This is a genomic window from Streptomyces sp. NPDC007929 (assembly GCF_042959065.1).
GTDB lineage: Bacteria > Actinomycetota > Actinomycetes > Streptomycetales > Streptomycetaceae > Streptomyces.
The window spans coordinates 56,382-114,052 of the sequence record NZ_JBIBKD010000015.1; the positions used below are offsets into that span (position 1 = coordinate 56,382).

Here is a 57,671-nt window from a genome sequence, read left to right on the forward strand (position 1 = left end):
TCGACAGCACGCCCGTAGTTGCGAGGGGGATGCATGGCCACCGTTGAGCTCCGCTTCAGCGCGCTGCCCGAGCATGTCAGGACCGCCCGGCTGGTGGCGGCAGCGGTGGCGCGCAGGGCCGGGGTGGACGAGGCCGTCCTCGACGAGGTCAGGCTCGCCGTCGGCGAGGCGTGCAGCCGAGCCGTCGGACTGCATCAGATCGGCGGCATCTCGGCACCGGTGAAGGTGCTGCTGATCGAGGAGGAGAAGGCGTTCTCCATCGAGGTCGGCGACGAGGCCGCGCACGCGGTCTCCGGCGAGCGCGCCCCCGGGGCCGGACCCGGCGACGCCGACGGTGAGGCCGACGAGGACGAAATGGGCCTCGCGGTCATCAGCGGACTCGTCGACGACGTCGAGGTCAGCTCGGGCGAGCACGGCGGGCTGATCAAGATGACCTGGCCGACCACGCCGCCGCCGACGATCCTGGTCTGACCCCGCCACCGCGCGCATCGTTCTTCCGAGGGGCCCCACCTGTGGGGCCCCTCGTCATGGGCCCCACCTGTGGGGCCCCTCGTCATGGGCCCCACCCGTGGGGCCCTTCGTCGTGTGCGGGTGTCAGTGCCCGCCTTTACAGTAGTTCCTGTGCTGTTCATCGCGTGAATTCGTTCACGATCATTCGCGCGCCCTCCGGCAGCCCAAGAATGCTTTCAGGGCATTACTTCGGAACGCCAATTCCGTTTATCGCGCTCTGTTTTGATCAGGTTCCGGTACCTACAATCCCGTCCACATCTTGAGCTCAGCCCAAGCGTCAAGGAGGACGAATGGCGGGGCTTTCCCTCTCACAACAGTCGGGCCATCCCACCGACCTCGCAGCCGCCGTACTGACCGATGGCAACCGCATCCTCGTCGTGGTCATCGCGGTCGTCGCACTGGCGGCCCTGGTGCTCGCGGGGGTCCTGGTGCGCCAGGTACTCGCGGCCGGCGAGGGCACCGACAGCATGAAGGAGATCGCGGCAGCGGTCCAGGAAGGCGCTAACGCCTATCTGGCCCGTCAGCTGCGCACACTCGGCGTATTCGCCGTGGTCGTGTTCTTCCTGCTCATGCTGCTGCCCGCGGACGACTGGAGTCAGCGTGCCGGACGGTCGGTGTTCTTTCTGATCGGAGCGGCGTTCTCGGCGGCCACCGGCTATATCGGCATGTGGCTCGCCGTACGCAGCAATGTGCGTGTCGCCGCGGCGGCACGTGAAGCGACTCCGGCTCAAGGCGAGCCGGAAAAGGATCTGACCGCGGTCTCGCACAAGGCGATGAAGATCGCTTTCCGTACGGGCGGTGTGGTCGGCATGTTCACGGTGGGCCTCGGCCTGCTCGGCGCCTCCTGTGTGGTGCTGGTGTACGCGGCCGACGCGCCGAAGGTGCTCGAGGGCTTCGGCCTCGGGGCCGCGCTGATCGCGATGTTCATGCGGGTCGGCGGCGGCATCTTCACCAAGGCCGCCGACGTCGGCGCCGACCTGGTCGGCAAGGTCGAACAGGGCATTCCGGAGGACGACCCGCGCAATGCCGCGACCATCGCCGACAACGTGGGCGACAACGTCGGCGACTGCGCGGGCATGGCGGCCGACCTCTTCGAGTCCTACGCCGTGACCCTCGTCGCCGCGCTGATCCTCGGCTCGGCGGCCTTCGGCGACGCCGGGCTGGGCTTCCCACTGCTCGTACCGGCGATCGGTGTGATCACCGCCATGATCGGCATCTTCGCGGTGGCGCCCCGGCGCGCCGACCGCAGCGGTATGAGCGCCATCAACCGCGGGTTCTTCATCTCCGCGGTGATCTCGCTGGTGCTGGTGGCGGTGGCGGTCTTCGTCTACCTGCCGGGGAAGTACTCCGAGCTCGACGGGGTCACCGACGCCGCGATCCAGGGCAAGGACGGCGACCCGCGGATCCTCGCGCTCGTCGCGGTGGCCATCGGTATCGTGCTCGCCGCGCTCATCCAGCAACTGACCGGCTACTTCACCGAGACCACCCGTCGGCCCGTCAGGGACATCGGCAAGACCTCGCTCACCGGCCCGGCCACCGTCGTCCTCGCCGGTATCTCCGTGGGTCTCGAATCGGCCGTCTACACCGCCCTGTTGATCGGGCTCGGTGTGTACGGCGCGTTCCTGCTCGGCGGCACGTCGATCATGCTGGCGCTGTTCGCGGTGGCGCTGGCCGGCACCGGCCTGCTCACCACGGTCGGTGTGATCGTCGCGATGGACACCTTCGGGCCCGTCTCCGACAACGCGCAGGGCATCGCGGAGATGTCCGGCGACGTCGAGGGCGCGGGCGCGCAGGTGCTCACCAACCTGGACGCGGTCGGCAACACCACCAAGGCGATCACCAAGGGCATCGCGATCGCCACGGCCGTGCTCGCGGCGGCGGCCCTGTTCGGGTCGTACCGCGACGCGATCATCACCGGCGCGCGGGACGTGGGCGAGAAACTCAGCGGGGAGGGCGCCCCGATGAGCCTGATGATGGACATCTCGCAGCCCAACAACCTCGTGGGTCTCATCGCCGGCGCGGCGGTCGTCTTCCTCTTCTCGGGGCTGGCGATCAACGCGGTGTCGCGGTCGGCGGGTTCCGTGGTCTACGAGGTGCGCAGGCAGTTCCGTGAGAAGCCCGGGATCATGGACTACAGCGAGAAGCCGGAGTACGGCAAGGTCGTCGACATCTGCACCAAGGACGCCCTGCGCGAGCTCGCCACGCCCGGTCTGCTGGCCGTGATGGCGCCCATCTTCATCGGGTTCACCATGGGCGTCGGAGCGCTCGGCGCGTTCCTGGCGGGCGCGATCGGCGCGGGCACACTGATGGCGGTGTTCCTCGCCAACTCCGGTGGCGCCTGGGACAACGCCAAGAAACTCGTCGAGGACGGCCACCACGGTGGCAAGGGCGGCGAGGCGCACGCGGCGACCGTGATCGGTGACACGGTCGGCGACCCGTTCAAGGACACCGCGGGACCCGCGATCAACCCGCTGCTGAAGGTCATGAACCTGGTGTCCCTGCTCATCGCACCCGCGGTGATCAAGTTCTCCTACGGTCCGGACAAGAGCATCGGGGTGCGGATCCTGGTCGCCGTCCTGGCGTTCCTCGTGATCGCCGGGGCGGTGTACGTGTCAAAGCGGCGCGGGATCGCGATGGGTGACGAGGACAACGCCGGTTCCAAGCCCAAGTCGGCCGATCCGGCGGTGGTTTCGTAGGGAGGTCCGAGAGCCCCGTTTCAAGGTGCGGGCGGGCGGCACGCGTTGGCGTGTCGCCCGCCCGCGCTGTGTGGGTACACGCTCACGCGTGAGCCTTCTCTCGCTTGGTGCAAAAGGTTACAAAAAGGTCTTAATAGACGCTCGGCGTGCGGCTGCCGTGCATCTGGCGTGTATGTTCCGGGGCCGAGAGCCATGGAAGGGACCAAACCGGTGAACAAGAAGCTCGCGGCCGCACTGTCCGGCGGTGCGGTACTGGTACTGGCGCTGACGGGATGCGGCGGCGACGACAGCAACGACAAGCTGGACGCCTGGGCCAAGCAGGTCTGTGACGCCGTACAGCCGCAGGCCAAGAAGATCGAGTCGGCCAACGCGGCGATCCAGAAGGAGACCTCGGACAACAGCACGCCCGAGAACGTCCAGAAGACCGACGCACAGGCCTTCCAGGACATGTCGGACGCCTACAAGGCGATCGGCACCGCCGTGAACAAGGCCGGGGCCCCGGATGTCGAGAACGGCGAGAAGAAGCAGCAGGACGCGGTCAAGGAGCTCAACGCGATCTCCGCCTCGTACGCCGACCTGAAGAAGCAGGTCGACGGCCTGAACACCAAGGACCAGGGCAAGTTCGCCGACGGTCTGAAGGACATCGCCACCGAGCTGGACAAGCTGAGCCAGAGCGGCAACGACGCCCTCAAGAACCTGGAGGAGGGCGAGGTCGGCCAGGCGATGGCCCAGCAGTCCAGCTGCAAGGCGGCCACGGCCTCGGCGGGGTCCACGCAGAGCTGAGGCCGGCACACCCTCCCGTAGCCGGACAGGATGCCCGCCGTACGGCAGGAGTGCCCGCCGTACGGCAGGAGTGCGTGCCGTCGGGCGAGAATGCGTGCCGTCCGCCGCACGGGCAGGTGCGCCACCCGCACCGGCGGCCACAATGGGGGGCGTGAGTAACGCCAGCCAGTCACCCCTGCCCCCGCTGCCCGCCTCCGACCGCCCCGATGTCGCCGCCCGGCTCCGGGACGCCCTGCTCGCGGCCTCCTTCACCGCCGACGGCCTGCTCGAACTGCTCGGCGCCCCGGCGTACGCGGCACTCGCCCGGAGCGAGACCGTGCCCGCGCTCCGGGCGACCCGCGGGGACACGCCGCTGGAGATGCTCGTCCGGCTGTTCCTGCTCCAGCAGCCCGTGCCGCACGCGCGCGTGGCGGACGTCCTGCCTGTGGACGCGTGCCTGGAGAGCGGCTGGCTGACCCGGGCCGGTGCGGACGAGCTCGCCGCCGCGGTGGACGTCCGGCCGTACGGCGGGTCCGGTGGCGAGGACTGGTTCATCGTCTCGGACCTCGGCTGCGCGGTCGGCGGCGCGGGCGGAATCGGCCGGCGTGAGGAAGGGGTCGTCCTCGGAGTCGGCGGCGCTTCCACGACCCTCGCCGGCATCACCGTCCGTACGCCCGTCGCCGCGGCCCTCGACCTCGGCACGGGCTCCGGCATCCAGGCCCTGCACGCGGCGCAGCACGCCACACGCGTGGTGGCCACCGACCTCAACCCGCGCGCCCTGCACATCACCGGCCTCACACTGGCGCTGTCCGGCGCCCCGGCCGTCGAACGGCGCGAGGGTTCCCTCTTCGAACCGGTCCGCGGCGACGAGACCTTCGACCTGATCGTGTCCAACCCGCCCTTCGTCATCTCTCCCGGCGCCCGGCTCACCTACCGCGACGGCGGGATGGGCGGGGACGATCTGTGCCGCACGCTCGTTCAGGAGGCAGGGGAGCGGCTGAACGAGGGCGGGTTCGCGCAGTTCCTCGCCAACTGGCAGCACGTGGAAGGGGAGGACTGGCAGGACAGGCTCAGGTCATGGGTGCCCCGGGGCTGCGACGCGTGGATCGTGCAGCGCGAGGTGCAGGACGTCAATCAGTACGCCGAGCTGTGGCTGCGTGACGCGGGCGACCACCAGGACGATCCGGCGGAGTACCAGGCGCGGTACGACGCATGGCTCGACGAGTTCGAGGCGCGCAAGGTGAAGGCCATCGGCTTCGGCTGGATCACCCTGCGCAAGGCGAGCGCCGCCGTGCCCTCGCTCACGGTGGAGGAGTGGCCGCACCCGGTCGAGCAGCCGCTCGGCGACACCATCCGGGCCCACTTCGACCGGCTCGACCACCTGCGCGACCACGACGACGCCGCGCTGCTCGAAGGGCACTTCCGGCTCGCCGCTGAGATCGTCCAGGAGCAGGTCGGGCTCCCCGGCGCGGAGGACCCCGAGCACGTCGTGCTGCGCCAGAACCGCGGCATGCGCCGGGCGACCCGGGTGGACACCGTCGGCGCGGGATTCGCGGGCGTCTGCGACGGCACGATGAGCGCGGGCCGCATCCTCGACGCCATCGCCCAGCTGATCGGCGAGGACCCGGTGATGCTGCGCGACCGGACCCCGGCCCAGATCCGACTGCTGGTCGAGCAGGGGTTCCTGGAGCCGGTCCGCTGACGGCGGGGCTGCCGAGGGGTGCGTCGAAGGCATCAGGAGGCTCGCCGGGGGCGTCGAGGGGGCTCGCCAGGGGTGTCGAGGGGCGTCGAGGGGGCTCGCCACGGGTGTCGAGGGGGCTCGCCAACAAATTCGAGTCGATTTGAACACCTCGTGCGCAACGGGTCACGAGCAATCGGATGCCTTGATCCACCGCCGTGCCGCCCCCGTGTTCACCTCCGGTTCGCCTGCCCGCCGCCCGCGCGTGTCAGCCTCCCGTGGCTGGGGATGCGCGGACCGGGGACAAGGGGCGGGGCGGGCCATGGAGAGCGAACCGGCGATCTTCGCGGGAGCGGTGTTCTCGCTGTTCGGAGGCGGACTGCTGGCGTGGACCGTGACGTGTGTGCGGCGACGGCGGCCCGTCGCCGTGGGTGTGAGGCCCGTCGCATCGGCGGCCCTCGCCGGCGCCGTCTCGGTGCTCACGGTGGCCCTCGGAACGTGGTGCTTCACCCGCCTGTGAGCCTCGCTCCGGCGATGCGTCCGTCGGTAACCGGGGGGTCGCGCTCCGCACAGGGGCCGCCCCGCTCCCGGTACTCCGGGCGGCAGGATTGGTGGTAGTCGGGTTACCGTTCGAGTGGCCGTTGCGGGCTTTTCCCGTTTGACACGGGGGCGGGATGTACCGTCACACTCCGCAGCGTCACCACGTACCCAGCCCCGGTAAGCGACTCCGGGGAGGCCCCAGCGTCGACCGGAGAGAAGAGCGAAGTTGTCCCCGACCAGCGAGACCGCGAAGGGCGGCCGCCGACTCGTCATCGTCGAGTCGCCTGCCAAGGCGAAGACGATCAAGGGCTATCTCGGCCCCGGCTACATCGTCGAGGCGAGCGTCGGGCACATCCGCGACCTTCCCAACGGCGCCGCCGAGGTGCCCGAGAAGTACACCGGCGAGGTCCGCCGCCTCGGTGTGGACGTCGAACACGACTTCCAGCCGATCTATGTGGTCAACGCCGACAAGAAGGCACAGGTCAAGAAGCTCAAGGACCTCCTCAAGGAGTCCGACGAACTCTTCCTGGCCACCGATGAGGACCGCGAGGGCGAGGCCATCGCCTGGCACCTCCAGGAGGTGCTCAAGCCCAAGGTCCCGGTCAAGCGGATGGTCTTCCACGAGATCACCAAGGCCGCGATCCAGGCCGCCGTCGCCAACCCGCGCCAGCTCAACCAGAAGCTCGTCGACGCCCAGGAGACCCGCCGCATCCTCGACCGCCTCTACGGCTACGAGGTCTCGCCGGTCCTGTGGAAGAAGGTCATGCCGCGGCTGTCCGCGGGCCGTGTCCAGTCGGTCGCCACCCGACTCGTGGTGGAGCGGGAACGCGAGCGCATCGCCTTTCGTTCCGCTGAGTACTGGGACCTGACGGGCACCTTCGCGACCGGCCGCGCCGGAGACTCGTCGGACCCGTCGTCGCTGGTCGCGCGCCTGCAGACCGTCGACGGCAGGCGCGTCGCGCAGGGCCGCGACTTCGACTCCCTGGGACAACTGAAGAGCGCGAACACCCTCCACCTCGACGAGGCGAACGCCCGCGCCCTGGCCGCCGCCCTGGAGCAGACGCGGTTCGCCGTCCGCTCGGTCGAGTCCAAGCCGTACCGCCGCTCGCCGTACGCCCCGTTCCGTACGACGACGATGCAGCAGGAGGCCAGCCGCAAGCTCGGCTTCGGCGCGAAGGCCACCATGCAGGTCGCGCAGAAGCTGTACGAGAACGGCTACATCACCTACATGCGTACGGACTCCACGACGCTGAGCGACACGGCGGTCGCCGCCGCCCGCGCCCAGGTCACCCAGCTGTACGGCGCCGACTACCTGCCGCCGCAGCCGAGGACGTACGCCGGGAAGGTCAAGAACGCGCAGGAGGCCCACGAGGCGATCCGCCCCTCGGGTGATCGTTTCCGCACTCCCGCCGAGACCGGACTGACCGGTGACCAGTTCAAGCTGTACGAGCTGATCTGGAAGCGGACCGTCGCCTCCCAGATGAAGGACGCCACCGGAAACAGCGTCACGGTGAAGATCGGCGGCACGGCCGCCGACGGCCGGGACGTCGAGTTCAGCGCCTCCGGCAAGACGATCACCTTCCACGGCTTCCTGAAGGCCTACGTCGAAGGCGCCGACGACCCGAACGCCGAGCTGGACGACCGCGAGCGCCGGCTCCCCCAGGTCTCCGAGGGCGACGCCCTGAGCGCCCAGGAGATCACGGTCGACGGGCACGCCACCAAGCCCCCGGCCCGCTACACCGAGGCCTCCCTGGTCAAGGAGCTGGAAGAGCGCGAGATCGGCCGGCCGTCGACGTACGCGTCGATCATCGGCACGATCCTCGACCGCGGCTACGTGTTCAAGAAGGGCACGGCTCTGGTGCCGTCCTTCCTGTCCTTCGCCGTGGTCAACCTCCTGGAGAAGCACTTCGGGCGGCTCGTCGACTACGACTTCACCGCCAGGATGGAGGACGACCTCGACCGCATCGCCCGCGGTGAGGCCCAGTCCGTGCCGTGGCTGAAGCGGTTCTACTTCGGCGAGGGCACGGTCAGCGGTGGCGCGGCCGACGCCGGCAACGGCGACGGGGACCACCTCGGCGGCCTCAAGGAACTGGTGACGGACCTGGGCGCGATCGACGCCCGGGAGGTGTCGTCGTTCCCGGTGGCCAACGACATCGTGCTGCGCGTCGGCCGCTACGGGCCGTACATCGAGCGCGGCGAGAAGGACACCGAGCAGCACCAGCGCGCCGACATCCCCGACGACCTGGCGCCCGACGAGCTGACCGTCGACCTCGCGGAGGAACTGCTCGCCAAGCCGAGCGGTGACTACGAGCTGGGCACGGACCCGGCCACCGGCCACACGATCGTCGCCAAGGACGGCCGCTACGGCCCGTATGTGACGGAAGTCCTCCCCGAGGGCACCCCGAAGACGGGCAAGAACGCGGTCAAGCCGCGCACGGCGTCCCTGTTCAAGACGATGTCCCTGGACACGGTCACGCTCGACGACGCCCTGAAGCTGATGTCGCTGCCGCGTGTCGTCGGCACCGACGCCGAGGGCCAGGAGATCACCGCGCAGAACGGCCGCTACGGCCCGTACCTGAAGAAGGGCACGGACTCGCGTTCGCTCCAGGCCGAGGAGCAGCTCTTCACGATCACGCTGGAAGAGGCGCTGGCGATCTACGCCCAGCCCAAGCAGCGTGGCCGGGCCGCGGCCAAGCCGCCGCTGAAGGAGCTGGGCACCGACCCGGTCAGCGAGAAGCCGGTCGTGGTCAAGGACGGCCGCTTCGGCCCGTACGTCACCGACGGGGAGACCAACGCGACCCTGCGCTCCGGCGACAGCGTCGAGGAGATCACCCCGGAGCGCGGTTTCGAGCTGCTCGCCGAGAAGCGCGCCAAGGGACCGGCGAAGAAGACCGCGAAGAAGGCGGCCAAGAAGGCGCCGGCCAAGAAGACGACGACGGCGAAGAAGACCGCGGCGAAGAAGACCACGACCGCCAAGAAGACGACCGCGAAGAAGACCGCCACGAAGAAGACGGCCGCCAAGACGGCGACCGCCGCTAAGTCCACGGAGGACTGAGCGGCGACCGCCGCCAAGTCCACCGAGGACTGAGGCCGTTCGAGCCCCGTGCGGACCCGGACCACGCGTCCGGATCTTCGCCCGGGGTTCGGAAAGCGAACGCCCCGGCAACGCTTTGGTGTCGGGGCGTGCGCATGCCATACCGCACCCCCAGGGTGTCGGTGGCTCCCGATAGGCTGAACGCATGACGCGAGCCGACCACCCAACGGCCCCTCAGCCCGCCCCCGACGACGCCCTGGTCGCGGACTCCCGCGAGCGTGCCGTCCGCGCCCTGCTGCGGCGACCGCAGCTGAAGCGGTTGTGGAGCGCACAGCTCGTGGGCGGCGTGGGGGACACCCTCGCCCTTCTCGTCCTGGTCGTCCTGGCACTTCAGGCGGCCGTCGCCGAGGGCTCCTTCGGGGGCGGCTACCGGGGCGCGGCGTTCGCAGTGGCGACCGTTTTCGGGGTGCGCATCCTCGCGACGCTCCTGTTCGGCGCCGTTCTGCTCGGCCCGCTCACCGCCCTCACCTCGCAGGACGGCCCGCTCGACCGGCGCTGGACCATGGTGGGCGCCGACGGTCTGCGCGCCGCGCTGCTTATCGTCGCGCCCCTGTGGATCGACTGGACGCCGCAGAACGCGCTGGCACTCCTCCTCGTCACGGCCTTCGTGGCCGGGGTGGCCGAGCGGTTCTGGACGGTGTGCCGGGAGAGCGCCGCGCCCGCGCTGCTCCCCGCCCCGCCGCCGGAGGGGGCGACGGTCCGGCCGCTGCCCGACCACCTGGATGCCCTGCGCCGGCTGTCGCTGCGCACCGGCTTCGTGGCGATCCCCCTCGCCGCCGTCGCGCTGGTCGTCGCCTCCCTGTTCAACAACCTCCTGGGCGCCGGAATCGACTGGTTCGGCCAGCACCAGGCGGCCCTCGCCTCCTACGTGGCCGCCGGGCTGTTCGCCGCGTCCCTGTCCGTGCTGACCTTCCTGGAACTGCCCGGAACGCGCACCCCGCGTGCGCGATCGCCGCTCGAGGGGCTGCGCCGCCCGAAGACCGGCACCGGCACCGACAAGGGCCGCACCGGCGCGATGCCGCTGCTGGTCCTGTCCTGCGCGGCCGTCGCCGCCGCGGTGTCGGCCGCCGTCGCCGTGGCCGTGCTGCACGCCAAGGACCTCGGCGGCGGCCCGGTGCTCTACGGCCTGTTCGTGGCCGCGCTGACCGGCGGTGTTGTCATCGGCATCCGTACGGCGCCCGCCCTGGTGCCCGCCCTCTCGCGCCGCCGGCTGCTCGCGCTGACCATCGCCTTCACCGGGGTCGCCCTGCTGGCCGCCGGGCTGGTCCCGGACGTCACCACCGTGCTGCTGATCCTCGCGCTGGCCGGCGTCGGCGCGGGCCTGTCCGCCAACATCGGGCACACCCTGCTCGACCAGGAGACCGAGGAATACCGCCGCCCCCGCACGACCGAGCACCTGCACGCGGTCGTCCGGGTCTGTGTGGCCCTCGGCGCGCTCATCGCCCCGCTGGTGGCGGCGGCGATCGGACCGCACCGGCTGGAGAGCGGCAAGTTCGTCTTCGCGCACGGCGGTGCGGCCTTCACGCTGATGCTGGCCGGTGCCCTGCTGCTGCCGGTCGCCGCGCTGGTGCTGGCCAAGGTCGACGACCGCTCCGGTGTGCCGCTGCGGCAGGACCTCAAGGACGCGCTGCTCGGCGGGGACGACCCGGAGCAGGGGGCCGCGGCCACCGGCTTCTTCATCGCCCTGGAGGGTGGCGACGGCGCCGGCAAGTCCACGCAGGCCGAGGCGCTCGCCGAGTGGATCCGCGCCAAGGGCCACGAGGTCGTGCTGACGCGCGAGCCCGGTGCGACGCCGGTGGGCAAGCGGCTGCGGTCGATCCTGCTGGACGTGTCGAGCGCGGGCCTGTCCCACCGCGCGGAGGCGCTGCTGTACGCGGCCGACCGGGCCGAGCACGTCGACACCGTCGTACGGCCCGCCCTGGAGCGTGGCGCGGTCGTCATCTCCGACCGGTACATCGACTCCTCCGTCGCCTACCAGGGCGCCGGCCGCGACCTGTCGCCGACCGAGATCGCCCGGATCAACCGCTGGGCGACGAACGGACTCGTGCCGCATCTGACCGTGCTGCTGGACGTCGCGCCGGAGGCCGCGCGCGAGCGGTTCACCGAGGCGCCGGACCGGCTGGAGTCGGAGCCCGCCGAGTTCCACGCGCGCGTGCGGGCCGGTTTCCTCACCCTGGCCGCCGCCGACGCCGGGCGGTACCTGGTCGTCGACGCAGGCCAGGAGCCCGAGGCCGTCACGACGGTCATCCGGCACCGGCTCGACCAGGTGCTGCCACTGTCCGAGGCCGAGATCAAGGCCCAGGAGGAGGCGCGGAAGAAGGCCGAGGAGGAAGCCCGCCGCAAGGCCGAGGAAGAGGCGGCCCGCAAGGCCGAGGAGGAGCGACTGGAGCGCGAGCGCCAGGAGCAGCTCGCCAAGCTGCGCGCCGAGGAGGAGGAGCGCAAGCGCCGCGAGCTGGAGGAGGCGCAGCGCCGCGAGGCCGAACGGCAGGCGGAGGAGGCCCGGCGCCGGGCCGAGGAGGCGCAGCGGAAGGCCGAGGAGGAGCGGGCCCGGCTCCTCGCGGAGGAGAAGGCCCGCGCCGAGGAGGAAGCCCGCCGCAAGGCGGAGGAGGAGCGGCGACGCAAGCAGGCCGAGGAGGAGGCGCGACTGCGTGCCGAGGCCGAGGCGCTCCGCCTGGAGAAGCAGCGCAAGGCCGAGGCGGCTCTGCTGCGGGCCGAGGAGGCCCGACGGCTCGCCGAGGCGGCAGCGGCCGCGGCGGCGGCCGGTCCGAAGAGCGCCGGTCCGAAGAGCGCCGGTCCGAAGAGCGCCGGTCCGAAGGGTGCCGCGTCGAAGGGTGCCGCGTCGAAGGGTGCCGCTCCGCGGGACACGGGTTCGCGGAGCACGGGTTCGCGGGGCGCCGCGGGTTCCGTGACTGGTCAGGACGCGGCGACCGTGCCCACCCCCGTGGTGACACCGGGGGGTGCGGGGGACGACACGACCGTGCTGCGCCCGGTGCGGGACGACGAGCAGGGCCCGGGCCGGGCCTCCGCCGGGTCGGAGGCCGAGGTGACGGCCGAGCTGCCGAAGCCGCCGGTTCCGTCGCACGCCGGGGACGAGACCGAGGTGCTGTCGCAGGTCGCCGAGCGGGACGCGTCCGGTGCGGCCGACGAGACGGCCGTGCTGCCCCCGGTCCGGCCCGATGCCGAGGAGACCGCGGTGCTGCCCCCGGTCCGGCCGGCCGACGCCGAGGAGACGGCCGTCCTCCCGCCGGTGCGCGGGGACGACCCGGCGGACCGGGTTCCGCCCGGCTACTTCCGGAAGGACGAGGCGGCCCCCGGGCCCGGCGGCTCCACCTCCCGGCCCGACGGCACCGAGGACCGTACACGGGAGCTGCCCCAGGTCGACGCCGACGGGGCGCCGCGCCGCCGGTCCGACTGGGCCGAGGAGACGCCGCTGGACGACCTGCCCTCGCTGGCGGACGAACTGCTCGGACCGCACGACGAGGAGCCGGACGAGGGGCGTGGCCGCCGCGGCAGGGGTGGCCGGGGGCGCTGAGGCCTCCTGGGCATGTGAGATCGAGTGGGGGCGGCAGGCGTTGTCAGTGGTCGCCCCCACAATGGATCTCGCAACGCTGAACGTGACGGAAGGGCGGCGTGACCCATGACCGTGTGGGACGACCTCGTCGGGCAGGAGAGGGTGAGCGAGCAACTGGCCGCTGCCGCCCGGGACGCCGACGCCCTGGTCACCGCTGCCGTCACCGGCACCCCGCCGCCCGAGGCGTCGAAGATGACCCACGCGTGGCTGTTCACGGGCCCGCCCGGCGCCGGGCGCAACCAGGCGGCCCGGGCGTTCGCGGCGGCACTCCAGTGCGTCAGCCCTGACCGCGCCCTCGGCGGCTCCCCGGGCTGCGGCTTCTGCGAAGGCTGCCACACGGCCCTGATCGGCACGCACGCCGACGTCACCTCCGTCGCCGCAGTCGGCAGCCAGATCCTCGCCGAGGACATGCGGGACACCGTCCGCAAGTCGTTCACCTCGCCCGCGACCGGCCGCTGGCAGATCATCCTGGTCGAGGACGCCGAGCGGCTGAACGAGAAGTCGGCCAACGCCGTCCTCAAGGCCGTGGAGGAGCCCGCTCCCCGTACGGTCTGGCTGCTGTGCGCCCCCTCCATCGAGGACGTCCTGCCGACCATCCGCTCCCGCTGCCGCCATCTGAACCTGAGCACGCCGAGGGTCGACGCCATCGCCGACATGCTCGTCCGCCGCGAGGGCATCGAGCCGGAGATCGCCGCCGCGGCGGCCCGCGCGACCCAGGGCCACGTCGAGAGGGCGCGCCGCCTGGCCACCGACCCGGCCGCGCGCGAACGCCGCGCCGCCGTGCTCCGGCTGCCGCTGCGTGTCGAGGAGATCGGCGGCGCGCTCAAGGCGGCTCAGGAGCTGGTCGACGCGGCAGCCGAGGACGCCAAGCAGCTCGCGGAGGAGACGGACGCCAAGGAGACCGAGGAGCTGAAGGCCGCGCTCGGCGCCGCCCAGGGCGGCCGCATGCCCCGAGGCACCGCGGGCGTGATGAAGGACCTGGAGGACAAGCAGAAGCGCCGCAGAACGCGCACGCAGCGTGACAGCCTCGATCTCGCCCTGACCGACCTCACGGCCTTCTACCGCGACGTCCTCGCCCTCCAGCTCGGCTCACGCGTGGCCATCGCCAACGCGGATGCCGAGGACGCCCTGCAGCGCCTCGCCCGGGGCAGCTCCCCGGAGTCCACCCTCCGCCGCATCGAGGCGATCGCCGCCTGCCGCGACGCCCTCGACCGCAATGTGGCACCACTGCTCGCGGTGGAGGCGATGACGATGGCGCTCAGAGCGGGGTGAGAGAGGGGGGACGGCGTGGTCCGGCCGCCCCGCGCCGAGAGGGCCGGGCACCGAGAGGGCAAGGCACACAGAGGGCCGGGGCACACGGAGAGCCGGGTACCGGGAGGGCCAGGCTCCGAGAGAGCCGGACCCGGCGGCTCGAAGTTGACGAGGTAACTCGTACGAGGCACGGCGCGCACGCACGGCACTCATTCCGTCGCCCAGAGTTACGCTCACTGGATGTACACACGGCGCACCCCCCGTTCCGTCTCCGCCTCCGGTGGTCTTCACCGCAGGACACGAAACCGGGCCAAAACCGCCGCCGGTCTGCTCGCCACGGCCGCGCTGCTCGTCTCCGCCTGCTCCTCCGGGAGCGCGACGACGCCCGCCGCCTCCGCGGCCGCACAAGCGGCACTGGTCGAGCTGCCGAAGGCCACACCCGCCGCGCTGACGTCGTACTACGGGCAGAAGCCCGCCTGGCGTGGCTGCGGTGTCCCCGGCTTCGAGTGCGCCACCGTCAAGGCACCGCTCGACTACGCCGAGCCGTCCTCCGGTGATGTCCGGCTCGCCCTCACCCGCAAGAAGGCGACCGGCCCCGGCAAGCGGCTGGGCTCGCTGCTCGTGAACCCGGGCGGGCCGGGTGGCTCGGCGATCGGCTACGTACAGGCGTACGCGGGCATCGGCTACCCGGCCGAGGTACGGGCCCGCTACGACATGGTGGCGGTCGACCCGCGCGGCGTGGCCCGCAGCGAGCCCGTCAAGTGTCTGGACGGGCCGGACATGGACACGTACACACAGACGGACGCCACCCCCGACGACGGCGAGGAGACAGACGGGCTGGTCGCGGCGTACCGGACGTTCGCCGAGGGTTGTGGGGCGGACGCGCCCCGGCTGCTGCGCCATGTGTCCACCGTGGAGGCGGCCCGGGACATGGACATCGTGCGGGCGGTGCTCGGCGACGAAAAGCTGAACTACGTCGGGGCCTCCTACGGCACGTTCCTCGGGGCGACGTACGCCGGGCTCTTCCCGGACCGGGCGGGGCGGCTGGTGCTGGACGGCGCGATGGACCCGTCGCTGCCGGCGAGGCGGCTGAACCTCGAACAGACGGCGGGCTTCGAGACGGCGTTCCGGTCGTTCGCGAAGGACTGCGCACTGCGGACCGACTGCCCGCTCGGCGGACGGGGCACTTCGCCCGAGCAGGTCGGCGAGAACCTCAAGGCGTTCTTCACGAAGCTGGACACGCGGCCCGTCCCCACCGGCGACGCCGACGGCCGCAGACTCACCGAGTCGCTCGCCACGACCGGCGTGATCGCGGCCATGTACGACGAGGGCTCCTGGGAGCAGCTGCGCGAGGCGTTGACCTCCGCGATGAAGGAGAACGACGGCTCCGGACTCCTCGTCCTGTCCGACGGCTACTACGAGCGGGACGCCGACGGCGCCTACAGCAACCTGATGTTCGCCAACGCGGCGGTGAACTGCCTGGACCTGCCGGCCTCCTTCGACACCCCCGACGAGGTGAGCAGGGCGCTGCCCGAGTTCGAGAAGGCGTCGCCGGTCTTCGGGAAGGGGCTCGCCTGGGCCGCGCTGAACTGCGCGTACTGGCCGGTGCAGGCCACGGGTGAGCCGCGTCGCATCGAGGCGAAGGGCGCCGCGCCCATCGTCGTGGTCGGCACGACCCGCGACCCCGCCACGCCGTACCGCTGGGCGAAGGCCCTGGCCGGCCAGCTCTCCTCGGCGCGCCTGCTGACCTACGAGGGCGACGGCCACACGGCATACGGCCGTGGCAGCTCCTGCATCGACCGGACGATCAACGCCTATCTCCTGCGCGGCACCCCGCCCACGGACGGAAAGCGCTGCTCATAGCCCTTCCCCCAGCCCCGGAAGCCCCACCTCCGGGGCTGGTGCGGAGCACCCTCGGAAACTGTGTAGACTTACCGTCGTTGCTGATCGCACCATAGTGCAGACAGCGCGCCGCCTTAGCTCAGATGGCCAGAGCAACGCACTCGTAATGCGTAGGTCTCGGGTTCGAATCCCGAAGGCGGCTCCATGCTAAACCCCAGGTCGGGCCTCTGACCTGGGGTTTCTTGTCTCGGGTGACCTTGGAATCTCGGTAAATCGGGCGCCGTCTGTCTGTGCATCGTAATGCGTAGGTCGGAGGTTTGGTTTCTGTGACGAGATTGACGATCTAACGCTCTGACCTGACTCTTTACTCGCTCGCAGGGGATGGATCACGCTTGTGCAAAGCGTCCCGGTGGACAACCGGTGGACAGCCGTGCGTGACGCTCCATCAGGGGACTCGTGCTACTCCTGGGCGATGGGCGAAATCCACCGGTCTCCGATGGGGCGATGGGCATCGGTCGGGACTGTCCGGTCCGGACAGATCTCATGTCCGGCAGGGGGCCTGACGATGATTGGCGTGAGCGCACGCAGTAACTGATCGGGGCAAGGGCGTCGAAGCTCGGCGTTCGTGCACTCGGTGCGCCCGGTCCGCGTGGACGCACGCAAGATGCACGACCCAGATCCTGGGACGCTTGGTGATGACCGCCTCGCCGGCCGACAGCACGCGATCCTGAACGAAGAGGGCCGGTCGGCAGCTCAGGCCGTGGACCTGGCTACCGACATCGGGGCGGCCATCGCGGCTGATGGCCCGAGCGCTGCGGAAGCCGAGATTCCCGTCGGGCTCCTCGACGAGTTGATCGGGCTCGTTGAACTGGTGGCCGGGTGCGTGAAACGGACGGCTGGAATGCCCCTGTGGCGAGCAGCACGAGTAGGGGGACATCGACCAACAGGTCGCGGTTGTCATGCGCGGCGACGTCGACCTTGCGCGGATCCTGCGGTCTCGAGTAGACGGGTAGCGCGTGCTCGTCGGCGGCGTTCAACCGTTTCCACCGCGCAGAGGGCGGGTTCTTGAGTGCGTTGTCATGCCTGGACGGTGAAGGCCGCCTTGTCCCTCCCTTCGTAGCGTGCAGCCCATGGTTGCAGGGGGAGTTGGGATTCATAGGGCCCAAGCAACGCGCGTACGACGCGGAGTTCCGTGAGGGTGCTGTACGCATCGTGATCGAGGCCGGCAAGCCGATCTCGGAGGTTGCCGAGGATCTCGGCGTCAACCCGGGCACGCTGCACAGGTGGGTCTCGCGCCGGCGCCGTCACGGATCGGCGACGTCCGACTGCCCGGTCTGTTCGTGACGACCTCGACGTCCAAGACCGACCAGAGCGCCAAGGGTGCCGGCCGTTTCATCCGGGACCGGACGACAGCCACCAGCGTGACAACGCCAGGTCGTGCCGCTGCGGCTTCGGCGTTGGGTCCGCTGACCCTTGCTGGTCTGGGCGACGGCGAAGTTCCAGGTCGCTGACCTGGGGCTTCGTGCATCAAGTGGAGGGTGGCCTCGATCAGCCGTCGGCCAGCGTCGCCGCCACAGACTGGAACCAGGCGCCGTAGGAGAACGGCTCGGGCGGGCCGACCTCCATGCCGAGTTCGGCGGCTGCCAAGGCGTAGTCCCCCTCGTCCAGGGGGAGGGCTAGTAGCTCGTGGAGTTCGCCCACGAGGCGTGCGACCAGGTGGGGCGCGGTGGTGGCGGCGTAGTCGGCGACGGTGGCGTCGTGGTCGGGGAACTCGTCGACGATGTCCTGCGAGAACCAGCCGCCGAGCAGTTGCGCGATTTCCGGGAAACGCGCGTGCCACTCCCAGTGCGTCTGTGGGGACGACGGTTGCGGGACGTCGTCTTCCTCGACGCTCTTCCTCAGGTGGTCCGCCAGCGTCATCAGCCAGTCGCCGATCTCCGACTCGGCCATCCCGGTGTCCGGGATCGCGTAGAACTCGCCCAGCCTGTGCCGGATGCGGCCCGGCGGGTTGCGGCTGTACTCGCGCAGCTGGCGCTCCGCCTCCGCGATGGCCCAGGGGCGGGTGTGCCAGGTGTGACGGAGGTATGCGTCCAGCGCGCGGCTGCGCCGCTCCGGGGTGTCGTCGGCCGGCTGCCCCAGGTACGCACGCATCACCTGGTCCAGCTCGCCGTACCGGCGGTCGTGTTCGAGGGGCTTCATGGACATGTGCGTGCGGCCCCTACAAGTAGAACGGGACGGTCGTGTGGACGACGAAGCCGTGCGGGCTCGACGGCTCGCGGCGCAGCACCACGCGCGCCGCGCGGACGTCGACGGGCCCCCGCCCGGCCAGTAGGTCGCCCTCCAGCTGGACCCGGCCCACGGGCTCCTCGCGGGAGGGCCAGGCGGCCTCGATGGTGAGGCGGGTCCGGGTGCCCTGGGCGAGCCAGCGGTGGATGACCTGCTCGTTGGTGGTCACGACCTGCTGGGTGGCCCATTGGGCGGTCTCCCGGTCGGGATAGGAGGCGGAACGGGTGAGCACGGGGGGGATCCTCTCAAATGACCTGGTCAGGGGTTGAGCTCGGACGGGATCAGCAGCAGGGTCACAGGTCGTTGAAGTTCCAGAACAGGCCGACCTCGGTGTCCGAGACGACGACGAGGCCGCAATCCTCCGTGAAGACGGTCATCGGGTTGTACCCGAAGGTCTTCAGCGTGAAGTCGAGTGTGCCCGGCGCGCTGCCCCTTTTGCTGACGTTGGTGCGATAGGTGGCCTCGTCCCCGTAACGGGCAAGGATCGTGCGTGCCATTGCCCTCAGCTCGTCCGCGGACTCGTCGAAGTATTGGAGGTTGGACAGGGTGCAGCCGCCCTCGGTGAGGGCCAGGAGCAGGTTCTCGGCACTGTCGCGGTCGATCTCCTTGAGGCGCGGCGTGACGTACTCCGGGGGGTGGGCGACAAAGGGCCACGTGGGGTTCCCCACGCGTTCCGGGTCCTTCTCCGCGTCGTCGATGCGGGTCCAACCCCGGGGGTCCGTCACGGAACGGGCCATCAGCGCGAGGACATCGAGTGTCCAGTCCTCGTGGCGGCGCGGGCCGGTGGCGATGTACGCCGTCGCGTCCCTGTACAGGTGGCGTACGGCAGTGTCCCAGGACGCCTGGTCGACGGACATGTATGCGGGCCTTTCTCTGTGGGGTGCTAGGGCTTGTAGGGCATGGACGTCATGACCGTGAAAGGCGGGATACGGCTGCTGTCGTACCGGATTCGCGTGTCAATGCCGGTGACGTCGTACGCCTTGGCGTCCATGCCGCCCTCCTTGTACCCGGAGAGCGGGTCGTTCGGGTCCACCGGCTGCTTGAACACGCTGCGGCCGCTGATCTCGCCGTTGGGTGCCGTCGAGCGGAACGGCTCGACCTTGCCGTCAGCCGGCGGTGGCGGACCCTTGATCCACGCCTCGATCGCAGCCTTGTTCTTGTTGAGGTTGTACTCGGTCAGCTCCTCCGCCCGCTGATAGTTCGGGAAGGACGACGCGGCGCCGGGATACGGCTTGCCGTACGGCCATGCCTGGGTCGGCCCGTTCGTCTGCTGGTCGCGCAGGCGCTGCGCTAGCTGCTCGTCCGTCTTGCCGACGTGCTTGTCCAGGGTGTGGCCGTTCTCCATGTACTCGTTGGCGGCGAGGTTGAGGTCGTATGTGCCGGCCGAGTCGACCTTCATCCAGACCTGCGAGTCCTTGAACTCCTCCAGAGCCCGCATGCCGAAGCCGTGCGCACGCGCCTCCTGGGCTTCGAATGTCGGAGCGCTCCGGTGCGCCTCGTCCAAGGGGGCCATGAGCGCGTCGAGTCGCGGTACGAGCGCGTCGACCCGTCGGTTGTACTCGGTGACGATCGAGTTCAGCTTGGCGGTGTCCATGTTCAGGACGATGCCCTGGCCCAACTGGCTCGCGCCCTTGGCGACACCCTTCACCACGCCTTTGACCAGACCCTTGACGTCGTCCATGCCGACGCCGTCCTTGAGGTTGACCTCGACCTTGGGGATCGCGTCGCGTACGGCCTCGATGTAGACGTCCCATACCTCGCGATTGAGGTAGACGGCTGCCTCGGCGAATTCGTAGAGGAGATCGCTGACTTTCTGAGCCGTGTCGAACAGCACGGTCATCACGGGGTGAGTGGCGGTCTGCGAGGAGGAGCTGTCGTGTTTCCACTCGTAGTTCTCGCGGCTCTTGCCCCACGTCGTCGTGCCCCACAGCGAACTGCAGAACTGGCGCATCGCGTCATACCACTCGCTGTTGGTCTGCTGAGTGATGCCGCTGACGTTCCCGGTCAGCCCGCTCTCCGCCGTGGAGAGCGAGGTGGTCGTCGCCATCCATGCCTTGGACAGCGAATTGAGGTAGTGCTGCTGTGGAAATGGGTAGACGTCGGAGACCTTGCCCATTCGGAAGGCGTGCTTCACGACCGGCCTCAGCACGTCCCGGACCGGCTCAGGCACCCACTCGAGGAGCCGGCGGATGAAGTCGTCGCCGCCGTCGTCGTCGCCCCACTTCAGATCCGGCACGGAGCCGTAGGCGGGCGGCTTCTCGATGACCTTCGGTAACGGCTGGACGACCGGCTTCGCCTTCCCCGTGGGATCGTTGGCCGCTTCCGCCTTCGCGTAGGTATTGGCCGTCGCAGTGAAGCCGACCGCCGCACCCCCGATGCTGACGACGCTCCTGGCCCATACCTCGAGGAAGCGGTTGCCCACCTTGACGTACGACGTCGCGAATGCCTGGGGCGAGGTGCCGTACCCGCCGGCGTCCGGGTACTTGAGCAGATCGTCGAGCAGGCTCTTGGCGCCTCTGTCCATCACCGTCTGCTGGCTCGCCACTCCGCCGGAGACGCGGTGAAGGTCGGTCGGCTTGACGTCGATGGTGCCGTTCTGGCCCGGCGGTGGCGTCCCCATCAGCCGGCCCCCCAGCCGCGCAGCACGGCCTGGTGCGCCGCCGCATAGTTGATGTGGCTCGTGGTCGCGCACTCATGGAGCCACTTCTGGGCCGCCTGGAGGTCCTGGGCCGAGCGGTTCCACTCGTCCAGTTTGTCGACGAAGACCTCGCGGGCCTCCCCCTCCCAGGACAGCACGACCGGCACAACCCGGTCGTGGAGGTCGTCCAGGCTGCTGTTGAGCTTCTTGAGAATGTCCTCCAGTTCGGCGGCGAGCTCGTGGAGGGTGGCGAAGGAGACGATTATGTGACCGTCGTCCGCACTTCCGGTCGGCATGGTTCCCCGTTTCGTAGGCGTCATCGCGGTCGCGGCAGGGGCCCAGGAGAGGCCGTCAGAAAGAGTCGAGGCTGCTGCGCGGATGGGCGGGCGCGGTCGTCTCCGGGTTGGGTGTCGACAGCTTGTCGACTTCGCTGACGATGTCCACCGAGATACTCCGCAGTTGGGCCATCACGTCCAGCTCGTGTTCCGTGAAGCCGTCCCGGCTCAGGCGTACGGCCTGCTCGAGGTGCCGATCACTTCACGGATGCGCACGGCGTCCTCGGCCGCCGCCCGGTGGAACTCGCGGTACGCCGTCGCCGCCGGTCCTCGCCAACCCGCTTCGATGCGGTCGACGATCGCGTCCATCCGCCTGACCTGCTTGTCCAGGCGATCCTGCATGTCGTCGAGGTCATCAGCCAGTTTGGTGAGGTCGTGGCTCGACACCTTCAGATCGACGCCGCCCTTTTGGCCCGCGCCTGCTCCAGGTAGACCCATGCTGTGTACCCCCGCCCCCGTGACTTCGGCATGGCAAACCGCGTGTGTGCGGTGATCCTAACCTTGCGCTCTCGCGAAGCCGCCCGCCGGCGGGTCCGGGGGAGGGCAGCCGACGGGCAGGCATGACACCTCGGGTGATGTCCCCATCCATCTGGCTGCGCGCCCGGTGCACGTGTAGAGGTCCGACAGCGACCGGTGCTCGTCGCTTCGAGCGGGGTGACCTGGCGCTGTCACCTCAACTGAGGTCGCGCCGGTGGGCGGCTGGCAACTCCACCGGTGGACAACCGGGGGACAGCCGTGCGTGAAGCTCCGTCAGAGGACCAGTCGCCGCCCCTGGCCGACGGGTGACTTCCACCGGTCTCCGATGGGGCTGTCGGCGGCCGTCGAGACTGTCCGGACAGCTTTCACGTCCGGCTCGGGTCCTGGCGTTGATGGCCCGTGAGTACACGCAGGAACCGCTTCTTGGCGTGTTCCGAGGTGCCGCCGAGCTGACAGACGGCCATCGATGTGGAGTGGTGGAAGAGGCGGCTTCCCGCTTCACGGAGGAACGCAAGCGACTCGGCTCCGCCGCCCGGGCGAGTGCGGCCGCGAGGGATCTTCCATCGGTCTGGGCCAGGCCCGGCTGCGGGGTTCCTGCATATCCGTCAGACTGCACCCTCGCGGCATTGGCCCATTTCGCCCGTGCTCCGATCGCCCGTGCTCCGATCTCGTCGATACCATTGCGGGAACGGCGAGTTGGGAGAGTCCTGCGTGGAACCGTTGATGAGTATGGTGCTCTCGACTGTCGGCACAGTCGCTTCGGGCGCTCTTTCCGGAGCGGGCGGCGAGATGGGCAGGCGGACCTCCGAGAGGCTCTACGGCTTGCTGAGTCGGGCGAGCACCGGTTCCGGAGGCGGTGAGGAGCAGCCGACCCTGCCCGTCACCGAGCAAGAGCAGACGGCAGCCGCGTTACGACTGATGGAAGTCGCCCGCAGGTCACCGGAGTTCGCGCGCGAAGTCGCGGAGTGGGCCCGTGAGGCCTCCTGGCTGGCGCCGCGTGCCGTGCCGGCCGTGGCTTGCGATGCCTCCCGTCCGCAGATGCTGCCGCCGACGACCGCGGTGTTCACGGACCGCGAGGACGTGATCGCGTGGATCACGGCACTGCTAGACGATGCGGACCCCGTACCGGGCGCTCCGACGATTGCCGCCCTTACCGGGCCGGGTGGGATCGGCAAGACCGCTGTCGCCGTTCAGTGCGCGTACGCACTACGGGAGCGGTTCCCCGACGGCATCCTGTTCGTGGACCTGGCCGGCGCGTCCTCCGGCACGGCTCTCCCGCCTTCCGACGTGCTTGCGCGGTTCCTGGAGAGGCTCGGGGTTCCGCCCGCCATGGTGCCGGGCGATGAGGCCCGTCAGCGTGACCTGTTCCGCGACTGCACGGCCGATCGGCGCATGATGGTCGTACTGGACAACGCTCATGCCGACGCCCAGGTCGTCCCGTTGCTCCCGGCTTCGCCCGGGTGCCTCGTCCTGGTGACGAGTCGGCACCGGCTGAGTCGACTCGTGGCCGAGCACGGAGCTCGTCCGCGCGTCCTCCGGCCGCTGTCGACCGAGGATTCCGTCCTTCTGCTCCGGCGGGTCGCGGGGAGCGAGCGTGCGGCGGCTCCGGACGCGGTCGTTCAGGCCGTGGCGGAAGCGACAGGTGGTGTTCCTCTCGCGTTGTGCACCACGGGTGCCGGTCTCGCGGTCCGGGAGCACCTGGCCTGGGAGCGGGTGGCGCGACAGCTGTCCGAACGGATCCACGGCCAGGGCCAGGGAGGCGACGCCATGCGATCGGGAAGCACCGACGACGCAGGTGGCACCGTCGATCCTGTTCGCCACGCCCAGGATGCCTCGTACAGCGAACTGACCCCCGAGTGCGCCGCCTTCTACCGGGCGATCGCGGGCTGGGCATGGCCGACCGTGACCGTCATGTGCGCCGCCCATGCCGCAGGCGTGGGGGAGGACCAGGCCCGGGCATCGCTGGAGCAGTTGGCCGCCGTGCATCTGCTGGAGGAGGTCGGTGAGGAGCGCTACCGCTTCCACGATCTGGCCCGGGCGCACGCACGTGAGCTCGCGGCGGCGGAGGACGGTCATGGCCGTATCTCCGCCGGGGTCCGTCGGGTGGCGGTCGGGCATCTGCGGTGGGCGGCCGAAGCGGACTTCCGGGTCATGCCGCTGCGTTGGCGGCTCGGCCCCGCCTATCGCGGACTCGTTCTTCCCGAGGTTCGTGATCCGGCGGACGGCAAGCACGCGCTGGCGGACCTGCGCCGCGAGCGTGAGAATCTCGCGGCCGTCATCCGGGCAGCCGATCACCACGGCTTCGACGACCTCGTATGGCAGTTGTGTGAGGCGATGTGGGGTCTGCATCTGCTGCTCGGCTTCCATGCCCAGTGGATCGACACGCATCTGCTCGGAGTCGAGGCCGCCCGGCGCTGCGCCGCGGAGTTCGGTGACCGGCGTGCGGTGGGCCGGATGCTGGTGCAACTCGCCTTCGGGTACATGGGAACCGGGCGGGCGGACGACGCCGAGGAGGTCCTCGCTCAGGCCGTGGCCGCGGATGAGGCCTGCGGTCACCATCGCGGGCAGGCGAGCGCAGTCGAGGCCTTGGGACTGCTCCACCTCAAGCGGTGGAAGTACGCGGAGGCGCAACGGTGCTTCGAGGAGGCGCGGGAGATCCTGGGGCGCATCCGGGAGGGCGACGACGGGTGGGTGGACCTGCCTCGCGCCACGGCCCTGCTGGAGCACCACATCGGCCGTGCCCAGACGAGGCAGGGGCACTTCGCGGAGGCCCTCGCTCGGCTCAACGACGCGCTGGTGCGGTTCCGCCGGCTGCCCGAGGGCGGCGACGCCTACAACGAGGGGCGGGTCTACATGAGCCTGGGTGAGACGCACCTGGACACAGGGGACGCGGACCTCGCGCGGGTGTGTCTGGACAAGGCGGTCAAGGCCATGGAACAGGCAGGCGCGGGGCTCCAGCTCGCCGATGTCTTCGAGTCGAGAGCCCGGTGCCACCGTCTCTCGGGCCGTCCGGCTCAGGCGGCGGAGGATCTTCGCACCGCCGCTGTGCACTACGAGGAGAACGGTGACCGGGTCGGTGTCGAGCGGATCCGGACGGGGCTCGCCGAACTGGGGGCATGAGACCCGGTCGGCCGTGGGGACGGCGGGAGCAGCTCGACGGTGACGTGATGTGCCGTGGCGCCGGTGCGTACGGTGATCGTAGGGAGGGCATCGGCCAGGGGCTGCCCGCTCGCGAGCCACGCATAGAGCGCGGAGGCGTACACGGCGGGATCACACAGGTCGGGCCGTCCGTCGAGGTCCGTGGCGGCGGACAGCCGCACGAGGTCTCCCTCGCGGGTGCCTACGACACAGCGGTCCGGGCCGTCGACATAGGCGACCAGCCCGCAGTACGGATAACGGTCGAGTGCCTCCGACGCCCAGGCGGCCGGCGGGCCGAGCCGTGGGTCGTCTTCGGCCGCATGCCGTACGACGATGTCGGCGACGCGCAGCCGGCCGGCCTCCCGTGTCTCCTCGTCGGCCACCGTGTGCGCGGTGTCGACCTGCGCCGCCGGGTCTTCCGACGGGGCGGGCTCGTCGCCGACGACGGCGTACCGGGCGAGGGCGACCTCTGGCGGATCCGAACCGATCTGCCGCACGAGGACGCGGATCGGCGCGGTGACGCGGGCGGGGAAGTATGGCGGCAGTGGCAGCGGGTCGAGCAGCGCCGGGTGCTCTTCGGGCTCGGGTAGGTCCATGAGGCCGTAGAAGAGGCGGCGCAGCAGGGCGGCCGACTCTCCTGGTGACGAACTGGTCTGCTCCGCCAGTTGCTTGTAGCGGCCGGGGTCGTGCGAAGCGATGACCTGGTCGATCTGTGCGCGGAGGCTGCCGCGGGGGAAGAGACGGGGAGCCGTGCGGCCGAGGGCAGCCACCGGGGAGTGCGGGTCGAGGTCGTCCTGGGGGAACGCTCCGAGGAGGACGGGGATGCCTATGGACGCCGCGTAGTAGGTGACGCTGGAGTGGTCCCCGAGGACGCAGTCGGCGGCGATCAGGGCCTGTCTCCATCCGTCGAGCGGCGGGATCGCCTCGAGGCCGGCGTGCCGCGCATTGTCCAGCCATGCGCGGACCTGGCCTGGGCCGTGGCCGTACCAGATGTTCGGATGCAGAACGGCGGTCGTCCGGTACTCGTCGGCCGGCAGCTCCGCCGCCAGCCGTGACAGCAGCCAGGGCAGCAGGTCATCGGCACCCGGCTCGCCCGCTCCTCCCGCCCCCGCACCGCCGAAAAGGGAACGCGGTGCCCACGTCGAACTGACGACGATCAGCCGCCGACCGGGCCCCACACCCAGTGCACGGCGGACACGGTCGCGTTGGGGGAGAGCGGCGAGAATACGGTCGTAGCAAGGATCCCCGGCGAGTACCGCGGTGGGCGCCGCCTCAGGGCAGGCCGAGCGCAGTCTTTCCAGCTGTTCAGGGTGGGAGAGCACCGTGGCGGTCGCGAGTGGACGCCCGTCCTGCAGAAGCCACTCCGGCGCCAGGCCGAACACCGGTGTCCGGTGTCCGGTGTCCGGTGTCCGGTGTCCGGTGTCCGGTGTCCGGTGTCCGGTGTCCGGTGTCCGGTGTCCGGTGTCCCGAGCCTCTTATTGTATCCCACCCCATGGGACAGAACGGCCAACTTGCCGCGTATCGACCCCAGTTCACCGCCATAGCTCGCGGTCACCGCCAGATCGAACGTTGTGTTCTTGGCCTGTTCCCACGGGAGGACAGGCAGCCCCGCCTGAGCCAACAACTCGGGCACGCCGGCAAGGAAGGGAGATGAACCCGTGCAGGTGGCGAACATCTGTACGCGAACATCGCTGTGGAACAGCGGAAGTACGTCCAGCAGGCGAGTCGCGGACGTCACGTTGTGCACGATGAACAGAACGCGACGACAGCCCACGCGTGTGACCCACCGCTGCGCGTCCTCGCCCACCGGTACTCGCAACCGCTCCGTCCCCATCTGTCACTCCGGCTCGTTGCCCTGCCTTGATCGAGACGGTTCTCCCTCTCGTCCCACTGGATGCTATCTGGGGACACACCGGGGAAACCGGGAGGTGGGACACATCCCTGTGGACTTCAGTCAGGGCGAAGCGGTTCTGGTCGATCCGTGCTTGAGTGCTGCTTGGCCAGGGCGCCCGCCGGCGGAGAAGGCCGGAAACCGATGCCCCGGAACCGGCCTCCCCTGTGTTGCGTCAGCCGCCGGTCTGGACGGCTGCCGGTGAGGCCTCCGTCTTGCTTGCCTGCGCCTGGACGACGGTGAGCACGGTGGCGACCAGAGCGAGGAAGGCCGCGGGGAGGCCGAGCGAGGTCACCGGCAGCCAGTCCTGCGCGAGGCCGCCGAGCCCGCCGCCCAGTGCTACGCCCAGGAAGACCGCGGAGGAGTTGAGGCCGAAGAGGACCGGAGCCGAGGCGGGAGCGAAGCTGACCAGCCGGTACTGCTGGATCACCGAGGGGGCCCCGTCCGTGATGCCCCAGATTCCGGCCCAGACGATGACGACGACCAGGTTGTCGACCGTGAGGGGGCTCATGCCGAGCAGGAGCGTCGCGGCGGCGAGTGCCGTGACCGCTACGCGGACCGTGGGAAGGCTGTCCACGAGGTAACCGGCGAGCACGTTGCCGATGACCGCGCCGATGCCCCACGCCAACAGGATCAGGGTCAGGGCCTGGGCGAACGCCCCGGCGGTGGCATCCTCTGTGACGGCTGCGATGTAGGTGTAGAGGGTGTAGTGCCCGCCCATCACCAGCAGGGTTGCCAGCAGAGTGACGATCATCTCGGGCCTGCGGAGCGGCGCCAGACGTGCGCCGAGACTCGTCGGAGGCAGCGTGATCTTGGGCAGCCCCACCGTGGTGCCGATCGCCGCGACGACACCGAGAGCAGCCACAGCCCAGAGTGTCAGGCGCCAGTCGACGCTGCCGATCATGTTGCCCAACGGCATGCCCAGCGCTGTCGAGACGGTGAGTCCGCCGATGACGAACGCCATGGCACGCCCGCGCCGTTCCTCCGGCGTGACCGCCACCGCGGCGCTGGAGGCCGTCGCCGTGATGGTGGCCGCTCCGACAGCCGTGAGGACACGGGAGAGCAGCGCCACTGTGTAGTCGGGACTCAGCGCGGTGACCGCGTTGCCCACGGCGAATACGACCAGCGCCACCTGTAACGCCGTGCGACGGTCCAGCGAGCTCAGCAGCCAGCCGAGAACCGGTGCGGCAATGGCGAACGTCAGGGCGAATGCCGTGACCAACTGGCCGGCGGCCGCGATGCTGACGTCGAAATCGGAGGCGATGGCGGGTAACAGCCCGGCGATGACGAACGCGTCGGTTCCGACCGCGAAGGTCGCCAGGGCAAGTGGGAGAAGGGGCTTCATAAAGGCGCCGGAGCCCTGCTGCCCGGGTTCACTGACGTCTGCGGGACTCAATCTTGACCTCGTTCCTGTGGGGGTGAACAGACTGAAACTTCGTGCGCCGCGGTACGACGCGTCACGCTAGGCAGGCGTCAGGTCGACTCGAAGTCCCTGGAGCCCGTGGAGGGTCAGGGACGTCTTCCACGCCGGTTCCTCGGTGAGTTCGATTCGGGAGAACTTCCGCATCAGCCCCTGGAAGGCGAGCCGGCCTTCCAGCCGGGCGAGTGCCGCTCCCAGACAGAAATGGATGCCTCCGCCGAAGGAAACCGGCTGGACGTCGGTTCGGTGCACGTCCAGGCGATCGGGGTCGCGGTAGCGGCTCGGATCACGGTTCGCCGCGCCGAGCAACGTCACGATCGATTCGCCGGCCGGGATCACGACGTCACCGAGTCGGAGATCCTCGCGTGCGGTCCGGGGGCTGAGCTGGACGGAGGCGTCATACCTCAGCAGCTCCTCCACCGCCCCGGACACGAGACCGGGTTCGTGACGAAGGGCGAGCATCTGGTCCGGGTTGCGCAGCAGCGCCAGCAGGCCGTTGCCGATCAGGTTCGTCGTGCTTTCGAACCCGGCACCGAAAAGGAACTGAGCCAGGCTCATGAGCTCGGGGTGGGTCAGCCGTTCGCCGTCGTCCTCCGCCGCGAGGAGTACGGAGACAAGGTCGTCCGCCGGCTTTTTGCGCCGCTCGGCGATCAGTCCTTCGAAGTAGTCGTTTATCTCTACCGCCGCGCCGTCAGCGGTGGCCAGTTGAGCCGGCGTCGGGCGCGGCTCCATGGAAAGCGTCACGTCCCGGAAGAGTTGCTGGAAACGAGGCCAGTCCTCACGCGGTACTCCGATGATCTCGCTTATCACCGAAGCCGGAAGCGGAAAGGCGAACTCACGGAGAAGGTCCACCTCCCCCGCCTTCTCGCAGAGGGGCGTCAGAAGCTCGTCGACCAGTTGCGCGATTTTGGGTTCCAGCTTGGCGATGGAGTGAGCCGTGAAACCCTTGCTCACCAGTTTTCGCTGCCGCGTGTGCTTGGGGGGATTCGCCCACATCAGGTGTTCCAGCACGCGCGTGTAGGACGGGTGATCGGCCCAATTCTCGACGCCCTGTGCGCGGATGAAACTCTGCACGTCCTTACCGACCTCGGACGATCGAAGAACCTCGACGACCTGGGCATGTCCGCTCAGGACCCAGTGGCCGGCTCGGCTGCGCGCCACCGGTGCGACGTCGCGCAGCCGGTGGTAGGTCGGGTACGGGTCGGCGGCGCATGCCGGATTCGAGAACAACTCGCCGAGTATGCGGTCGACTTCGGCCGTCGGTGCCTGCTGGGTGTCGGGACTCACCATTTCCCTCCTCGGTCATCCAGAACATCTCGGGGGTGCTGCCGTGCAATTTGCTCAGTATGACTGACGATTTTGAGAACTGTCAATCTGAGGAATTGATGATATTTGAGACGGAAGGTTCTCTCTGCACGATGCATCCTTGCGGCTGCGCCACGTGGGCCCCAAGACTGAATCTGCTCCATGTCGGCCCCGGGGGTGGCCCGGGGCCTACCGCGGGGCTATCGGCCTGCGGCGTCTGAAGATCGGTTGCTTCGGGCGATGCGTGGCGGCATGGGGCGGCTCCCCGATGACGTGTTGCCGGTGAGCCGCTTAATCGTATCCAGAGCTGATCATTTGTGTCATCTGTTGACAGTTTCACGGATGGTCCGTAAGTATGATCGCGGTTTAACGGGGGAGTACTGAGATGTCGATCAAGACAGCATTCGTCTATCCCGGCCAGGGCAGTCAGTTCGTCGGGATGGGGGCCGACCTCATGCGCGATCGGCCTGAACTGGCAAAGGTGTTCCGACACGTCGAGGCCGTCACGGGGCGCCCGGTGATCGAGCCGATGGTGCACGGTCCGGAGGGCCGGCTGCGCGAGACGAGAACGGCCCAGCTCGTCCTGTTCACCTTCGGCGCGGCGATGACGCGATCGCTCGTCGCGGAGGGCGTCGTACCCCAACTGGTCGCGGGCCACAGCCTCGGCGAGTTCACCGCCCTCGTCGCGGGCGGCTGGCTCGACCTGGACGAGGCCGCCGTGACCGTGGTCCAGCGCGCCGACGCCATGGCCCGCTGCTGCCATGAGCGGGCCGGTGCGATGGCGGCGGTGATGGGCACCGACCCGGACGGCGTCGCCCGAGTCCTGGCGCGGCACCCCGGGCGACGCGACGACGGGCGCCCGCGCACCGTCGTCATCGCGAACTACAACTCTCCCCGGCAGACCGTCATCTCCGGCGACGCCGCGACCGTCGAGGAGATGGGAGAGGCGATCCGGACGGAGTCGATCGGCGTCGTCCAGCACCTGTCCGTCGCAGGCGCCTTCCACTCACCGCTCATGAGGCCCGCCCAGGACGCACTCATGGCCACGATCGCCCGCCTGCCGTTGCGCCGCGGGCACACGCCGATGGTCAGCAGCGTCACCGGCGGGCTGGTCACCGACCTCGGGCACTACCGCGACGCCCTCGCCCACCAGATCACCGCACCGGTGCGCTGGACGGACGCGGCCCGCCGGATCCTCGGCCACCGGCCGCACCGCATCGTCGAGGTCGGACCCGGAACCACACTGCGGAGCCTGATCCGCAAGGTCGACCGCGGACAGGAAATCCACCCCTGCGGCAACACGAACGACCTGCGTGCCGTCACCTGCACGCGCGGCTGAGACACGACCGGAAGTTCCACGGAACAGAAGGAGACGTCCGACATGACCGCAACCTACGACGCCATCGTCATCGGTGGAGGCCCCTCCGGCGCGACCACGGCCGGCCTGCTGGCCAAGGCCGGACACAAGGTGCTCGTCCTGGAGAAGGAGCAGTTCCCCCGCTATCACATCGGTGAGTCGCTCATCCCAGGCCTCAACTCCGTCGTCGACGAACTCGGCGTTCGGGAGACCATCGACGCCGCCGGCTTCACCCGCAAGGCGGGCATCTCGCTGCTCTGGGGAGCCGAGCGCAAGCTCTGGAGCATCGCTTTCGGGGAGAGCGGCCCCTACGACTACACGTGGCAGGTCAAGCGCGCCGAATTCGACCTCCTCCTGCTCGAACACGCCCGCAAGCTCGGAGCCATGGTCATCGAGCACGCGTCCGTGCGCGAGGTGCTGACCACCGACGGCCGGGCCACCGGCGTGACGTACACGATCGGCCGCGGGACGGAGCCGATCCGGGCGGAGGCCCGCTTCATCGTCGACGCCTCGGGCCAGTCCAAGATCTTCGCCCGGGAGTTCGGGCTGGTCGACATGCACGACGACCTCAAGAACCTGGCCGTGTGGACCTACTACCAGGGTGGGGACCGGCTCCCCGACGAGCTGTCGGGCAACATCCTCGTCGAGAACCACCCGGACGGCTGGCTCTGGGTCATCCCGCTGTCCGACGGCACCCAGAGCGTGGGATTCGTCGGCCCCAACGACCAGATGGCTCAGGACACCCGGCCGAGTCTGGAGCTGCTCGAGAGCAAGATAGCCACGTCGCGCGAGGCCAAGAAGTTACTCGCGAACGCCACCCGGGTCGCCGGGTGCCGCACGGCGAAGGACTGGTCCTACACCTGCTCCCGGTTCCACGGGCCCGGCTACCTGCTGGTCGGCGACGCCGCCGCGTTCATCGACCCGCTGTTCTCCACCGGGGTCACGCTCGCGATGAAGGGCGCCAGCTCGGCCGCGGCGACCGTCTCCGCGATGCTCCAGGAACCCGAGCGTGAGGAGGAGTTCGCACAGGCCTACGACGAGGGCCTGCGTGAGTTCCTCGGCAACGTGCTGTCGTTCGTGCGCTTCTTCTACGACGCGAGCAAGAACGTCGAGGCGTACTGGGCCAAGGCGAAGGACCTGATCGACCCGATCGGCTGGATGACCGCCCGGGACGACTTCATCATCATGGTCTCCGGCCTCAACGCCGAGCTGGCCGTGATGCAGCCGCACAAGGACGCCGCGCCGGACGGTGTCGCCGAGGGCCGCCTCGCCAGCAGCCGCAACAGGGGCGACGAGTGGGCGCACGTCGAGTCGGTGACCCGGTGACGGTCGTCGACGCGCACGCGCACGGCCTGCCGCCGTGGGTCCAGGCGGCGTTCCTGGACTGGCTCGCCGAGTCCGGCTCGCTGGCCGAGGGGCCCCCGGCTCTCTGGCGGTCCCCGGCGTTCGACGGCCCGGAGCGGCAACTGGCCGACGCCGACCTGCACGGGATCGAGACCACCGTACTGACGCACAGCTCGAACGCCGTGGCCGCGCTGCACTCGGCCGCGGTGCGTGGAGAGCGGCGGCGAGGACCGGCCGAGACCATCGCCACGGTCAACGACGAGATGCGGTCGTGGTCCGTGCGGACCGGTGGACGGCTGCTGGCCGCGCGCTGGGTGGACCCCCGGTTCGTCGAGTCGGCCGAGGCCGAGATCGAGCGGGCGGCCACGGACGGCGGCATCCCCGCCATCTCGATGAACACCGCGTACCTGGAGCCGTCGTCCGGTCGGTTACGGTTCCTCGACGACCCGGAGTTCGCCCCGGTGCTGGCCGCCGCCGAGGCACGCGGCGTCGTCCTGTTCGTCCATCCCTCGGCGAAGTTCCAGCTCGGGTCCGAGCCGCCGTTGCCCGGCCGCGCGGAGCACCTGCTGACCGGCTCGCTGGCCATGCTGGTCGAGACGACCGTCTGCGTCATGCGCCTGGTGCTGCGCGGCACGCTGGAGCAACACTCCGGGCTGCGACTGGTGTTCGGCCAGCTCGGCGGTGTGCTGCCGCTCGCGCTCGGCCGGTTCGACCTGATCCACCGGCTCGTCGGCGGCGTGGACGCCGACGCGGCGCGGGCCTCGGGTGCGCTGCGCCATCTGCGTGACTACGCGGGCAACATCTACGCGGACACGCACTCCGCCGACGCCGCCGGGCTGCGGTGCGCCCTGGAGGCGCTCGGCGAGGAGCGGATTCTGTTCGGCAGCGACTTCCCGGTGACGCCCGGCGAGTTCGGGCGCGCCGACGCACTTCAGGTGCTGCGGGGAGCATCGCTCCCGGCGGCGACGGTCCACGCCATCGAATCCGGCAACGCCCGGTCCCTCCTCCAACTGGGTGAGCCACTGACCGTCAGCGACGAGGGAGCAGCAGCATGATCGCGCACGTCGTTCTCTACCGGTACCCGGAAACGATGTCCGAGTCGGATCGGGAGCGGTTCCGCAAGGAGCTTGCCGAGGCCACCCGGAGCACGGGTGTGGTCCGACGGTTCACGGCCGGCCGGCACGTTCCGCTGCCGGCCGACGCCGCGGCGACGGAGTCGCTGTACTCGGTCGCCGCCCGCTGGGAGTTCACCGATCTTGAGCAATTACGCGCCTTCTCCGTGCACCCCGCCATGAGCGGCGTGGTGGACGCCTGGGTCCGCCGGCTGGGCATCGGCGTCGCCTTCGCCAACACCGCGGACGAAGAGGAGGTCCGCATATGACCGACCTGACCGGCAAGGTCTGCCTCATCACCGGCGCCGCCTCGGGAATCGGCCGGGCCACCGCCCACCTGCTCGCGCGAGCGGGCGCATCGGTGCTGGCCGTTGACGTGGACGAGGCGGGTCTGAAGTCCCTCGACGAGGAGACGACCCTGCTCGGCGTCCGCCCGCTCGACGTGGCCGACCCCGACTCGGTGCGCGAGGCGGTCTCCGACCTCGTCGCACGGACCGGCGAGATCCACGCCTGTCTGACGTTCGCCGCCGTCGTCGCCAACTGGGGACCACCGGCCGGCATCGACGACGAGCTGTGGACGCGGGTGCTCGACGTCAACCTGCGGGGGACCACCGGTGTGTGCCGCGCGGTACTTCCCTCGATGGCCCCGGGCGGATCGATCGTGACCTGCTCGAGCATCGCGGGCGGGCTCAAGCCGAGCCCTCTCAGGGCGCCGTACACCGCGGCCAAGGCCGGGGTCGTCGCGCACACCCGGGATCTGGCCGTCGCCTACGGGCCGCGGGGCATCCGGGTCAACACGATCATCCCCGGATTCATCGACACCCCCATGTCCCGAAAGCTGGTCCGGGGCCATGAGGAACAGGCCGAGGCGGAGCGGGGACGCATTCCGCTGCGCCGGCTCGGCACCGCGCACGAGGTCGCCGACGTCGCCCGCTTCCTGGTGTCCGACGCGTCTTCCTACATCACCGGCGCGACGCTCGTCGTCGACGGAGGGCTGAGCCTTGTCTGAGCAGCCGGGAACCACGGCCACACCGGCCCGCATCCTCGACTTCGCCTGGGGGCTCGGGCGTACGGCCACCCTGGTCACAGCACTCGACCTGGACGTCTTCACGGCCATAGCCGAGGGCTACGACACCGTGGAGGACCTGGGCCGCCGTACCGATGCGAGCCCGCGCGGCCTGCGCGCGCTGCTCACCGCGCTGCACGCCGCGGAGTTCGTGCATCGCGAGGGCGACCGCTACCGACTGGCCGACGACACCGCCCTGTACCTGGTCCGCGGCTCGCGTGCCTACCTCGGGGACATGCGGCACATCCACCGGGAGCTGAACTTCCGGATCTGGCCCCGGCTCACCGAAGCGGTGCGCACCGGCACACCGTGCCAGGAGATCTTCGCCGACCGGGCGGACGACGTCTGGGCCAAGATCACGCCCTATCTGGACGCGCTCGCGGTGGGCACCGGCCGCTGGATCGCCGGTGTCGCCGGTGACCTGGTCAAGCCGCGGCCCCGGATCCTCGACGTGGGGTGCGGGTACGGCGGTTCCGGACGCGCCCTGGCCGAGAGCTGGGACGGCGCCGTCGTCGGCATCGACCGGGAGGTCTCGGTGTCGCAGGCCCGCAGGCTCGCCCGTGAGGCGGGGTTGGCGGACCGTGCCGAGTACCGGGCCGGGGACCTGTTCGCCGTGCCCTGGGGCGGACCGTACGACGTGGTGCTGCTGGGCAATCTGCTGCACGGGTACCCGCCCGCACAGGTGGTCAAGATCCTTGAACTGTGCACGGCGGCGCTGGCGGACGACGGTGTGCTGCTGCTCGACGAGATCGTCCCCGACGACACGGAGACCGATCCCGTGGGCGCGTTCTTCTCCCTCCAGATGCTGATGACCAGCGCGGGTTCGGCCCACGGACTCGACGACTACGGCCGGTGGCTCGCCGACGCGGGCCTGCCGGTGTGCCGGCAGCTGAGGGCGCCGACCGGGCCGGGCACGCTCGTGGTCGCGACGCGCGGGAGGCTGTCGTGAAACGGGTCGCGGTGACCGGGCTCGGAGTCCTGGCTCCCAACGGCATCGGGACGAAGGACTTCATGGCCGGACTGTGCGCGGGTCGCTCCGGGGTGATCACCGGCCGTGAGTTCGACACGTCCCGCCTGGCCTCCCGGATCTACGGGACGCTGCCGGAGTGCGACCTGCCCGGCCTTTCCGCCGAGCACAGCACCGGGGACGACCGGGTCGTCCGCATCGCGCTGCGGGCCGCCGGGGAGGCCGTCACCTCTGCCGGTCTGCTCGACGAGGACATCGCCCCGGAACGGATGGGCGTCGTCATGGCGAACGCGATCGGCGGAACGAAGTTCATGACCGAGCACTTCCCGCGGATAACCGGCGGAGGCACGGCCGCGATCGACGTGGCGGCGGCCCACCCGCGCCTGCACGTCGCGGCCACCTTCAACCGGCCCGCGGCCGCCATCGCCGACGCGCACGGGATACGCGGCCCGGTGCTGACCCCGGCCACCGGTTGCACCGGCGGCAACGACGCGGTCGGTTTCGCCCTCGACACGATCCGCCGCGGGGAGGCGGACGTGATGGTCACCGGCGCCGCCGAGGCTCCGCTGACCCCCTTCGTCGTCGCCTGCTTCGACGTGATCGGCGCCCTGTCCACGCGCAACGACGATCCGCAGGCCGCCTCCAGGCCGTTCGACGCCGACCGGGACGGCTTCGTACTCGGCGAGGGCGCCGGTGTGGCTGTGCTGGAGGAGTGGGAACACGCCCGGCGCCGGGGCGCGCCGATCCTCGCGGAGATCCTGGGCTTCGGGAGCACCTCGAACGCGTTCCACATGACCGACCTGGAACGCGAGGGGACGCATCTCGCCCGTTCCTTCCAGCTCGCGCTGGACGACGCCCGGTGCTCCGCCACGAGCGTCGACTACGTCAACGCGCACGGCAGTTCGACACCGCAGAACGACGTGTGCGAGACCAACGCGGTCAAGAAGGTACTCGGAGCGCACGCCTACCGGACGCCGGTCAGCTCGATCAAGTCGATGGTCGGCCACGCGCTGGCCGCGGCGAACGCGCTGGAGCTGGTGGCGTGCGTACTGGCTCTGGAAGAGGGTGTGATCCCACCGACGATCAACCACGACGCCCCGGGCGACTCCTGCGACCTCGACTACGTACCGAACGAGGCACGGGCGGAGCGGACGCACGTCATCGCCAGCCTGTCCAGCGGCTTCGGCGGAATCCATTCCACCGTCGTCCTGGGCAGCCCCCGCGCGACCGGCTCCAGGGAGGGCGGACGATGACCGGCACCGTGATCACCGGAATCGGACTCGCCCTGCCCGGTGCCTCGGACACCGACCAGCTCTGGCGTTCGGTGACCGGTGGCCGAAGCGCCGTGCGGCCCATCGAGCGGTTCGACACCGAGTCCTACCCGTGCCCCAACGCCGGCTTCCTGACCGCGGAGACCGAGCGGGAGACCATCGGCACCTTCACTCACCGGGTGCGCAAGCGGATGGACCGCTTCTGTCAACTGGCGCTCTCGGCCGCCCGGTCCGCCCAGCACGACGCCGGGCTCCCGGCGACCGAGCTCGCCGATCGCACCGGTGTGTACGTGGGCAACATGTTCGGTGGCTGGGAGATCACCGAGCCGAGCCTGCGCGGCCTGCTGGACCAGGGCTACACCGGGGTCAGCCCACACATCGCGTCGGCGTGGTTCCCCACCGCGCCGCAGGGTCAGATCACCATCGGAAACGCGCTGACCGGTTTCAGCAAGACCCTCGTGGCGGACAGCGCGAGTGCCGCGCTGGCCATCGGCTACGGGGCCCGGGCGGTGGCCGACGGACGCGCCGACGTACTGCTCGCGGGCGGCGCGGAGGCGCCCGTGACGCCGTACACCTACACGTTCTGCACCACCTCGGGACGGCTTTCCCCCACCGGGACCTACCGGCCCGGGGACGACACGGCGGACGGGTTCTGCGTCGGTGAGGGTGCCGTGATGCTCGTCCTGGAGCGCGAGGAGACGGCCCGGGCGCGGGAGGCGGTCCCGTTGGCCAGGCTGGCGGGCTTCGCGGTCCGGCACGTACCGGAGGACGAGGTGTTCGGGCCGTCCGGCACCCAGGCGCTGGCCGCGGCTCTGACGGCGGCGCTCGACGAGGCGGGCACCGATCGCGTCGACTGTGTCGCCCTCGACGCACAGGGAACCGCCGAAGCCGACGAGTCCGAGCTGTCCGCCGTCCACTCGGTGCTCGGTCCTGTCGCCCTCACCACGGCCAAGCCGGTGACCGGCCATCTCCTCGGCGCGGCGCCCGCGGTGGACGCGGCGGTCGCCGTGCTGAGCCTGCGGCACGGCACGATCGCGCCGGTGGCGGGCTGCGAGCGTCCGCGGGACGCGCACATCGTCGTCGGCGCACCGCGCGAGACGCCCGTACGCACCGTCGCCCTGCTCGCCAGGGGCGCCGACGGCACGATCGCCGCGAGCGTGCTGCGGGCCGTCTGATGGCCCAGCCGTCTGATCCACCACCGTCTGATCCCCCCACCGTCTGATCCCCCCACCGTGAAAGCAGGTGTCATGAGCAGCACCAAGACCACATACAGCCAGGTGTACGACGTCCTTCTCGAAGTCGGGCTGGAGCCGTCGGAGATCACCAGCGAGGCCGCGCTCCGCGCCGACCTGGGTGTGGACTCGGCCGAACTCGTCGAGATCGTGACCCGGCTCGCACCGGGCAGCAAGGTGGACGGGAAGGTGCTGAAGTCCGTGGTGACCGTCGCCGACCTGGTCGTCTTCCTGGACAACCTGAACGAACCGAACTTCTCACGAGGAGCCACCATGGAGAACAGGCACCACACCGAGCACACGGTCACCGCGCAGGCGCCGCAGAGCATCGTCTGGGAGGTCCTGACCGACATCGAGAACTACCCGAACCTCTTCGACGCCACCAAGTCCGCCGTCGTCACCGAGCGGGGCGACGGCTACGAGATCGCCCGGCTAGAGGTGGACGTCAGCGGGCAGTTACAGGCCTGGACCACCCGCCGCGACCTGGATCCGGAACTGGGCGTCATCGCCTACCGTCAGCTGGAGACGGCGCCGCTCGTGGAACACATGAGCGGGGAATGGCGGGCGCTTCCCTACGGGCCGGACCGGACCCAGATCGTGCTGACCCACGACTTCGCCGCCCGCCAGGAGGGTGCGGACGGCAAGGTGGCCGGCACGTTCACCCATGCCGAGGCCCACGAGATGCTCGCGGGGGCCGTCGAGCGCAACAGCACGGCGCATCTGACCGCTGTCCGCGCAGAGGCCGAGCGCCGTGCCGCGAGGGCGAAGAAGGCCGCGTAATGGTCAGGTTGATCGACCTCAGCGTGCCCACGGGACCCAACGCCGGCGAAGCGACCCCGGTGCAGATCGACACCCTCACGCACGAGCAAGGACCGGCGGTGCTGGGGCTGAAGACGTCCGACTTCCCGGACGGCATGGCCATCTCGAGCGAGACGATCACGCTGACGACGCACACCGGGACCCACATGGACGCGCCGCTGCACTACGGCCCGCACAGTGGCGGCGAACCGGCCCGGAGCATCGACAAGGTTCCCCTGGAGTGGTGCCTCGGGCCGGGAGTCCGGCTCGACGTGCGCCACATCGAACCCGGTGAGGAGATCGGCGAGGACGATGTCACCGAGGCACTGGGCGTCGCCGGACACACCCTCGCAGAGGGGGACATCGTGCTCCTGTGGACCGGCGCGGACCGGCTGTGGGGAAGCACCCAGTACCTGACCACGTACCCCGGCCTGTCCGGTGGCGCCACCCGGTTCCTGGTGGAACGGGGCGTCCGCGTGATCGGCATCGACGCGTGGGGGCTCGACCGGCCGATGGCGAGCATGATCGAGGACTACCGCCGCACCGGGGACCGGGAAATGCTCTGGCCGGCGCATGTGTACGGGCGGGAACGCGAGTACCTCCAGCTGGAGAAGCTGGCCAATCTCGGGCGGTTGCCCGGTCCGACCGGATTCACCGTCATGTGCTTCCCGATACCGGTGGTGGACGCCGGGGCCGGATGGACCCGTGTCGTCGCGGTGACCGGAACGTTCATCGAGTCCGACGGGTGACGCCCCACGAGAAGGAGTCCTACCCATGAGCAACGACACAACATCCGCGCCCGTCAGGACCGGTGCGCCACCGGACATCGTCACGGCACTCGCGGACGCGGTGAGCGTGTTCGACGCGACACTGACGGGAGTTCAGGACGCCGCCTGGGACACCGCGTCCCCATGCTCCGACTGGTCCACCCGGGACGTCGTGGGACACGTCATCGGCACCCTCGGCAAGGTCGCCCTGATCGCGAGGGGCGAGCCCACACAGTCCGCGCCTTCGCAGCCCGGCGACGCCGCCGCCGGCGACCCCGTGAAGGCATGGCGGGAAGCGGCGACGGCGGCGCGCACGGCCGTTGCCGAGGCCGACCCCGAGCTGCTGGTCGACACGCCGGCCGGACGCCAGAACCTGGCCCGAGCGCTGGCGTTCCCGGTCTCGGACGTCATCGTGCACGCCTGGGACATCGCGGCGGCGACCGGTCGGCGGCTCCGGCTGCCCGATTCCCTGCTCGCCCACGTCGTGCACACCTGCGCGCAGGTACCGGAGGCGGCGTTGCGCGGCCCGGGGCGGATCGGTGAGGCGCGGCCGTCGGCGCCCGAAGCCGACGACACCACGCGGATGATGGCCTGGCTCGGCCGGGACGTCGAACGGTGGGCGACCGCGGACGACGCCGGGGCCCGGACGGACCGGGCCACCGCGCCGGACTGCGCCGAACTGCTCGCCCTGGACCGGGCCCACGTGTGGCATCCCTTCCGGCCCATGCCCGGCGTGGACGAACAGTTGCTGGTCACCGGAGCCGAAGGGGTCCGGCTGACCCTCGCCGACGGCCGGGAACTCATCGACGGGATGTCGTCGTTCTGGGCCGCCGTCCACGGCTACCGCCACCCGGTACTGGACAAGGCACTGGCCGATCAGGCCGGCCGGTTCACGCACGTGATGTTCGGCGGCCTGACCCACGAGCCGGCGATCCGGCTCGCGCGCACGCTGGTCGACCTGACGCCCGACGGCCTGGAGCACGTGTACTTCTGCGACTCCGGGGCGGTGTCCGTCGAGGTCGCGTTGAAGATGTGTCTGCAGTACTGGCGTTCGTCGGGCCGGAGTGAGAAGCGCCGGATGCTGACCTGGCGTCGTGGGTACCACGGCGCCAGTCTCCACGCGATGAGCGTGTGCGATCCGGACGACGGGGGACACGCGTCGTGGCAGGGGCTCCTGCCCGAGCAGGTGTTCCTTCCGGCGCCGCCCGCGTCGTCGGCCACCAGCCTGCGCCACGCCACCGACCCGGCACGGACCGCCGATGAGCGGCTCGATCCGGCGTACGTCGACACGATGGCGCGGACCGTCGCGGAGCACGCCCACGAGCTGGCGGCGATCATCGTGGAACCGATGGTGCAGAGCGCCGGGGGGATGCGCTTCCACGACCCCGGCTATCTGCGGGTGCTGCGTGAGCTCGCCGACGAGCACGACGTACTTCTGGTCTTCGACGAGATGGCCACCGGGTTCGGCCACACCGGTGCCCTGTTCGCCGCCGATCACGTCGGGGTCACGCCCGACGTGATGTGCCTCGGCAAGACCCTCACCGGCGGGTACATGTCCATGGCCGCGACTCTCTGCACGACGCGCGTCGCCGACGGGATCCGGCAGGGCGAGCTGCCGGTGCTGGTGCACGGACAGACCTTCATGGCCAACGCGTTGACGGCGGCCGTGGCCAACGCCTCGCTGGGTCTGCTCGTCGACGGCGACTGGAAGGGCGACGTGGCGCGCATCGAGAGCGCGCTGCGCCTGGGACTGCGGGAGGCGGTGCATCTCGACGGTGTCGTCGACGTCCGGGTTCTCGGCGCCATCGGGGTGATCGAACTCGACCGTCCCGTCGACAGGCGGATGGCGCAGACGGCCGTCGACAACGGCGTCTGGCTGCGTCCCTTCGGGAACTTGATCTACTGCCTGCCGCCCTACCTCTGCACGGACGACGACGTGGCACGCATCTGCGCCGCGATGGTCGCCTCCGCAACCGTCGGGGCGGCCCCGAATCCGCCACTGGAAAAGGAGTGATCGATGCCAGACCATGATGTGATCGTCGTCGGCGGAGGCCACAACGGGCTGACGGCCGGCGCCTACCTGGCCAAGGCGGGGCTCGACGTCGTCGTGCTGGAGGCGAGCGACGAGGTGGGCGGAGGCGTGGTGACCCAGGAGGCCACCCTGCCCGGGTTCCGGCACGACCTGCACGCCATCGCCCATGTGTTCGTGCAGCTCAACCCGCTGATCCGGAACGACGAGCTGGGCCTGTTGTCGCGGTACGGACTGGAGTACGTCTTCCCGGATCCGGCCATCGCCGTGGCCTTCCCGGACGGGGAGCACATCGAGTTCTACCGGGACCTCGACAGGACCGCGCAGACCATCGCCGCGATATCGCCCGCCGACGCGCAGAACTACCTGCGCTTCCACAAGTTCGCCGAGAGCATGCTGGACCTGCTCGTCGACGCGATGTTCTCGCCGCCGCTCCCGATGGGCGAGTTCTTCGCCCTGCTCGGCCGGACCGAGGACGGGCGGGAGATGACGCGCCTGCTGATGATGAGTTACCTCGACGTCATCGACGAGTGGTTCGAGCACCCGAAGATCAAGGCCGCGCTCGCGCGGTGGGTGTCCGAACTCATCTGCGCACCGGAGGAGGGCGGCACGGGCGCGTTCCTGCTGGCGATGCTGCCGACGATGCACCGTTACAGCGTCGGGTTCCCGGTCGGTGGGTCCGGCGCCCTCTCCACGGCTCTCGCCAGTGCCTTCGTCGACCTCGGCGGGACGATCAAGACCGGCGCCCTGGTGGACCGCTTCCTGTTCGAGGGCGAGCGGGTGACCGGCGTGCGGCTGGGCACGGGGGAAGAGGTCACCGCGGCACGGGCCGTCGTGGCGGACCTCAACATCCGCCAGATCCCCGAGATGGTCGACCACAGGTTCGGACCCGAGTGGGACGCGAAGGCCTCGCGTGGCAAACGGACCGCCTTCAGCTGTCTGGTCGGCCACCTCGCGCTGAGCGAGGCTCCGGTGTACGCCGCGGGCGAGGAGGTGACCCGCGCCGGAATCCAGGAGTTCGCGCTGCCGCTGCCGGAGCTGCGCCAGGCTTTCGACGCGCTGAAGTACGGCACGACGGCGGTCGGCATGCCCAGCGCCGTCGTCGCCAGCGTCTGGGACCCGACACGTGCGCCCGAGGGGCAACACACCCTGTACCTGCTCGGATATGCCCCGATGGAGCTGGAAGGGCGGAGCTGGGACGAGCACAAGGAGGAGATCTTCGACGAGATCTTCGCGACGTTCTGCAAGCTGACCACCAACATGGACGCGTCGAAGGTGCTGTCCCGCAGCGTCAAGTCACCGCTCGACGCGGCCCGGTTCAACGCGTCCTGGCCCGGCGGCGACGCCGCCCACCTCGGTCAGCAACTCCACCAGTACCTGGGGAACCGGCCGATGCCGAACATGGGGTACCGGCTGCCGGCCGACGGGTTCTTCCTCGTCGGCCCGTCGACCCATCCGGGCGGTGGGGCCAACTGCGGAGCACGCGCCGGGGTCCAGGCGATCCTCACCGACCTCGGCATCGATCCGGGCCCGGTGCTCCGACCGAGCTGATCGACGCCCCGTCCGCGTCCGGCCCCGCCCGGGGCGAATCGCACCGACCATCCGACAGGAGAATCCGTCATGCAGCACGAAACCGACTTCGACGCTGTCTACCAGGGCCGGGAGTCCGCACAGAACGTCCCCTGGGTACCGTGGAACATCGGGGAGCCCCAGCCCAAGCTGGCCGAGCTCGAACCGCAGGGGGTGTTCCGCAGCGAAGTCCTGGACGCCGGCTGCGGAGTCGGGGTCACGAGCCTGTTCCTGGCCCGGCTGGGATACACGGTCGTCGGGCTCGACTCGGCGCCGTCCGCCATCGCGGCCGCGCGACAGGCGACGCAGGGGCACGATCTCCCCGTCACCTTCGACGTGGCCGACCTGACCACGTTACGGGGCTACGAGGGGCGCTTCCGCGCGGTCGTCGACTCGGGGACGATACCGGCCGTCGCGGACGACAAGCGCGCGGACTACCTGGCATGTCTCGCCCGCTCCACCACCGACGACGCGACGCTCTCGATCCTCACGTTCTCCCGGGACGCACGGTCGGTGATGCCCAAGGGGCCGACGCTGTTCAGTGCCGACGAACTGGCGACGCTCGTGGAGAAGGACTGGGAGATCGACCGGCTGGAGCCGTCCTCCATCACGGCGCTACTGGCCCCGGAGCTCCGCGACAAGGCTCCGGGGACCGACGAGAAGGGCCGGATCCTGGTCCCGGCGCTGCTGCTGGTCGCGCACAAGCGGTAGTCGCATTCCCGCACCGGCCCCCGCACGGGCGCGTGGGCCGGTGCCGCATCCGTGCGGAAGGAGTGCTCGTGACCAGCCACCACACAGCCATGATCATGGTCGGTCTGGCGTTGATACTCGCGCTCGCACACGTGCTCGGGCGCCTTGCCCGGCGATGCGGCCAGCCCGCGGTCATCGGCGAGATCGTGGCCGGTGTCCTGCTCGGTCCGACCCTGTTTCACGGTGCGCTGTCGGAGACGCTCATACCTGCCGACACGAGGCCGATGCTCACCACGCTCGGCAACCTCGGGGTCGCGCTCTTCATGTTCCTGGTCGGTCTCGACCTCGACTACCGGCTCCTGCGCGGTAACGGGCGGACCACGGCCGGGGTGGCTGTCGGGTCGATCGTCTGCGCGTTCGGGCTCGGTGTCCTGCTCGCGCTGTACCTGTGGGACGACCACGCGGTCGAACACCGCCTCGCCTTCCTGCTGTTCATCGGCACGGCCATGTCCATCACGGCGTTCCCGGTGCTGGCCCGCATCCTCGGCGACCAGGGGATCCACCGCACCAGGATCGGCGCACTGGCCCTGGCGAGTGCGGCCGTCGGGGACGTGGCGGCCTGGCTCCTGTTCGCGGCGCTGCTCACTTTCACCGGGAGTCAGAACTCCTGGCAGGTCCTGCTGGTCGTGCCGTACGTCCTGGCCATGGTGTGGGTGCTGCGGCCGTTGCTCGGCAGGCTCTTGGCCGCGCCGTCCCGGGGCCGACGAGACCCGGAGGACGGGGCCGTTCAGCAGGGCGTCGGCGCCACACAGCTCGCCCTCCTGACGGCGCTGCTGCTGGTCTCCGGCGCGCTGTGCGAGTGGCTCGGGGTGCACTTCATCTTCGGTGTGTTCCTCGCCGGGGCGATCGTGCCACGGCGTGGCACGGAGAGGCTGCGCGCAGCGGTCAGGGACCGGTTCGAGACGATCATCTGGATGCTGTTGCCGGCGTACTTCGCCGTGTCGGGGCTGAGGGTGGACCTGACCACGGTGGGCGGCGACGGGCTCGGCGAGCTGGGGCTGATCCTGCTCGTGGCGATCGGCGGCAAGTTCGGTGGCGCCTGGCTGGGGGCACGGTTCGCCGGCCAGTCCGGGAGGTCGGCCACGACGCTGGGCATCCTCATGAACACCCGCGGCCTCACCGAACTGATCATCCTCGGCGTCGGCCTGCAACTGGGTCTGCTCGATACCGAGCTGTACTCGCTGATGGTGGTCATGGCCCTCGTCACCACCGCGATGACCGCACCACTGCTGCGCTGGGCCTATCCGAGCCGCATGATCGACGCGGATCTGCGAGAGCTGGCCGAGCAGCGGATCGGGGAGCCGAAGTGCGCCGAGCTCGCCCGGCCCGTGGGCGTGAAGCGGCCGGAGGCTGGGTGACGGCCCGCCTCCCGGTGGGGCTTCCGGCCCTGGCCGCCCAGGGCAGGTCCGTCAGCCGGCGTCCGACGGTGTGACGTCGTCGGGGACCACCAGCGAGATCAGGATCGAGATCAAGCGCTCGCGGCTCTGTTCGCTGATGGGCGCGAGGAACCGTTTCGTTACCTTCTCCTCGACCGAGTCGAGGCCACTGCGGAGCTGGCGCTCCCCGTACTCGGTCAGCGTCAGGGCGTAGCGCCGGCGGTCGTGCTTGTCACGCACCCTGACGACGTAGCCCATCCGCTCCAGCTCGTCGACCAGGGTCACCATCGTCGACCGGTCGATGCGCAGATGCTCACCGATGTACTGCTGCGAGTGGTTGCCGTTGACGTCGATGAACCGGAGGATTCCCCAGTTCCGCGCGGTGAGTCCGTACGGGGCGAGCTCCCTCTCGAACTGGGCGGTCAGGAGCTGTCCGGCCTTGTTCAGCAGGAACCCGATGGAGTTCGCGAAATTCGGCGGCAGGGTCGGCGATCCGTCCGGATTGATATCCCTCTGCTTAGCTTCATCCATCGTTCGACCTGTCCATACTCAGTGATCTGATTGTAGTCAGCCAAGATAGTCAGGCCGCTTGGGCGAAGCGTAGCGCTACCAGGCTTGACGATCCAGTGGCCTTCACCTGATCGAACGGGTTCCCCGGTCAACTGCGACGAGTCGTTCCGCTCGGAACCCCCGCGAGCGGGTGCTTTCCAGCGCCTCGGACCTAGATTGACAAGCCGACTGATCAAATCCACTATGGATAGTAGAGGCTGGAGACCATCAGTAGTCATGAGGGTATTGCTCATCGATACGTATGGGGAGAGCACCATGAGTGGAGACATCGTCTTCTTCGACCTGCCGGGCAAGGACGCCGAGGCGACGACGAAGTTCTGGCAGACGCTGTTCGGGTGGGAGTTCAAGGAGGGGAACTTCCCGGGCTACTCGATGATTCACGGCCCGAGTCCGATGGGCGGACACTCGCACGGTGACACGTCGACGTTCCCGCGCGTCTACTTCGGCGTCGACGACCTGGACGCGGCCACCGAGCGAATCCGTGAACTCGGCGGCACGGCAGGCGAGGCGGTGACCATCCCCTCCGGAAGGTTCGCCAACTGCGTCGATGACCAGGGAGTGGAGTTCAGCATCTTCCAGGCGGCCGGCGCTGAGGGCTGATCCCGGCCGCCCGAACGCGGCTCCACCAAAACCCCAGGCCGGATGGACCCCGGCCTGGGGTTCTTCTGGTGTGGTCGGGTGTCAGGGGAGCGGTTCGCGTTCCACCGGCAGCCACAGCTCCGCGTTCGCCTCCGTGCCGTCCGGGGAGAGGTCGGTGTGGAGGATCTCCGGGCCGGGGCGGGTGCGGTAGGGGTTGGAGGGGAACCACTCGGTGAACACGTCGCGCCACAGTTCCTGGATGGCCCGGGGGGCCGGGCCCGAGGTGGTGAAGACCGCCCAGGTACCCGGGGGGACCGCGAGGGCGGTGGTGCCCTCGGGGGTGCCCGCCGGGGTCGCGGACGAGGTGAGCACGGCCTGGTAGTAGTCGAGTTCCGTGCCCTCCGCACGGCCCGGGTCCAGGTCGTCGCAGACCGCGACGACACCCCTCGGCTCCTGGTCGGACAGCTTCTCCAGGGCCTCCACGGCGGACTTGTCCAAGCCCCGTACGAAGTCGATGATCGCCTGGTTCGGGCCGGAGTGGATCAGGGCGATCCGGGTCTTGAAGCCCGTCACGGTGAAGGCCGGGCGGTCCACGACGCGGTAGTGCATGCTGCTGTTCCCTTCTACGGTGAGGCGGAAGGCCAACCGGGGCTGGGAGACGAGCGCGGCACCGGTGCGCCGGGCCTCGCCCGGGCCCACGCCGTGCATCGTGCGGAACGCCCGCGCGAACGCCTCGCCCGAGCCGTAGCCGTAGCGGACCGCGATCTCCAGCAGCGTCGCGTCGCCCGACAGCACCTCCGCGCCCGCGACCGTCAGCCGCCGGCGTCGGATGTACTCCGACAGGGGCATTCCTGACAGGGCCGAGAACATACGGCGCAGGTGGTACTCCGAGGTGCATGCCGTGCGCGCCAGGTCCGCCACGTCCACGGTCCGGGCGAGGTCCCGTTCGATCCGGTCCATCGCCTGGTTGAGCCGGTCCAGCACGTCCGGTCTCCTTCCTTTCGTGCCTTCACGCTAGGCAGCGCGTGCCCTGCCGCACCCGACATCCTGTGCCCGCTCCGGTCAGGTGCCGCCTGCGCGAGCGGCGTGGCTGACCGCGGTCCGGCAGGTGTGCGCGAGGCGTCCCCGCCGTGAACGGCTAGCATCGCCCGTCAACCCGTCAGCTGCCGACCGGATGAGGTGAGGACATGGGAGCGCCCCGGATCGGCGTCGCCGTGGTGACGATGGGCAACCGGCCCGACGAGGTCGACGCCCTGCTGGAGTCCGTGGCCAAGCAGGACGTGCCGCCCGAGCGGATCGTCATCGTCGGCAACGGCTGCCCGCTGCCCGACTTCGCCCAGCGGTTGTCGCTGCCCGGCGAGGTCACCGCCGTCGAGCTCGACGAGAACCTCGGCTGCCCCGGCGGGCGCAACGTGGCCCTGGAACGACTGCGGGAGTTCGGCGACATCGACGTGGTGGTGGATCTGGACGACGACGGTCTGCTCGTCGACGCCGATGTGCTGCGCCGCGTGCGGGACCTGTACGCCGCCGACGAGCGGCTCGGCATCGTCGGCTTCCGCATCGCCGACGAGCTCGGTGAGACGCAGCGGCGGCACGTGCCCCGGCTCGGCGACTCGGACCCCCTGCGCGGTGGTTACGTCACCGGCTTCCTCGGCGGCGGGCACGCGCTGCGGATGACGATGCTCGACGAGATCGGCGACTGGCCCGCCGAGTTCTTCTTCGCGCACGAGGAGACCGACCTCGCCTGGCGCGCGGTGGATGCCGGGTGGCGGATCCTGTACGCCCCGGAACTGCTGCTCCAGCACCCGAAGACCTCGCCCGCCCGGCACGCCATCTACTTCCGGGTGAACGCCCGCAACCGGGTCTGGCTGGCCCGCCGCCGGTTGCCGCTCGCGCTCGTTCCCGTCCATCTGGGCGTGTGGGTGCTGCTCACCCTCGCCCGGAATCGGTCGGGCGCCGGGCTGCGGGCGTGGTTCGGCGGATTCCTGGAAGGCGTGCGGGAACCGGCGGGGGAGCGGCGGCCCATGCGCTGGCGGACGGTGTGGCGGCTCACGCGGCTGGGGCGGCCGCCCGTCGTCTGACGCCGTTGTGGTGCCGGAGTGCGTGGTGGGGCGGGCCCGCCGGAGTGCGTGGTGGGGCGGGCCCGCCGGAGTGCGTGGTGGGGCGGACCCGCCGGAGTGCGTGGTGGGGAAGGCCCGTCGGAAAGAGTGAGTGAGACAGGCCCGTCGGAGAGTGAGTGGGTCCCGGCCGATCACCTCTGCCGACCGGGACCGGGATCCGGCCGCGGCGGCGACACTCCCCCGAGTTGCGCGTCCAGACGCGCGCGCCGCCGGGCCAGATCCGATGTTGTGATCACATCAGGCTTTGCCAACTGATCGCTAACATATGGCCAACGGTTCGCCGTTGAGCCGTCTCCCGATTGGCCGGAAGTCACTGAACCACGGACGAGGGCGGCCAGGGCAGCGGCGGTTTCCGGTGGAACCAGTGAATTCGAGGTGGCGGAAATCCGCCGCCCTGGGGTGGATATTCGGTACGGCGGGGGGCACGGGGGCATGCGGTTCGGGTTGCTGGGGCCGCCGGCGTTGTTCGGCGACGCCGGGGAGGGTGACAGCCGGGCGGGTGGCCTGGACGACGGCCGGTCGGGCGAGCTGGTGGACGGCCAGGCGCGCGGGCTGGTGGACGGCCAGGCGCGCGGGCTGGTGGACGGCCAGGCGCGCGGGCTGGTGGACGGCCGGTCTTGCTGCTGGGGCGATGCCCGGGCCATCGCGAGCCCCAAGTCCCGTGTGCTGCTGGCCGCGTTGCTGCTCGACGCCGGGCGGGTGGTCTCCGTCGAGTCGCTCAAGGACGCGCTGTGGGGCGGGGAGCCGCCCGTGTCCGCCCAGGCATCGCTGCACAATCACATCACCCGGCTGCGACGGCTGCTCGACGACCCCGGACGGCTGCGCACCGTGCCGTCGGGGTACGTGCTGCGGATCGACGAGGGCGAGCTGGACGTCCATGTCTTCGACGCCCACGTCACCGAGGCGCGTGCCGCGCACACCGCACGGGATTGGAGCCGGGTCGTGCGCGAATGCGCCGGCGCACTCACCCTGTGGCGGGGCGCGCCGCTCGCCGGGCTGCCGCCCGAGGTGGGCGGGTACGCCTTCGCGCAGCGACTGTGCGAGGCCCGGTCACATCTTCTGGAGTGGCGCTACGACGCCGAGCTGGCGCTGGGAGGCCCGCGGCTGCACGAGCTGGTGCCGGAGCTGATGGCGCTGACCGGCGAGTACCCGCTGCGGGAGGTGTACCACCGGCAGCTGATGCTCGCCCTGCACCGTACCGGCCGCCAGGCCGAGGCCCTGGCCGTCCACCGCGAACTGCGCACCCGGCTCGTGAGCCACCTCGGCATCGAGCCCGGGCCGGGGGTGCGGGAGGCACACGTGGAGGTACTGCGGGGGGTTGCCGGCGACCCGGACTCCGAAGGGTCGGAGGGCTCCAGGAGGCCGTGGGACCCCACTGGCGCGAGGGGCTCCGGGGCGGGCGGTTCCAGTGACTCAAGCGGCTCCGGCGAACCGGCCGGCCCATATCCCACTCCCGCCCAACTCCCCCCACCCCCTCCCCACTTCACCGGCCGTACCCCCGAACACGACGCCCTGTACCGCACCCTCACCGCCCCCGACCACCCCTGCCCCACCGCCGTCATCAGCGGCATGGCCGGTGTCGGCAAGAGCGCCCTCGCGCTGCACGTAGCCCATCAGTTGACGGAACGTTTCCCCGATGGTCAGCTCCACCTCCACCTGCACGGCGCCACCCCCGGCAAGGCCCCCCTCACCACCGCCCAGGCCCTCGACGCCCTGCTGCGTGACCTCGGCACCGAGCCCCGCCGCATCCCCGAAGAGCCGGAGGCCGCAGCCGCGTTGCTGCGTTCGCTGCTCGCGCCGACCCGCACGCTCCTGGTGCTGGACGACGCCGTGAGTGCCGCGCAGGTGAGGCCGTTGCTGCCGGGCGGTGCCGGTTGCGGGGTGATCGTGACCAGCCGTTCGCCCTTGACCGCCCTCGACGGCGCGGCCCGATTCCCCCTCGCCCCGCTGTCGGGCGACGACAGTGCCGAACTCCTGCGCAGGGCCTCGGGCCGCGACGGCCTGGACGGCACGGACGCCGCCCGGCGCCTCGTCGATCTCACCGGCCGGCTCCCGCTGGCCCTGCGGATCGTCGCCGCGCGGCTCGCCGCCCGCCCGGCCCTGACCCCTGACACCCTCGCCGGTCGACTGGCCGCCTCCGAAAGCCGGTTGCACCACCTGGAGTACGACGACCTGAGCGTCCGCCGCTCCCTGGCCGTCGCGTACGACGCGCTCGCCGTCTCCGAGCGCGAGGCCGACCGGGACGCGGCCCGCATCCTGCGCCGGATCGGTGCGCTCGACCTGCCCACGTACGGCGCCCCCCTGCTCGCCCGGCTCACGGGCATGGGTGAGCAGCGCACCGGGGCCGCCCTGGACCGACTGCTCGACGTGGCCCTGCTGGCGGAGACGGCCTACGGCCGCTACGCACCGCACGATCTGGTCCGCGACTTCGCCCGGGAACGGGCCGGGGAGCAGGACACCGCCGGTACCGCCGAGGCCACGCTGCACTGGTACGCCGCCTTGGCCGACCGAGTCCTCGCCGCGATCGTGGAACCCGGCCCCGACCGGGACGACCGGCGCCGCCCCACCCCGAGCCGGCCGGACGGCCACGCGGCCCACCTCGACACCGTCGCCCCGTTCGCCGATGCCGAGGAGGCCTTCGCCTGGGGGGACGGCGAGCTGGAGAACATCGTCGCCCTGGCCGCGCGGTACGCGGACGACCCCTCCCGGCAGCGCGCCGGGCTGGTCTCCGCACTCGCCCTGGCGGCACTGGAGGGCACGGACGAGCGGACGGTGGCCGGGGAGCTGCGTGCGCTCCTGACGCGTCCTGTCTGATCACTTGGCGTCGGCATAGCACTCCACCACCGCGGTCGTGAACGGGAACCGCACGGGTGTGTCCCCGAAGGTCAGCCGGCCGGCCAGGTCCGCCGCCTCGCGGATCGCCGCCACCACGGCCTCCGTCTCCTCCTCGGGGCAGTGCACGATCACCTCGTCGTGCTGGAAGAAGACCAGCTCGGCGGCCAGCTCCGCGCAGGTTCTGCGCAGCGCGGCGAGCAGGAGCAGCGCCCAGTCGGCGGCGCTGCCCTGGACGACGAAGTTACGGGCGAAGCGGCCTCGGGCACGGGCGTTGGTGGAGGCGTATCCGGGCACCCACTGGCCGCCGTCCGAGGGGTCGTCCTCCCCGGAGCCGGAGCCGGAGCCGGTGCCGCTGCCGGAGTTGGAGCCGGTGCTGGAAACCACGGGATCCGTCGGGATGCCGGCCTCCTCGCCGCTCCCGTCGTCCGTCCCCCGGGCCGCCGGTGGGCAGGTCCGGCCGAGCCAGGTCCGTACGAGCCGGCCCTCCTCGCCGGCCCGGGCCGCGTCGTCGACGTACGCCACTGCCTTGGGGAAACGGCGTCGAAGCGCGGCGAGGTTCTTCAGGCCGTCTCCGGAGGTCTGGCCGTAGACCGCGCCCAGCACGGCGAGTTTGGCCTGTGTGCGGTCACCGGAGAAGGCGCGGTCGGAGACGGACTGGTACAGGTCGGTTTCCCGGCCGGCCACCTCCATCAGGCCCGGGTCGCGGGAGATCGCGGCGAGGACGCGCGGTTCCATCTGGTCGGCGTCGGCGACGACGAGCCGCCAGCCGGGGTCGGCGACGACGGCCCGCCGGATCACCTTGGGGATCTGGAGCCCGCCTCCGCCGTTGGTGACCCAGCGGCCGGTCACCGTCCCGCCCGCGAGGAACTCCGGCCGGAAGCGGCCCTCACGGACCCAGTCCTGGAGCCAGGACCAGCCGTGGGCGACCCAGATGCGGTACAGCCTCTTGTACTCCAGCAGTGGTTTCACGGCCGGATGATCGACCGTCTCGATCTCCCACTTGCGGGTCGAGGAGACCTTGATCCCGGCCTGGGAGAAGGCCTTGACGACGTCGGCGGGCAGATCGGGGCGGACGCGTCTGCCGAACGCGGTGGACACCTCGTCGGCCAGCTCGGCCAGGCGCCGCGGCTCGCCGCCGCCCGCGTACCGCTCGCCCAGCAGGTCGTGCAGCAATGCGCGGTGGACCTCGGCGCTCCAGGGCAGCCCCGCGCGGTTCATCTCGGCCGCCACCAGCATGCCCGCCGACTCGGCGGCCGTCAGCAGACGCATGCGGTCGGGGTGCTCGGCGCTCGCGTGCCGGCGCTGCTGCTCGGCGTAGACCGCGAGGAGGTCCGGCAGGGGCAGGTGGACGCCCTGGGGCTCGAACAGGGAGGACTGCGAGCCCGGTTCGGCCGAGCGCTGCGGTGGGTCGGGCGGCACGGGGCCGCCGCGCAGCCGGGCCAGGGCGGCCGCGGCCGAGCGGGGTTCCCCGTACCGCCCCTCGTGGCCGAGGAGGAGGGTCTCGGCGGCCTCGATGTCGTAGCACCGTTCTGCTCGCACCCCCGTGGCGAGCAGGCGCGGGTACACCTCGGCGGTGGACCGCCACACCCACCGCGTGACGCCGGGACGGCTCCGGACGGCCTCGGCGGGATCGGCCTCCCGCCGTACCGGCCCGGCGGGCAGCCCGTCCGGACCGAGGGGGGCGACGTCCACGCCACCGTCCTCGGCCGGCACAAGCGCCCACCGGTCGACCATGCCGGCGAGTCTGCCAGGGGGGTCTGACAACGCCCCTGCGGCGCGGGCGGTGCGGCGGTGCGGCGGTGTGGGCGGGCGGCGGCGCGGGTGGTGCGGGCGGTGCGGGTGGTGCGGCGGTGCGGCGGTGTGGGCTGTGCGGGCACGGCGGCCTCGGTGCCGCGTGTTGCGGCGTGGGGCCTGGCAACGTGCGTTGGCGCGGGTCGCCAGAGCGGCCTGGCGACGCCTCACGGACCCGGGCCGCCAACCGGGGGGATGACCCGCCGAGCCGGGCCGCCGACGGGGGGCGGCAGGACAGGCCCACCAGGGCCGTCAACCGGGGCCCCCGGGCCGCCGACGGGGGGATGACCCGGCGAGCCGGGCCGTCGGCGGGCGGCAGGACCCGCCCACCATGGCCGTCAACCGGGGGGACCCGCCCCACGGGCCGCCGGGCTGCCGACCGGGGGATGACCCGGCGAGCCGGGCCGTCGGCGGGCGGCAGGACCCGCCCACCATGGCCGTCAACCGGGGGGCCCACCCCCCAGGGCCGCCGGGCCGCCGACCGGGGGATGACCCGGCGAGCCGGGCCGCCGACCGGGGGGGACCCGGCGAGCCGGGCCGTCGGCGGGGGCGGCAGGGCCCGTCGGTCCGGGCCGCCGACAGGGGGTGGCAGGGCCCCGTCGGCCCGGGCCGCCGTCAGGACTCGTCCGGTGTCCCCTTCTGTGCCTGCACGATCTTCTCCAGTACCGCCGAGACATACCGCTCGGCTCGTTCCTTGTCGATGCCGAGACCGCTGAGGACGCCCTCGCCGTTCTCGTGTTCCAGGAGCGCGAGCAGGATGTGCTCGGTGCCGATGTAGTTGTGGCCGAGGCGCAGGGCCTCGCGGAAGGTGAGTTCCAGGACCTTCTTCGCGGCCTGGCCGTACGGCACGAGCTCCGGGACCTCGTCCACGGCCGGCGGCAGCGCGGCCGTGGCCGCCTCGCGGACCTGGTCGAGAGACACGCCCTGCTCGACGATCGCCTTCGCGGCGAGTCCGTCCGGCTCGGACAGCAGCCCGAGGACGAGGTGCTCGGGCAGCCCCTCGGCGTTGCGCGCGGCCTTGGACGCGTTGTGCGCGGCCATCACGGTGTCGCGGGCGCGGGGCGTGTAGCGGTTGAAGCCCTGGCTCGGGTCGAGGTCGTTGGACTCCTTCGGCACGAACCGCTTCTGCGCGGCCTGCCGTGTGACGCCCATGCTCTTGCCGATGTCGGTCCAGGACGCTCCGGAGCGCCGGGCCTGGTCGACGAAGTGGCCGATCAGGTGGTCGGCCACGTCGCCCAGGTGGTCCGCGGCGATCACCGCGTCCTGGAGCTGGTCCAGCGGCTCCTCGTGGACCTTCTTGATGGCCGCGATGAGGTCGTCGAGACGGATGGATGACATGGTGTCGGGGTTCGTCATGTGTCAACCGTAGGTTGCGCCCCCGGGGGTGTCAACTGCGAGTTGACACCGGTCGGGGGTGCCTCCACGAGCACGCCACCGGGCGCACCGCGAGCCCGAGCCCGGTGAACCGTCCCGGAGGGCCCGGGCGGGCCGTCATGGCACCATCAGCCCGTGAGTACGTCCACCACCGTCGACCGCGCGTTCGCAGCCGCCCTGTACGAGACCGGCGAGACGGCCCTCGACACCGGCGCGTCCCTGCTCGCCTCCGACCCGGCCGCGGACGCCGAACTCGACCGGCGTGGGGAGGAGTTCGTCGCGGCGGCCTGGCGGCGCGGCTGGCAGCCCGCCGACGTCGTACGGATCGTACGGCGCGAGCTGGACGACCTCCACGTACTCCTCGTGGCCGCGCTGATCCGCGCGCAGGCACCCGGTGACGGACCCCGGGGCCACCGCTGGAACGCCCAGCTCGCGGAACTCCCCGCCGAATCCCCGCCCCGCACCGACCGCTTCTCGTACGCCACCGCCGTACTGGAGCTGTACCGCCTCCTGCTGCGGCTGCCCACCCTGGAGGCCCTGGACGACGCTTCGGGGGAGGCGCCGGGGGAGGCACGCCCCGAGTCCCGCATGCTCACCCGCATCCGTGCCCTGCTCGCCAAGGCCGAGGCGACCGGGTTCCCGGAGGAGGCGGAGGCGCTCAGCTCCAAGGCGCAGGAGCTGATGGCCCGGCACAGCGTCGACGAGGCGCTGCTCGCCGCGCGGGCGCCCTCCCCGGACACGCCCGGGGCCTGCCGGATCGGGGTCGAGCCGCCGTACGAGCAGGCCAAGGCGGTGCTGCTGGACGCCGTCGCCGGTGCCAACCACTGCCGGGCGGTGTGGAACGAACCCTTCGGCTTCTCGACCGTCGTCGGCTTCGAAACCGACCTGGAGGCGGTCGAACTCCTCTACACCTCACTCCTGGTGCAGGCCACGACCGCCATGACGAAGGCGGAGGCCGCGCAGCGGGCGGGGGGCCGCAAGCGCACCAAGACATTCCGGCAGTCGTTCCTCGCGGCCTACGCCCACCGCATCGGCACCCGGTTGGCCGCGGCGGCCGAGACCCAGATGACCGACGACCTGCTCCCCGTCCTCGCCTCCCGCGAGGTCGCCGTCACCGGGCGGCTGGAGCGGATGTTCCCGGAGACGACGACGACCCGGCTGCGCGGGGTGCGGGACGCGGCGGGCTGGACGGAGGGCGCGCAGGCGGCGGACCGGGCCCAGGTCCGCCACCGGCCACCGCTCCGCTGACCTGCCGTCAGCCCCCGGCTCCCGTCCCCCCCCGTCAGCCCCGTCAGTGCCTAGGAGCGTCAGTCGCCCGACGTCTCGAAACCGCTCACCGAGGGCTTCTGGTCGTCCGACCAGTCGACCGCGCCGTACGACCAGGGAAGTTCGTGCGCCGTCTTGGTGTCTCCCGGCAGGGTGAAGGACGCCTTGTGCACGTCGAGGCTCTCCGGGGCGCCGGCCTCGGCTCGGACGTAGGTGATCGTGAAGGACGTGGTGCCGCCCTTCCCGAGGGTCAGCGACTGGGGCTTCGCGCCCTCGTCCGGGAGGACGCTGGTCGTCTTGTCGTCGGCCAGCAGGTCGACCCCGGGGAAGCCCTTCAGCGTGCACTGCGCGCCCTTGTTGGTGAGCGTGACGGTGACGGTGCCGGTGTCCCCGGCGGCCGGGGCGGCTCCGGCGCCGACCTCCACGCCCATGTCGCCGAGCGCACAGGCCGAGTCGCTCGGCCGGTCCGCGTTCTTGACGTCGTCACCGGCGGGCTTGTCGTCGCTGCAGCCGGTCAGCAGGACCGTCGCGGCGAGGGCGGCGGCCAGGGGGAGGGAGTAGGTGCGCATGAGGTCCTCTGGACGGGTCGTACGAAAGCGGCATCGGGCCCCTGGATCATCACGCACCCGACCGCCCCGGGGGCACGCACCCCCTACGATTCCCCCGAACGCCGGACGGGCCGCCGGTGCGCCCATGTGCCGCCCCGCAGCCCGCCCAACCCCAACTCCTCAGCCGAGGCCGGCCGTCGGCAGGCCCGTCGGGAGCTTGCCGCCCTCGGTCTTGCGGTAGGTCTCCGCGCCGAGGCCGCCCTCCCAGGTGATCTTCAGGCTGCTCGCGTTCACCGAGTCGACCATGCCGGTCGCCCGGTCCTTGGAGCCGTCCGTGCACTTCAGGCGGATCATCTTCATGCCCGACTCCTCGCCCGCCGTGCCGCTGCACACGCTCCCGCCGGTGCCGAACAGCGCGGCCTGCTTGCCGGTGATCACCAGGGCCACGGCCTTGCCGTCGGTCGTCGCGAGCCAGCTGCCCGCCAGCTCGCCGCCGTCCGACTCCCCGGAGCCGGAACCGGAGTCCGACCCGGAGTCGCCCGAGCCCGCGGACGCCGAAGCCGACGGGGAAGCGGCCGAGTCGTCGCCCGAGCCGTCGTCGCTGCTGCTGCACGCGCTCAGTACGAGCGCGCCCGCCAGCCCCGCGGCCGCCGCCGCGACGCGCACGGCGCCGGAGCGGCGCGAGAAGTTCACCGAAGTCACTGCAAGCCCCCAAGCTGTAGCCGACCGCCCGGCCCCGGACGGCCCCGACGGCCCCGGATCACACCGAACGGCACCAGCTGGCACCGACAGCACCGAACGGCACCGCCAGCACCCGACGGCACCGAACGCCACCAACCGGCACCGAATAGCCGTAACCGGCACCAGTCGGCCCCGAGTGGCGCCAGCCGACCCCGGCCGACGCCTGGCCGGAACGTCGCAGCAAGCTATCAGGGCCCGTCAAGGACCCCCAGGGCCGCCTCGCCCCAGGGAGACGGCCGCCTTTCCCAAGGACGACGGCCGCCCCAGAACGACGGCCGCCCCTCACCAGGACGACTTGCGTACCCCCGGCAGATATCCCGCGTGTGCCTGCTCCCGCAGGCTCACCCGGGACAGCCCGAACGCCCGGAAGTAGCCGCGCGGACGCCCGTCGACGCCGTCGCGGTTGCGTACGCGCGTGGCGCTCGCGTCGCGTGGCTGCCTGCGCAGTTCCGCCTGCGCGGCGAGCCGTTCGGCCTCGGTCGACGACGGCCGCCGGATGATCTCCTTCAGTTCGGCCCGCCGGGTGGCGTACCGGGCGACGATCTCCTGCCGCCTGTCGTTCTTCGCGATCTTGCTCTTCTTGGCCATCAGACCCTCACTCCCCGAGCCCGGATCCGGGCGACGGCCGCCTCGATCCCGATCGTGTCGACGGTCTTGATCCCCTTGGTGCTCAGTCGCAGCCGTACGTGCCGCCCCTCGCTCGGCAGCCAGTACCGCTTGGACTGGATGTTGGGGTCGAACCGCCGGGGTGTGCGCCGGTGGGAGTGGGAGATGC

General features: G+C 70.8%; 46 protein-coding genes and 1 tRNA gene (1 of these 47 only partly in view). 30 read left to right on the top strand and 17 right to left on the bottom strand.

The features are described from left to right. The first annotated feature begins 33 nt into the window (after positions 1-33). The 11 genes from ACFZDE_RS35595 (at position 34) to ACFZDE_RS35645 (ending at position 17,288) form a co-directional block, all read left to right on the top strand. Positions 34-471: an ATP-binding protein gene (locus tag ACFZDE_RS35595; protein ID WP_391003618.1), complete on the top strand. Its 438-nt coding sequence runs from the start codon at positions 34-36 to the stop codon at positions 469-471. Positions 472-800: 329 nt separating this feature from the next. Next, positions 801-3,206, top strand: a complete 2,406-nt coding sequence (locus ACFZDE_RS35600) for a sodium-translocating pyrophosphatase (RefSeq protein ID WP_391209008.1) — start codon at positions 801-803, stop codon at positions 3,204-3,206. A gap of 192 nt (positions 3,207-3,398) precedes the next feature. Continuing rightward, the gene (locus ACFZDE_RS35605) at positions 3,399-3,989 is read left to right on the top strand and encodes a small secreted protein (RefSeq protein WP_391209017.1); all 591 of its coding nucleotides are present in this window, start codon (positions 3,399-3,401) and stop codon (positions 3,987-3,989) included. 142 nt (positions 3,990-4,131) lie between these two features. Beyond that, positions 4,132-5,670 carry a methyltransferase gene (locus tag ACFZDE_RS35610; protein WP_391003624.1) on the top strand — a complete coding sequence of 513 codons (1,539 nt, stop codon included), beginning with the start codon at positions 4,132-4,134 and terminating at the stop codon, positions 5,668-5,670. A gap of 298 nt (positions 5,671-5,968) precedes the next feature. Next, positions 5,969-6,166, top strand: a complete 198-nt coding sequence (locus ACFZDE_RS35615; RefSeq protein WP_391209026.1) for a hypothetical protein — start codon at positions 5,969-5,971, stop codon at positions 6,164-6,166. Between the two features lie 246 nt (positions 6,167-6,412). Beyond that, on the top strand, positions 6,413-9,241 hold the full coding sequence (gene topA / locus ACFZDE_RS35620) for a type I DNA topoisomerase (protein ID WP_391209030.1): 2,829 nt from the start codon (positions 6,413-6,415) through the stop codon (positions 9,239-9,241). Positions 9,242-9,425: 184 nt separating this feature from the next. Continuing rightward, positions 9,426-12,812 (top strand): dTMP kinase, encoded by a 3,387-nt coding sequence (gene tmk, locus ACFZDE_RS35625; protein WP_391209041.1) that lies wholly within the window; start codon positions 9,426-9,428, stop codon positions 12,810-12,812. A gap of 105 nt (positions 12,813-12,917) precedes the next feature. Continuing rightward, positions 12,918-14,123: a DNA polymerase III subunit delta' gene (locus tag ACFZDE_RS35630; protein WP_391209053.1), complete on the top strand. Its 1,206-nt coding sequence runs from the start codon at positions 12,918-12,920 to the stop codon at positions 14,121-14,123. A 219-nt stretch (positions 14,124-14,342) separates the two neighbouring features. Continuing rightward, on the top strand, positions 14,343-15,965 hold the full coding sequence (locus tag ACFZDE_RS35635; RefSeq protein ID WP_391209065.1) for an alpha/beta fold hydrolase: 1,623 nt from the start codon (positions 14,343-14,345) through the stop codon (positions 15,963-15,965). A gap of 107 nt (positions 15,966-16,072) precedes the next feature. Then, a tRNA-Thr gene (locus ACFZDE_RS35640) sits at positions 16,073-16,149 on the top strand. A gap of 941 nt (positions 16,150-17,090) precedes the next feature. Continuing rightward, positions 17,091-17,288 carry a transposase gene (locus ACFZDE_RS35645; protein ID WP_391209078.1) on the top strand — a complete coding sequence of 66 codons (198 nt, stop codon included), beginning with the start codon at positions 17,091-17,093 and terminating at the stop codon, positions 17,286-17,288. A gap of 204 nt (positions 17,289-17,492) precedes the next feature. Here the strand turns inward: ACFZDE_RS35645 and ACFZDE_RS35650 are convergent, their stop codons facing one another. From ACFZDE_RS35650 to ACFZDE_RS35675, 6 genes are all read right to left on the bottom strand, one after another. Then, positions 17,493-18,149: a contact-dependent growth inhibition system immunity protein gene (locus tag ACFZDE_RS35650; RefSeq protein WP_391209089.1), complete on the bottom strand. Its 657-nt coding sequence runs from the start codon at positions 18,147-18,149 to the stop codon at positions 17,493-17,495. Between the two features lie 13 nt (positions 18,150-18,162). Beyond that, positions 18,163-18,462, bottom strand: a complete 300-nt coding sequence (locus ACFZDE_RS35655) for an RNase A-like domain-containing protein (protein WP_391209106.1) — start codon at positions 18,460-18,462, stop codon at positions 18,163-18,165. 61 nt (positions 18,463-18,523) lie between these two features. Then, positions 18,524-19,087, bottom strand: a complete 564-nt coding sequence (locus tag ACFZDE_RS35660; RefSeq protein WP_391209111.1) for a hypothetical protein — start codon at positions 19,085-19,087, stop codon at positions 18,524-18,526. A 26-nt stretch (positions 19,088-19,113) separates the two neighbouring features. After that, entirely contained in the window at positions 19,114-20,850 is a 1,737-nt protein-coding gene (locus ACFZDE_RS35665) for an RNase A-like domain-containing protein (RefSeq protein ID WP_391209118.1), read from the bottom strand. Beyond that, complete coding sequence (locus ACFZDE_RS35670) at positions 20,850-21,164, bottom strand: WXG100 family type VII secretion target (protein ID WP_391209123.1); 315 nt, start codon at positions 21,162-21,164, stop codon at positions 20,850-20,852. The genes ACFZDE_RS35665 and ACFZDE_RS35670 overlap by 1 nt, the downstream gene beginning before the upstream one ends. A 207-nt stretch (positions 21,165-21,371) precedes the next feature. Next, positions 21,372-21,641, bottom strand: a complete 270-nt coding sequence (locus ACFZDE_RS35675) for a WXG100 family type VII secretion target (RefSeq protein WP_391209128.1) — start codon at positions 21,639-21,641, stop codon at positions 21,372-21,374. Positions 21,642-22,502: 861 nt separating this feature from the next. Here ACFZDE_RS35675 and ACFZDE_RS35680 point away from each other — a divergent pair. After that, on the top strand, positions 22,503-24,800 hold the full coding sequence (locus ACFZDE_RS35680; protein WP_391209137.1) for a tetratricopeptide repeat protein: 2,298 nt from the start codon (positions 22,503-22,505) through the stop codon (positions 24,798-24,800). Here ACFZDE_RS35680 and ACFZDE_RS35685 read toward each other — a convergent pair. The 3 genes from ACFZDE_RS35685 to ACFZDE_RS35695 form a co-directional block, all read right to left on the bottom strand. Next, positions 24,731-25,996 (bottom strand): hypothetical protein, encoded by a 1,266-nt coding sequence (locus tag ACFZDE_RS35685; RefSeq protein WP_391209146.1) that lies wholly within the window; start codon positions 25,994-25,996, stop codon positions 24,731-24,733. The two genes, ACFZDE_RS35680 and ACFZDE_RS35685, sit on opposite strands and share 70 nt — an antisense overlap. An 888-nt stretch (positions 25,997-26,884) precedes the next feature. Next, a complete protein-coding gene (locus tag ACFZDE_RS35690; RefSeq protein WP_391209154.1) occupies positions 26,885-28,054 on the bottom strand; it encodes an MFS transporter in 1,170 nt (389 codons plus the stop codon). Positions 28,055-28,171: 117 nt separating this feature from the next. Continuing rightward, on the bottom strand, positions 28,172-29,419 hold the full coding sequence (locus ACFZDE_RS35695) for a cytochrome P450 (protein ID WP_391209158.1): 1,248 nt from the start codon (positions 29,417-29,419) through the stop codon (positions 28,172-28,174). Positions 29,420-29,819: 400 nt separating this feature from the next. On the opposite strand from ACFZDE_RS35695, the gene ACFZDE_RS35700 reads away from it, so the two are divergent. From ACFZDE_RS35700 to ACFZDE_RS35765, 14 genes are all read left to right on the top strand, one after another. Further along, on the top strand, positions 29,820-30,773 hold the full coding sequence (locus ACFZDE_RS35700) for an acyltransferase domain-containing protein (RefSeq protein WP_391209164.1): 954 nt from the start codon (positions 29,820-29,822) through the stop codon (positions 30,771-30,773). A 42-nt stretch (positions 30,774-30,815) separates the two neighbouring features. After that, a complete protein-coding gene (locus ACFZDE_RS35705; RefSeq protein ID WP_391003642.1) occupies positions 30,816-32,117 on the top strand; it encodes a tryptophan 7-halogenase in 1,302 nt (433 codons plus the stop codon). After that, complete coding sequence (locus ACFZDE_RS35710) at positions 32,087-33,190, top strand: amidohydrolase family protein (RefSeq protein WP_391209195.1); 1,104 nt, start codon at positions 32,087-32,089, stop codon at positions 33,188-33,190. Before ACFZDE_RS35705 ends, ACFZDE_RS35710 begins: the two co-directional genes overlap by 31 nt. Next, positions 33,187-33,516, top strand: a complete 330-nt coding sequence (locus ACFZDE_RS35715; RefSeq protein WP_391003646.1) for a Dabb family protein — start codon at positions 33,187-33,189, stop codon at positions 33,514-33,516. The genes ACFZDE_RS35710 and ACFZDE_RS35715 overlap by 4 nt, the downstream gene beginning before the upstream one ends. Next, positions 33,513-34,256 carry an SDR family oxidoreductase gene (locus ACFZDE_RS35720; RefSeq protein WP_391209220.1) on the top strand — a complete coding sequence of 248 codons (744 nt, stop codon included), beginning with the start codon at positions 33,513-33,515 and terminating at the stop codon, positions 34,254-34,256. Before ACFZDE_RS35715 ends, ACFZDE_RS35720 begins: the two co-directional genes overlap by 4 nt. Then, positions 34,249-35,262 (top strand): methyltransferase domain-containing protein, encoded by a 1,014-nt coding sequence (locus tag ACFZDE_RS35725; protein WP_391209229.1) that lies wholly within the window; start codon positions 34,249-34,251, stop codon positions 35,260-35,262. The genes ACFZDE_RS35720 and ACFZDE_RS35725 overlap by 8 nt, the downstream gene beginning before the upstream one ends. Beyond that, entirely contained in the window at positions 35,259-36,533 is a 1,275-nt protein-coding gene (locus ACFZDE_RS35730) for a beta-ketoacyl-ACP synthase II (RefSeq protein WP_391209238.1), read from the top strand. Before ACFZDE_RS35725 ends, ACFZDE_RS35730 begins: the two co-directional genes overlap by 4 nt. Next, entirely contained in the window at positions 36,530-37,726 is a 1,197-nt protein-coding gene (locus tag ACFZDE_RS35735) for a beta-ketoacyl synthase N-terminal-like domain-containing protein (protein ID WP_391209245.1), read from the top strand. Before ACFZDE_RS35730 ends, ACFZDE_RS35735 begins: the two co-directional genes overlap by 4 nt. A 72-nt stretch (positions 37,727-37,798) precedes the next feature. Then, positions 37,799-38,563, top strand: coding sequence for an SRPBCC family protein (locus ACFZDE_RS35740; RefSeq protein ID WP_391209256.1), 765 nt, complete (start codon positions 37,799-37,801; stop codon positions 38,561-38,563). Next, positions 38,563-39,330, top strand: coding sequence for a cyclase family protein (locus tag ACFZDE_RS35745; protein WP_391209265.1), 768 nt, complete (start codon positions 38,563-38,565; stop codon positions 39,328-39,330). The genes ACFZDE_RS35740 and ACFZDE_RS35745 overlap by 1 nt, the downstream gene beginning before the upstream one ends. 25 nt (positions 39,331-39,355) lie before the next feature. Next, positions 39,356-41,362 carry an adenosylmethionine--8-amino-7-oxononanoate transaminase gene (locus tag ACFZDE_RS35750; protein ID WP_391209276.1) on the top strand — a complete coding sequence of 669 codons (2,007 nt, stop codon included), beginning with the start codon at positions 39,356-39,358 and terminating at the stop codon, positions 41,360-41,362. Between the two features lie 3 nt (positions 41,363-41,365). Next, positions 41,366-42,928, top strand: a complete 1,563-nt coding sequence (locus tag ACFZDE_RS35755) for an FAD-dependent oxidoreductase (RefSeq protein WP_391209285.1) — start codon at positions 41,366-41,368, stop codon at positions 42,926-42,928. Positions 42,929-42,997: 69 nt separating this feature from the next. Continuing rightward, positions 42,998-43,657 (top strand): methyltransferase domain-containing protein, encoded by a 660-nt coding sequence (locus ACFZDE_RS35760; RefSeq protein WP_391209296.1) that lies wholly within the window; start codon positions 42,998-43,000, stop codon positions 43,655-43,657. A gap of 68 nt (positions 43,658-43,725) precedes the next feature. Next, positions 43,726-45,054 carry a cation:proton antiporter gene (locus ACFZDE_RS35765; RefSeq protein ID WP_391209302.1) on the top strand — a complete coding sequence of 443 codons (1,329 nt, stop codon included), beginning with the start codon at positions 43,726-43,728 and terminating at the stop codon, positions 45,052-45,054. A gap of 51 nt (positions 45,055-45,105) precedes the next feature. Here ACFZDE_RS35765 and ACFZDE_RS35770 read toward each other — a convergent pair whose 3' ends face one another. Next, complete coding sequence (locus tag ACFZDE_RS35770) at positions 45,106-45,603, bottom strand: MarR family transcriptional regulator (protein ID WP_391003672.1); 498 nt, start codon at positions 45,601-45,603, stop codon at positions 45,106-45,108. Positions 45,604-45,897: 294 nt separating this feature from the next. Between ACFZDE_RS35770 and ACFZDE_RS35775 the strand changes: the two genes are divergently transcribed. Continuing rightward, positions 45,898-46,242, top strand: a complete 345-nt coding sequence (locus ACFZDE_RS35775; RefSeq protein WP_391209315.1) for a VOC family protein — start codon at positions 45,898-45,900, stop codon at positions 46,240-46,242. 81 nt (positions 46,243-46,323) lie between these two features. On the opposite strand, the gene ACFZDE_RS35780 is transcribed toward ACFZDE_RS35775, so the two are convergent. Beyond that, on the bottom strand, positions 46,324-47,205 hold the full coding sequence (locus tag ACFZDE_RS35780) for an effector binding domain-containing protein (RefSeq protein ID WP_391209326.1): 882 nt from the start codon (positions 47,203-47,205) through the stop codon (positions 46,324-46,326). A 203-nt stretch (positions 47,206-47,408) separates the two neighbouring features. Between ACFZDE_RS35780 and ACFZDE_RS35785 the strand changes: the two genes are divergently transcribed. Continuing rightward, the gene (locus tag ACFZDE_RS35785; RefSeq protein WP_391209339.1) at positions 47,409-48,302 is read left to right on the top strand and encodes a glycosyltransferase; all 894 of its coding nucleotides are present in this window, start codon (positions 47,409-47,411) and stop codon (positions 48,300-48,302) included. A 618-nt stretch (positions 48,303-48,920) separates the two neighbouring features. Next, positions 48,921-51,155: a BTAD domain-containing putative transcriptional regulator gene (locus tag ACFZDE_RS35790; protein ID WP_391209783.1), complete on the top strand. Its 2,235-nt coding sequence runs from the start codon at positions 48,921-48,923 to the stop codon at positions 51,153-51,155. Here ACFZDE_RS35790 and ACFZDE_RS35795 read toward each other — a convergent pair whose 3' ends face one another. Then, positions 51,156-52,910, bottom strand: a complete 1,755-nt coding sequence (locus ACFZDE_RS35795; RefSeq protein WP_391209351.1) for a bifunctional 3'-5' exonuclease/DNA polymerase — start codon at positions 52,908-52,910, stop codon at positions 51,156-51,158. 672 nt (positions 52,911-53,582) lie between these two features. Further along, positions 53,583-54,323, bottom strand: a complete 741-nt coding sequence (locus ACFZDE_RS35800) for a Clp protease N-terminal domain-containing protein (protein ID WP_391209364.1) — start codon at positions 54,321-54,323, stop codon at positions 53,583-53,585. A 153-nt stretch (positions 54,324-54,476) separates the two neighbouring features. On the opposite strand from ACFZDE_RS35800, the gene ACFZDE_RS35805 reads away from it, so the two are divergent. Further along, a complete protein-coding gene (locus ACFZDE_RS35805) occupies positions 54,477-55,589 on the top strand; it encodes a DUF2786 domain-containing protein (protein ID WP_391209373.1) in 1,113 nt (370 codons plus the stop codon). Positions 55,590-55,648: 59 nt separating this feature from the next. Here the strand turns inward: ACFZDE_RS35805 and ACFZDE_RS35810 are convergent, their stop codons facing one another. The 4 genes from ACFZDE_RS35810 to rpmB form a co-directional block, all read right to left on the bottom strand. After that, positions 55,649-56,176 (bottom strand): DUF4232 domain-containing protein, encoded by a 528-nt coding sequence (locus ACFZDE_RS35810; protein WP_391209379.1) that lies wholly within the window; start codon positions 56,174-56,176, stop codon positions 55,649-55,651. A gap of 159 nt (positions 56,177-56,335) precedes the next feature. After that, complete coding sequence (locus ACFZDE_RS35815) at positions 56,336-56,848, bottom strand: hypothetical protein (RefSeq protein ID WP_391209389.1); 513 nt, start codon at positions 56,846-56,848, stop codon at positions 56,336-56,338. 330 nt (positions 56,849-57,178) lie between these two features. Further along, positions 57,179-57,484, bottom strand: a complete 306-nt coding sequence (gene rpsN / locus ACFZDE_RS35820) for a 30S ribosomal protein S14 (protein ID WP_391209402.1) — start codon at positions 57,482-57,484, stop codon at positions 57,179-57,181. Continuing rightward, on the bottom strand, positions 57,484-57,671 hold the 3' portion of the coding sequence (gene rpmB / locus ACFZDE_RS35825; protein WP_391003692.1) for a 50S ribosomal protein L28. 49 nt of this gene lie beyond the right edge of the window; only the last 188 of its 237 coding nucleotides appear in the window; its start codon lies off the right edge, out of view; the stop codon is at positions 57,484-57,486. Before rpmB ends, rpsN begins: the two co-directional genes overlap by 1 nt.

Bases quoted from the DNA above. Each gene is read 5' to 3' on its own strand.
- ACFZDE_RS35800 (WP_391209364.1), bottom strand. From the start codon at position 54,323: ATGACGAACCCCGACACCATGTCATCCATCCGTCTCGACGACCTCATC.
- ACFZDE_RS35760 (WP_391209296.1), top strand. From the start codon at position 42,998: ATGCAGCACGAAACCGACTTCGACGCTGTCTACCAGGGCCGGGAGTCC.
- ACFZDE_RS35700 (WP_391209164.1), top strand. From the start codon at position 29,820: ATGTCGATCAAGACAGCATTCGTCTATCCCGGCCAGGGCAGTCAGTTC.
- ACFZDE_RS35720 (WP_391209220.1), top strand. From the start codon at position 33,513: ATGACCGACCTGACCGGCAAGGTCTGCCTCATCACCGGCGCCGCCTCG.
- rpsN (WP_391209402.1), bottom strand. From the start codon at position 57,484: ATGGCCAAGAAGAGCAAGATCGCGAAGAACGACAGGCGGCAGGAGATC.
- ACFZDE_RS35675 (WP_391209128.1), bottom strand. From the start codon at position 21,641: ATGGGTCTACCTGGAGCAGGCGCGGGCCAAAAGGGCGGCGTCGATCTG.
- ACFZDE_RS35665 (WP_391209118.1), bottom strand. From the start codon at position 20,850: ATGGGGACGCCACCGCCGGGCCAGAACGGCACCATCGACGTCAAGCCG.
- ACFZDE_RS35605 (WP_391209017.1), top strand. From the start codon at position 3,399: ATGGAAGGGACCAAACCGGTGAACAAGAAGCTCGCGGCCGCACTGTCC.
- ACFZDE_RS35615 (WP_391209026.1), top strand. From the start codon at position 5,969: ATGGAGAGCGAACCGGCGATCTTCGCGGGAGCGGTGTTCTCGCTGTTC.
- ACFZDE_RS35660 (WP_391209111.1), bottom strand. From the start codon at position 19,087: ATGTCCGTCGACCAGGCGTCCTGGGACACTGCCGTACGCCACCTGTAC.
- ACFZDE_RS35715 (WP_391003646.1), top strand. From the start codon at position 33,187: ATGATCGCGCACGTCGTTCTCTACCGGTACCCGGAAACGATGTCCGAG.
- ACFZDE_RS35770 (WP_391003672.1), bottom strand. From the start codon at position 45,603: ATGGATGAAGCTAAGCAGAGGGATATCAATCCGGACGGATCGCCGACC.
- tmk (WP_391209041.1), top strand. From the start codon at position 9,426: ATGACGCGAGCCGACCACCCAACGGCCCCTCAGCCCGCCCCCGACGAC.
- ACFZDE_RS35785 (WP_391209339.1), top strand. From the start codon at position 47,409: ATGGGAGCGCCCCGGATCGGCGTCGCCGTGGTGACGATGGGCAACCGG.
- ACFZDE_RS35635 (WP_391209065.1), top strand. From the start codon at position 14,343: ATGTACACACGGCGCACCCCCCGTTCCGTCTCCGCCTCCGGTGGTCTT.
- ACFZDE_RS35810 (WP_391209379.1), bottom strand. From the start codon at position 56,176: ATGCGCACCTACTCCCTCCCCCTGGCCGCCGCCCTCGCCGCGACGGTC.
- ACFZDE_RS35690 (WP_391209154.1), bottom strand. From the start codon at position 28,054: ATGAAGCCCCTTCTCCCACTTGCCCTGGCGACCTTCGCGGTCGGAACC.
- ACFZDE_RS35695 (WP_391209158.1), bottom strand. From the start codon at position 29,419: ATGGTGAGTCCCGACACCCAGCAGGCACCGACGGCCGAAGTCGACCGC.
- ACFZDE_RS35745 (WP_391209265.1), top strand. From the start codon at position 38,563: ATGGTCAGGTTGATCGACCTCAGCGTGCCCACGGGACCCAACGCCGGC.
- ACFZDE_RS35650 (WP_391209089.1), bottom strand. From the start codon at position 18,149: ATGTCCATGAAGCCCCTCGAACACGACCGCCGGTACGGCGAGCTGGAC.
- ACFZDE_RS35595 (WP_391003618.1), top strand. From the start codon at position 34: ATGGCCACCGTTGAGCTCCGCTTCAGCGCGCTGCCCGAGCATGTCAGG.
- ACFZDE_RS35630 (WP_391209053.1), top strand. From the start codon at position 12,918: ATGACCGTGTGGGACGACCTCGTCGGGCAGGAGAGGGTGAGCGAGCAA.
- ACFZDE_RS35755 (WP_391209285.1), top strand. From the start codon at position 41,366: ATGCCAGACCATGATGTGATCGTCGTCGGCGGAGGCCACAACGGGCTG.
- ACFZDE_RS35795 (WP_391209351.1), bottom strand. From the start codon at position 52,910: ATGGTCGACCGGTGGGCGCTTGTGCCGGCCGAGGACGGTGGCGTGGAC.
- ACFZDE_RS35740 (WP_391209256.1), top strand. From the start codon at position 37,799: ATGAGCAGCACCAAGACCACATACAGCCAGGTGTACGACGTCCTTCTC.
- ACFZDE_RS35750 (WP_391209276.1), top strand. From the start codon at position 39,356: ATGAGCAACGACACAACATCCGCGCCCGTCAGGACCGGTGCGCCACCG.
- ACFZDE_RS35610 (WP_391003624.1), top strand. From the start codon at position 4,132: ATGGGGGGCGTGAGTAACGCCAGCCAGTCACCCCTGCCCCCGCTGCCC.
- ACFZDE_RS35600 (WP_391209008.1), top strand. From the start codon at position 801: ATGGCGGGGCTTTCCCTCTCACAACAGTCGGGCCATCCCACCGACCTC.
- ACFZDE_RS35705 (WP_391003642.1), top strand. From the start codon at position 30,816: ATGACCGCAACCTACGACGCCATCGTCATCGGTGGAGGCCCCTCCGGC.
- ACFZDE_RS35670 (WP_391209123.1), bottom strand. From the start codon at position 21,164: ATGCCGACCGGAAGTGCGGACGACGGTCACATAATCGTCTCCTTCGCC.
- ACFZDE_RS35775 (WP_391209315.1), top strand. From the start codon at position 45,898: ATGAGTGGAGACATCGTCTTCTTCGACCTGCCGGGCAAGGACGCCGAG.
- ACFZDE_RS35735 (WP_391209245.1), top strand. From the start codon at position 36,530: ATGACCGGCACCGTGATCACCGGAATCGGACTCGCCCTGCCCGGTGCC.